Raw genomic sequence first — 57462 nt, 5'->3', positions numbered from 1 at the left:
GGGCTCCGAACTCGGCGACAAAGACCTGACGACTGCCAGTCCGCTGTGCCGGCGGTTTCTCCTGATAGGAATTTTTTCTTGACTGGGTGAGGGCAACTATGCTACATATTTGCCTATGGTGCTGAGTTGCGCCAAGGGCCCGCCGCACAGGCGGGTTTTTCCGTTCAATGGTCCGTCAAGAGCGCACAGGCGAAGGCTCCGTCAGCCCGGATGCCTTGGGTTCAAAGACTTGCCAATTGACTTTGCCTTGAACTGCCTCAATAAAACATTCGTTCGCCAGCGAAGGCAAATGTTCATCCCGCATCACCGAGCGGGACGCATTCCGCCTCGCGGGCAGAACGGGGAGTGCCTTTGCGCCGAGGTTGGCGGCAAAGGCGTTGGAGGTCAACGGAGCATCATTTCGAACCCGGGGGTCGGGCTCGGTGCTCCAGGGGAGGACAAATGGATACTATTCTTGCGGGCCTCAAAGGGGCCATCGACACGCTCGGCGCAACAGTGCTGCTGCCGATCGTCATTTTCATCATAGCCGTCGTTCTGGGCGCAAAGGTCAGCAAGGCTTTTCGCGCCGCGGTCACCATCGGCGTCGCCTTCATCGGCATCAACCTCGTGCTTGGCCTGATGTTCACGTCGATCGGCGACGTCGCCAAGGCCATCGTCACCAACACCGGCATTCATCGCGACATCATCGATGTCGGCTGGCCGTCGGCGGCCGCCATCGCCTTCGGCTCGTCGGTCGGCCTGTGGGTCATCCCCGTCGGCATCCTGGTCAACATCGTGCTGTTGCTGACGCGCATGACGCGCACGCTCAATGTCGACGTCTGGAACTTCTGGCACTTCGCCTTTGTCGGCTCGCTGGTCGTGGCGGCGACCGACAATCTGGCCTACGGCATCGCCATCGCGGCATTGGTCGCGGCACTGTCGCTGCTGTTCGCCGACTGGTCGGCGCGCGCAGTGCAGCAGTTCTACGGCGTGCCCGGCATTTCGGTGCCGCACCTGGCTTCCGCGCAGATCCTGCCGATCGCCATCATCCTGAACTGGATCATGGACCGCATTCCCGGCATCAACCGCATCAACATCAACACCGAGACCATCGAGCGCCGGTTCGGCGTGTTCGGCGAACCTGTCGTGCTCGGCTTGATCATCGGTCTCGTGCTCGGTGCCATCGCCTTCTACAATGCGGGCGATCTCGGCACGGTGCTCGCCAAGGTGCTTGGCACCGGCATGACCCTGGCAGCCGTCATGCTGCTTTTGCCGCGCATGGTGAAGATCCTGATGGAGGGCCTGATCCCGGTCTCCGACGCGGCGCAGGAATTCGTGCGCAAGCGCACCGGCGACCGCGAGCTTCTGGTCGGCCTGGACTCCGCCATCCTGATCGGTCATCCCGCCGCGATCTCGTCATCGCTGATCCTTGTGCCGATCGCGATCATCCTGTCGGTGATCCTGCCGGGCAACCGCGTCATCCTGTTCGCCGACCTGGCGGTCATTCCCTTCATCGTCGCCATGACCGCGCCATTGGTCAAAGGCAATGTGTTCCGCATGGTGGTGATCGGCACGGTGACGCTGGCGATCGGCTTCTACGTCGCCAACGCGCTGGCGCCGCTGTTCACAAGTGCTGCCGTCGCCTCGGGCTTCAAGCTGCCGGCAGACGCGCTGCAGATCACCTCCGTCGTCGACGGCTTCCTGTGGGTGCCCTATGTGATCATCGAGGCGATCCAGGGACTTGGCCTTACCGGCATCGTCGTGATCGCCGTGGTCATCGCCGCACTGTTCGTCCTCTATCGTCGCAACACGCTCGGCTGGGAGCGGGCAGCGGGCGCCGAGGACGAGCCGGCCGAAGGCACGGCCTGAGCCTCGTCGCGCCTGACGTTTGAAATGATCGTGCGCCCTCCCCGGGCGCACGATTTTGCCGACGGAGCAAAAACATGTCTGACAGCCTCATGCAGCTTCTGGACCCCGAAGCGATCGTGCTCGGATCCGATGCCTCGACCAATGAGCAGATCATCCGCATCCTGGCCGGCCGGCTCGAGACGCTCGGCTATGTCAAGAACTCCTATGCCGACGCGGTCGTGCGTCGCGAGTTGACCATCCCGACAGGACTGCCGCTGGAGCGCCCCGACAATGTCGCGGTGCCGCACACCGATCCCGAACATGTCCTGAAGCCCGGGATCGCTTTGGGCACATTGAAGCACCCCGTCGTCTTCGCCAACATGGAAGACCCCGACGAGAAGCTGCCGGTCGGCTTCGTCTTCCTGCTTGCCATCAATGACAAGGACAAGCAGATTGAAGCGCTGCAGGCCGTCATGGCCACCATCCAGAATTCAGATGCATTGGACGGCCTGAGGTCGGCCACGACGCTAGACGACGTTCGGGCCGTGCTCGGCTGAACAAGGAGAAGAAAGAGATGTCCAGACAGAAAACAATTCTCTTTGCCTGCGGCACGGGCATAGCCACCTCGACCGCGGTCAACGTCGCCGTCACCGAGGCGATGAAGCAGCGCGGCCTGACCTTCAACGCCCAGCAGGCGAAGGCGACCGAAGTGCCGGGGCTGGCCGACAGCGTCGACTTCATCGTCGCCACGACGCCGATCTCGGCTTCGGTGACCAAGCCGGTCATCAAGGGCCTCGCCTTCCTCACCGGCATCGGCAAGGACAAGGTGCTCGACGAGATCGAGGTGCAACTGCGCAAGTAGGCCGCGGCACGCGCTCGGTTTCAGGTCACCCTGACGTAGCTCGTCATGCCCGATTTCTGATGCTCGATGATGTGGCAGTGCAGCAGCCAGTCGCCGGGATTGTCGGCGACGAAGCCGAGGCTCACCTTCTCGTTGGGCTGGATGAGATAGGTGTCGGAAACCAGCGGCTGCACGGGCCGAGTCGAGGATGACAGCACTTTGAAGCTCATGCCGTGCAAATGCATCGGATGCGATTGCGGCGTCAGGTTCTCCATGTCGATGACATAGCTCCTGCCAAGCTTCAATTCGGCCAGCGGCGCGGTCGGATCCGGCGTGTCACCCGGCCACGGCACCTTGTTGATGGCCCAGAAACTGTAGCCGAGCGAACCGCATATGCCGTCGCTCGGAATGTTCTCGGCCGTGGCGCTGAGCGCCAGCGAAATATGCTGGGCAGCGGAGAGATCGACCTCCGCCACCGGATTGGCCTCCAGCGGCGCGACATCACGAATGTCGCGCTTCAGCGAGCTGCCAGCCGCACGCAAGGTAGCCAGCACCTTGGGCTTGGTGCCCCTGACGTCCCGCAGGCTCATGACCGCGCCCTCCGCGTCAGGCATGCGGATGGCGAGTTCCATGCGCTGTCCCGGGCCAAGCAGCAAGGCATCGGGCGAAAAACGCTGCGGCACCGGATTGCCATCCAGCGCGATCACCGTCGCCTCCGCGCCGTCGACGCGAAAGGCATGGATGCGCGTCGCGTCGGTGATGGCGACGCGCAGCCGCACCAGCCCGCCGGCTGGCGCGTCATAGTGCGGCTGGTCGAGCCAGTTGGCCGTGCGCACCGTGCCATAGGTGCCGGTTCTCGCGGCATCGCGCGGCCGGAACTGATCGATGAACTGGCCATCGTCGCCGAGGCGCCAGTCGCGCAGATTGAGGACGATTTCGGCATCGAATTTCGGATCACCGGGATTTTCGACCACGATGACGCCGGTCAGGCCGTGCCCCATCTGCTCCAGCGTGTTGCAATGCGGGTGATACCAGAAGGTGCCGGCATCGGGCGGCGTGAAGGCGTAGTCGAAATGATCGCCGGTATAGACGTAGGGCTGGACCAGGAACGGAACGCCGTCCATCTTGTTGGGGACCCGAACGCCGTGCCAGTGGATCGTCGTCGGGTCGTCGATCGCGTTGACGAGCCGGGCGGCGAAGGGCTCGCCCTTTTTCATCCTCAGCACAGGCGGCATCCCGGCGCTGCCATAGGTCAGCACGTCCCGGGTCGGACCGATCTCCATCAGCCTGGCCTGGATCCTGGCCGTCCGCAGCACCACCGGCTCGGGCGTGGCGGCGGCCCAGCCGCCAAGCCTCCCCATCGCGACGAGCCCGCCCGCACCGGCAAACGCTGTCGATTTCAGAAGTCGACGGCGTGTGATCAAGGTCATGCTGCGCTCCAGCGGGAAAGCCCTCGGAATCGCCGACTTGAATCACGATCGGGCGACCAGCGCAAATGGCGATATCGGAATTTGCGTCCCGATGAAGCCGCGGCCAGCGCCGTCTGCGCGGACGGCGCTTCGCCCTGCGACTCTGATCGGGACGACGGCCGCACCAGGTCATGCTTCAAGGCACTGACCGGAGCGGACTCGCCCGGCTCGCCAATGCCGATGTTTTCAACCGTCCGATCGGGCGGGTGGGGGGCGGAAGGGCGCCAAGCGGTCGCCCGCTATGGGCCGGCGCTCGTCGCGGAGGAAAGCAAGCAGGCCGATTTGCTCCCGCCATGAAAGCGCGACGAGAACCAACCTTGCGCGAAATCTCGGATTCAGGTGCCGGATGCGCCTTTTTTTGCCCGTTCGTGCCGCAAGGGCTTAAGAATGGGACGGATGGCGCTGAAAATGTCGGGCAGTCTGGTGCTGCGAGAGAGGATTGAACTCTCGACCTCTCCCTTACCAAGGGAGTGCTCTACCACTGAGCTACCGCAGCCGCTGATGGCGGGGCTTCTGCCATATCGAACCGGCAAGCGCAAGGCCAAGTGCAAAGCATCTGTGAAAGCCTTTGCCGGATACGTTTTGATGACATGGCCGCGCCACAATGTTGGTTATGCCTGAATAGCGGGCTGGCCGGCCGCCGGCTAGGACGGGACGATGAACGATAAGACAATTCCACCGAAAAAGGGCGGCACCGGCCGCAAGGACCGCCTGGCCGAGCAGCTGCGCGCGAATCTGCTGAAACGCAAGGCGCAGTCGCGCTCGCGGCGCGCCGGCGACGCCGGCAAGCGGCCGGACGGGGTCGGCGCGGCGAAGGAAATACAAAAAGATTAACTCAAATCCGCCACTCTTGGGTCGGGTGCCAGGAAATCCTATTTCTTGAACCAGCTTGGCCGATGGTCTAGACGGGCCGATACTCAAACGATTGAAACCGGCTTTCAGGGCCAAGGGGATAGTCTTCATGGATCGCATCAGAATTGTCGGCGGCAACAAGCTCGCCGGAAGCATTCCGATCTCGGGCGCGAAAAACGCCGCCCTGCCGCTGATGATCGCGTCGCTTCTGACAGACGACACGCTGACGCTCGAAAACGTGCCGCATCTGGCCGATGTCGAGCAGCTGATCCGCATCCTGGGCAATCACGGCGTCGATTATTCGGTCAACGGACGCCGCGAAAAGCAGAATGAAGGCTATTCGCGCACCATCAACTTCTCCGCCCGCAACATCGTCGACACGACGGCCCCTTACGAGCTGGTGTCGAAGATGCGCGCTTCGTTCTGGGTCATCGGCCCGCTGCTGGCCCGCATGGGCGAGGCCAAGGTGTCGCTGCCGGGCGGTTGCGCCATCGGCACGCGGCCGGTCGACCTGTTCCTGGAAGGCCTGCAGGCGCTGGGCGCCGACATCGACGTCGACACCGGCTATGTCATCGCCAAGACCAGGAATGGCCGCCTCGTCGGCAACCGTTATGTCTTTCCGAAAGTGTCGGTCGGCGCCACCCATGTGCTGATGATGGCGGCGTCGCTCGCCAAGGGCGAGACGGTGCTTGAAAACGCCGCCTGCGAGCCCGAGATCGTCAACCTCGCCGAATGCCTCAATGCCATGGGCGCCAGGATTTCCGGCGCCGGCACGCCAACCATCACCATCGACGGCGTCGAGGCGCTGTCGGGCGCGCGCGTGCGCGTCATCCCGGACCGCATCGAGACCGGCACCTATGCCATGGCCGTCGCCATGACCGGCGGCGACGTCGTGCTCGAAGGCGCGCGTCCCGATTTGCTGCAGACCGCGCTGGACGTGATCTCGCAGACGGGCGCCGAGATCACGCCGACCAATTCCGGCATCCGCGTCAAGCGCAACGGCGCCGGCATTTCACCGGTCGACGTGACGACGGCGCCCTTCCCGGCCTTCCCCACCGATCTGCAGGCGCAGTTCATGGGGCTGATGACCATGGCCAAGGGCAAGTCGCGCATCACCGAGACGATCTTCGAAAACCGCTTCATGCATGTGCAGGAACTGGCGCGTCTGGGCGCCCACATCACGCTTTCCGGCCAGACGGCGATCGTCGACGGCGTGCCGAAATTGAAGGGCGCGCCGGTCATGGCGACCGACTTGCGTGCTTCGGTCTCGCTGGTGATCGCGGGCCTGGCGGCCGAAGGCGAAACCACGGTCAACCGCGTCTATCATCTCGACCGCGGCTTCGAGCGGCTTGAGGAAAAACTGTCCAATTGCGGCGCGGTGATCGAGCGGATCTCGGCTTAGGTCGATCGCCGCCCGCCTCACGGCTGCACGGACCGGAATGACCTCCGGATTCCTGCTTGAGCATGATCTTTTCCGAAAAGCGGTTTCCACTTTTCGGGATCATGCTCTAACAGAAGGCTGAACAGTCAATTTTCAGGTGCGAAATCCGCATGACCGGCCTCAAGCTTATCGCCCTCGACGACCAGGACCTGAGCATCGTCTCCGCCCACGTCCAGGACGCCGTGATGAAAGTCTCGGACCTTGAATACCTTCCCGCGGCCAAGCGTTTCGTGCTGACCATGAACCGTTTCGTCTGGGAGGCCAAATCGGGCTTCTTTCGCCAGCACAATGAACGGCGCCAGGCCGTGCTGCATTTCGATCGGGTTCTGGGCGCCAAGACCAGCGGCATTGCCCGCGACAAGCCGGCCGAAGTGCTGTCGCTGCTGGCGATCAGCTTCATCGAGATCAGCAAGCCGGCCGGTATCGTCGAGCTGATCTTTTCCGGAGGCGGCGCGATCATGCTCGATGTCGAATGCATCGAGGCCCGCCTTGCCGATGTCGGCGGCGCGTGGGAAGCCACGTCGCGTCCCGTGCACAGGGCCTGAGCGATGGCCATCACGCTTCGCCAGTCCGACGCCGATTTCGAACAGCGTTTCGCCGCTTTCCTCACCACCAAGAGAGAAGTGTCGGCCGATGTCGACGCGGCCGTGCGCCAGATCATCGCGCGCGTGCGCGCCGACGGCGACGCCGCCCTCGTCGACTTTACCAGACGCTTCGACCGGGCCGACCTCAGGGAACTCGGCATTGCCGTGTCGAAGGACGAGATCGCCCGCGCCTATGCCGCTTGCGACCACCAGACGATCGAGGCGCTCGAATTCGCGCGCGACCGCATCCGCGCCTACCACGAGCGGCAGCGGCCGAAGGACGACCGCTTTACCGATGCCGCGGGCGTCGAGCTCGGCTGGCGCTGGACCGCGGTCGAGGCGGTCGGGCTTTACGTGCCGGGCGGTACTGCGAGCTATCCGAGTTCGGTGCTGATGAACACCATACCGGCCAAGGTCGCCGGCGTGGAGCGCATCGTCATGGTGGTGCCGGCACCCGGCGGCGTCATCAATCCGCTTGTGCTGGTGGCGGCCGACCTTGCCGGCGTGCCGGAAATCTATCGCGTCGGCGGCGCCCAGGCGATCGCTGCCCTGGCCTATGGCACCGAGACGATCAAGCCGGTCGCCAAGATCGTCGGCCCTGGCAACGCCTATGTCGCGGCGGCCAAGCGCCAGGTGTTCGGCACCGTCGGCATCGACATGATCGCCGGCCCCTCGGAAGTGCTGGTCGTGGCCGACGGCGACAATGATCCCGACTGGATCGCCGCCGATCTCCTGGCCCAGGCCGAACATGACGCGTCCGCGCAGTCGATCCTGATCACCGACGATCCGGCCTTTGGCAAGGCGGTGGAGGAGGCGGTCGAACGGCAGCTGCCAAACCTGCCGCGCGCGGAGACGGCAGCGGCGAGTTGGCGCGATTTCGGCGCGGTGATCGAGGTCGAGGCGATCGAGGCGGCGCTGCCGCTGGTCGACCGCATCGCGGCCGAGCATGTCGAACTGGCAATCGACGACGCCGAGGGCTTCCTGTCGCGGATGCACAATGCCGGTGCCGTGTTTCTCGGCCGCCATACGCCGGAAGCCATCGGCGACTATGTCGGTGGTTCCAACCACGTGCTGCCGACGGCGCGCTCGGCGCGTTTCTCGTCAGGCCTTTCGGTACTCGATTTCGTCAAGCGCACCTCGATCCTGAAGCTCGGGCCCGAGCAATTGCGCGCGCTGGCGCCCGCCGCGATCGCGCTGGCCAAGGCGGAAGGGCTCGACGCGCATGGACGCTCCGTCGCTATCCGGCTGAACATGTAGGCGCCATGTCGGGCTCCGATCAAACCCGGGCGAGGCTGATCGATGTCGAACTCGATGAATCGATCGGCCGTTCGACGCCCGACGTCGAGCACGAACGCGCGGTGGCGATCTTCGACCTGATCGAGGAGAACAGTTTTCAACCGGTCAATGACAGCGGCGCCGGCCCCTACCGGCTGAAGCTGTCGCTGGCCGAGTCCCGCCTGGTTTTCGCCGTGACGCGCGACGACGGTTCCGCCGTGGTGACCCATATCCTGTCGCTGACGCCGCTCAGGCGCATCGTCAAGGACTACTACATGATCTGCGAAAGCTATTACGACGCCATTCGCTCCTCGACGCCGAGCCATATCGAGGCGATCGACATGGGTCGCCGCGGCCTGCACAACGAGGGTTCGCAGACGTTGATGGACCGGCTCGCCGGCAAGATCGACATCGATTTCGACACGGCGCGCCGGCTGTTCACGCTGGTCTGCGTGCTCCATTGGCGGGGTTAACCCCTGACCGCCGGCGCACCGCCCCGTTCGATCCTGTTCCTGTGCGGCATGAATGCCGTGCGCTCGCCGATGGCCGAGCTGTTGGCGCGGCGCATGCTGCCGGCCAGCACCTTCGTCGCCTCCGCGGGCGTGCGCAGCGGCGAGCGTGACCCGTTCGTCGATGCCGTACTTGCCGAGGAAGGCCTGTCGCTGGGCGAGCGCCATCCAAGGACGATGGACGAGCTGGAAGACGACTATTTCGATCTCATCGTCACGCTCGCGCCGGAGGCGCACCATGCCGCGCTGGAGCTCACCCGCTCGCTCGCCGTCGAGGTCGAATACTGGCCGACGCCGGATCCAACCGGCGCCAGCGGCACGCGCGAGCAGATCATCGCGGCCTATCGCGATGTGCGTGAACGGCTGAAGTTGCGCATAGGCCGACGTTTTTTGCTTCCAGAAGCAAAAAACGCGACGGATTAAGCGTGTTCACAAGCCGACGATTATCATATAGGTTCCGCCGAATTTCCGGCTAGAGTCGGATGCGGTTGGGTCTCTTCGACCTGACAGCTTCCGACTCTAGATCAAAGAAGTAGAGCATGATGTCGTCCGAAAACCGCTTCATACTTTTCGGCATCATGCTCTAAACGCCGGGAAACCATCCAAGCAAAGGTATCGAATGCCGAAGGAAGAAGTCCTCGAGTTTCCGGGTGTCGTCACGGAACTGCTGCCCAACGCCATGTTCCGGGTGAAACTCGAAAACGAACACGAAATCATAGCCCATACGGCCGGCCGCATGCGCAAGAACCGCATCCGCGTGCTGACCGGCGACAAGGTCCTGGTCGAGATGACGCCCTACGACCTGACCAAGGGCCGCATCACCTATCGTTTCAAGTAAGATCAAGGCCGACTGGTCCGCGATGAGCATTTTGCTGAAGCTGGTGCTTGCCTCGGGTTCGCCGCGCCGCATCGAACTCCTGCAGCAGGCCGGCATCGAACCGGACCGCATATTGCCCGCCGACATCGACGAGACGCCGCTGCGTGCCGAGCATCCGCGCTCGCTGGCCAAAAGGCTGTCGAAGGAAAAGGCCGAAAAGGCATTTGCCTCACTGAAGTCGGAAACCGACTACGCGCCGGCCTTGGTGCTGGCCGCCGACACGGTGGTCGCTGTCGGGCGGCGCATCCTGCCCAAGGCCGAGACGCTCGATGATGCCGCCAACTGCCTCGGACTGCTGTCGGGGCGTTCGCACCGGGTCTATTCCGGCATCTGCCTGATCACGCCCGGCGGCAAACTGCGCCAGCGGCTGGTCGAGACGCGGGTGCGGTTCAAGCGGCTGCCGCGCGAGGAGATCGACGCCTATGTCGCATCGGGAGAATGGCGCGGCAAGGCCGGCGGCTATGCCGTACAGGGGCTTGCGGGCGCTTTCGTCGTCAAGCTGGTCGGCTCCTACACCAATGTCGTCGGCTTGCCGCTTTACGAGACCGTAGCGTTGCTTTCGGGCGAAGGCTTCAAGGTCCATCACAACTGGTCCTCGGCGCGGCCATGAGCGCGGACGACAAGGTGACGCCGCTGCGGCCAAGGCGCCCCTGCCCCGAATGCGGCAAGCCTTCGGCGCGCGAGACCTACCCGTTCTGCTCCAAGCGCTGCAAGGACATCGACCTCAACCGCTGGCTGAAGGGCGCCTATGTCATCAAAGCCCGCGACGACGAGGAAGAACCCGACGCCGACGAGCCGAAATAAGCTAAGAGCGACGCTTGATCAGGCGGCTTGGATCTTGCGGCTCACGCGCGCCCAGGCCGGCAGCCAGTCGCCGTGAGCGGCAAGAAGCTCGTCCACCAGTGACCATATCTGGTCGAGGTCGAGCTCGGCTGCCGTGTGCGGATCCATCATCGCCGCATGATAGATGTGTTCCCGGTTCTCGCTCGTCAGCGCCCGCACCGTCAGTTCCTGCACGTTGATGTTGGTGCGGATCAGCGCCGTCAATTGCGGCGGCAGGTCGCCGATGTAAGTCGGCTGGATGCCGGAGGCGTCGACCAGGCACGGCACCTCGGCGGCGCACTCGCGGGGCAGCGAGGTGATGCAGCCATTGTTGCGAACATTGCCGTAGATCACCGACGGCTCGCCGGTCCAGACCGAATTCATGATCGAGGAGGCATATTCCTTCGACTGCTCGACCTCGATGCGCTCGGCCGAACGATAGGCTTCCGCCTGTCCCTGCCAACGCTCGATCTGCTCGATGCAGCGCTTGGGATATTCATCCAGCGGGATACCGTATTTCTCGATCAGGTCGGGACGGCCGCTCTTGATGAAATAGGGCGTGTATTCGGCGAAATGTTCGGAGCTTTCGGTGACGAAATAGCCGAGCCGGGTCAGCATCTCGTAACGCACCTTGTTGGGGCAGCGCGGATTCCAGCCGGGCTTGGGCGCGCGGCCATCGCGATAGGCGCGCAGGAGATCCGGGTAGAGGTCGCGGTAGGAGCCGTCGGCCTGGCGGTGCTCGAACTTCAGGTAGAAGGCCATGTGGTTGATGCCGGCGGAGCGATAGCGGATGTCCTCGTAGGGAAGATCGAGATCGTGCGCCAGTTCCATCGCGGTGCCCTGCACCGAGTGGCAGAGGCCGACCTGCCTGATCTCAGGATATTTCTCCGATATCGCCCAGGTGTTGATCGCCATCGGGTTGACGTATTGCAGCATGATCGCCTCGGGGCAGACGGCGAGCATGTCCTCGCAGATCTTCCACAGATGCGGCACGGTCCTCAGGCCTCGCATGATGCCGCCGATGCCGAGCGTGTCGGCTATGGTCTGGCGCAGGCCATATTTCTTCGGCACTTCAAAGTCGGTGACGGTGCAGGGCTCGTAGCCGCCGATCTGGAAGGCGACGACGACGAAATCGGCACCGGCCAGCGCCTTGCGCTGGTCGGAATAGGTCTCCGCTTTCGCCTTCACGCCGAGCGTCGCGATCAGCTTGTTGACGACGACGGCACTCTCTTCCAGCCGCTGCGGATCGATGTCCATCAGCGCGATCGTCGCGCCCGAAAGCGCCGGCCGCTGCAGCACGTCGCCGACGATGTTCTTCATGAACACGGTCGAGCCGGCGCCGATGAAAGTGATCCTGGGATTTCTTGCCACGCTAACCTCCGGCATGTGTTCAGGCCACGTCGAAAGCGGCCCGGACGAGCCGTTCGGTGTAGGCGGTCTTGGGATTGGTGAGGACCTCGTCGACAGGTCCCTGTTCGACGATCTTGCCGTGCTGCATGACGATGACGCGGTGGCACAGAGCGCGAACCACCTTGAGATCGTGCGAGATGAAGAGATAACTCAGGCCGCGCTCGTCCTGCAGCTTGCGCAAGAGATCGATGATCTGCGCCTGGACGGAGAGGTCGAGCGCTGATGTCGGTTCGTCGAGCAGGATGAATTCCGGTTCCAACGCGATGGCTCGGGCAATCGCGATGCGCTGCCGCTGTCCGCCGGAGAACTCGTGCGGAAATCGCGAAAGGATGTCGCCCGGCATGCCGGCGCTTACCAGCGCCTCGCGCACCCGCTCGACCCGCTCGCGCCGCGTCGCCCCGATGCCGTTGACGATCAGCCCTTCCTCGATGATCTGCCCGATCGTCATGCGCGGGTTGAGCGAGGAGAACGGATCCTGGAAGACGACCTGCATGCGCGATCGCAGCGGCCGCATCTCGGCCCGTGACAGCCCATGGATCGGCTGGCCGTCGAAACGGATCTCGCCGCGCTTGGCATCGATCAACCTGAGCAGGCACTGGCCGAATGTGGTCTTGCCGGAGCCGGATTCGCCGACCAGTCCCAGTGTTTCGTGGCGGCAAAGCTTGAGATCGAGATCGTCGACGGCGACCAGCTCGCGCCAGTCGGGTTTGAGGAAGGTGCCGTGACGCAGCATGAAGCAGACGCGCACCCCGTTCGCTTCGAGGATGGTGCCGGAGCCCTCCGGCAGCGGTTGTGGCCGCCCGCGCGGTTCGGAGGCGAGCAGTCGTTGCGTATAGGGATGCTGGGGATCGGAGAACAGACGTTCGGTGACGTTATGCTCCCGCATCTCGCCATGCTGCATGACATAGACGTAGTCGGAGAATTTGCGCACGACCGTGAGGTCATGGGTGATCAGGATCACCGCCATGCGCAGCTCTTTCTGCAGATTGCGGATCAGGTTCAGGATCTGTGCCTGGACGGTGACGTCGAGCGCCGTCGTCGGCTCGTCGGCGATCAGCACGTCGGGGTCGTTGGCCAGCGCCATGGCGATCATCACGCGCTGGCGCTGGCCGCCCGAGAGCTGATGCGGATATTGCTTGAGCCGCGCGACGGGATCCGGGATCTGGACATGCTGCAGGAGTTCGAGCGCCCGTGCCCAGGCTTGCCGCCGGCCGACCTTGCGATGAACCCTGATCGCCTCGACGATCTGGCTGCCGATCGTATAGATCGGATTGAGCGAGCTCATCGGCTCCTGGAAGATCATCGAGATGCGGTTGCCGCGCAGATTGCGCCGGGCGCTTTCGGGGAACTTCAGGATGTTCTGCCCATCATAACAGACGGTCGATCTCGGCGACACGGTGGCGCGCCGGGACAGCAATCCCATGACGGTGCGCGCCGTCACCGATTTGCCGGAACCGGATTCGCCGACGATGGCGATCGTCTCGCCGCGATAGAGCTGGAACGAGACGTCCTTGACCGCCTCGACCGTGCCGTGCTCGACCTTGAAGACGACCTCGATGTTGCGGGCATCGATGACGGGTTCTCCCTGGCGTCCGTCATGGTCGTGCCGGACGGAAGGTGCGAAAGGTTCGGCGAGCGCGAGCGTCATCCCAACCACCTCAATAAGGATCGACGGCGTCGCGCAGCCCGTCGCCCAGCGCGTTGAAGGCAAAGACGGTGACCAGCACGAAACCGACCGGCGACAGGATCCACGGATAGGTGCCGATGACGGAGTAGGTCGCGGTGTCCTGCAGCATCAGCCCCCACGAGATCAGCGGCGGCTTCACCGCGAAGCCGAGGAACCCGAGGAAGGATTCGAGCAGCACCACGGTGGGGATCGCCAGCGTCACCGCGACGATCACATGGCTCATCACATTGGGGAAGATGTGCTGCATGATGATGCGCCGGTCGGTGGCACCGACCGCCATGGCGGCGCGTACGTATTCAATGCGCGCAAGCGCCAGCGTCTTGCCGCGCACCTCGCGCGACATCTGCGCCCAGCCCAGCGCCGACATGACGATGATGACGAAGGCGAGGAAGACGTTGGTGGGCGCGGTGACCGGGATCAGCGTCGTCAGCGCCAGATAGAGCGGCAGCTGCGGGAAGGCCAGCACGAGTTCGACGAAGCGCTGCATCCAGACATCGAACCGACCGCCGAAATAGCCGGAAGCCATGCCGACCGTAGTGCCGATGACGGTGATGATGAAGACCACCGTCAGCGCGATCATCAGCGAGACGCGCGAGCCATGGATGGCGCGCGAGAGCACGTCGCGTCCGAACTTGTCGGTGCCGAGGAAATGCACCGGCTGGCCGTCCATCGAACCGAAGAAATGCCGGTTCGCCGCAATGAGCCCGAAGAGCCTGTAGGGCGCGCCGTCGACGAAAAGGCCGAGCAGTCTTGGATGATCATAGTCGGGACCGACGATGGGCTGAAAGGTGACCGGATCGAGATCCGCCGAATCCGCCAGCGCATAGACCCTGGGCCGGGCGACGAAGTTGCCGTCCCTGTCGTGGAAAATAGGGGTTTGCGGCGGCGCGAAGGCGACATCGGTCACCTTCGGGTCCATCGGCGCCAGGAACTCGGCGAATACCGCCATGAGGATCAGCAGCACGACGAGCCAGAACCCCGCCATGCCGGTCCAGGAGCGCTTCAGCCGGCGCCAGACGAGCGCGGTGTAGCTCTCGTTGCCGCGCGCGGGTCTCTCGACGGGTCCTTCGGCCGGCAGCGGCGGCGGCGATGTATCGCGGGCTAGCATCTAGCTCTCCCCGAACTGGCGCACGCGCGGATCGAGCAGGACCAGCAACATGTCGGCGACGATGTTGCCGACGATCAGCGTGGCCGACAGCACCATCATGAAAGTGGCGGTGACATAGACGTCGCCGACCGCCATCGAGCCGACGATCGCCGGGCCGACGGTCGGCAGCGCGAAGATGATCGCCGTCTCGATTTCGCCGGTCAGCATGTAGGGCAGCACCACGCCCTGATACATGACCAGCGGATGCAGCGCATTGGGCACGGCGTGTCGCATGACGACGGCGCTGCCGGTCAGCCCCTTGGCTCTGGCCGTCTCGACATATTGCGCATTCAGCGTGTCGAGCAGATTGCCGCGCATGACGCGCATGTTGTAGGCGAGCCCGCCGAAGGTGGCGATCGCGACCACCGGCCAGACATGCTTGACCAGATCGACGAACTTGGCCCACGACCATGGCGCACCGCCATATTGCGGCGAGAAGAAGCTGCCTATCTCCGAGACGTTGAACTGGAAGACCAGGAGATAGACGATGATCAGCGCCATCAGGAAGCGCGGCACCGTCATGCCGAGGAAGGAAATGGCCGAAAGTGTCGAGTCGATCCAGGTGTATTGCCTGGTTGCCGCCCAGATGCCGAAGGTGATGCCGAGCACCGAGGCGAGCAGATGGCACACAAGCGCCAGGATGAGGGTGCGCGGCAGGCGCTCGCCCACGACGTCGGCTACCGGCTTGTTGTAGTAGAGGCTGTAGCCGAAATCGCCGCGGGTGACGATGCCGCCGATCCAGTTGAGATACTGGACGGGCAGCGGCTTATCGAGGCCATGTTCGATCCGGTAGGCGTTGGCCTGAGCGTCGGCTTCGGCGAAGGAAGCGCCTCCCTGGTTGATCAGCTGCGAGCGGATGTAGTCGGCATAGTCGCCGGGCGGTGCCTGGATGATGGCGAAGGTGACGAGGCTCAGTATGGCAAGGACCGGGATTGCCGACGCTATGCGCATGAGCAGAAATCGCAGCATGGACGGTCGCTTCCTCGTCTTGCCGATCGCGTCTTTTTGGTGCGTTCGGAGGTTGCCTTTGTCCGGCCGCGCCAGCGGCGCGGCCGGAGGTCTCAGTCAGGGGAGGTAAACTTACATCGGGCCCTTGTCTCCAGGCTTGCCGGGCAGCTCTTCCGGGAACAATTCGTATTTCGCCTGCTTGTCGGCCGCCACGAAGACCCGTTCTCGAATGATCGAATCCTCTGCCCAGTTGAACATGTAGATCGGCGTGCTCTTTGGAACGTTGGAGAAGCGCTTATTGACGATCAGCGCACCGGGATATTCCGTCAGGCCGACATTGTAGACGTGCTCCGTCGAAATCTTCTGGAAGTCTCTCATCAAGGCGGCGCGCTGGTCATTGTCCTCAGACGTGACAAATTTGTTGACGATGTCGACGAGGTCCTTCTCGAAAGGCATCAGGTCGACCTCGCCGCTTTCAGGTGCGCGGTGATCCCAGCTGGTCTTGGGGCCGACGGGAGCGAGCTGCACGGTGTTCTGCACGACGGAGGTCAACTCCTGGTCGTTGCGCCGGATCAGCCAGTCGAAGCGCCCGGAATATTGCGAGGCATCGCGCTGGGTGCCGTTGAGACCGTTGAGCACGATCCGCAGCCCGAGCTTCTCCATCTGGGCGACAACGCCTTCGGCGAGGCTCTTGTCGGTGCCGTAGTCATTGTTGACCAGCATGACGATCTCGACATTCTTGCCGCCGGCCGTGCCGGCCGGGAAGTTCACGAAACCGTCGCCATCGGTATCCTTGAGTCCGGCCTTGGCGAGTTCGGCCTTAGCGCCCTCGAGGTCGAAGGGATAGTAGACCGTCGACTTGCGGTCATAGAAGCTGGTGCCGGAGGACAAGCCGCCGGGGTAGATGGCGGTGAACGGCCCCTTGACCAGGGAGTTGCCAAGCGCCTTGCGGTCGAGCGCCATGGTAACGGCCTTGCGGAAATCCTCATTGCGGTTCAGCTCGCGAATCGCCTGACCGCGCTCGTCCGGGTTGCCCCAGCCATTAGCGGAAAAATTGAGGCGCAGATTATAGCCGATCAGCCGTGGACCGAACGCCAGGCGTGCAGGCGCATTCGCCTCCGCGGCCCGCTTCAGCGAGGCGACGAAGTTCTCCGGCTGCTCCAGATTGGAGAAATCGCCCGAGCCGGCCACCGCCTGGACATCGCGGTCGGCCCAGGTGGACAGCTTGTAATGTAATTCGTTGAGGTAGGGCAGCTGATTGCCCTTCTCATCGACCTTCCAATAATAGGGATTGCGGCGCATGACGATGATGTCGTCTGGCCGGTATTCAACCGGCACCCAGGCGCCCATGACCGGCATGTTCATATATTCCGGCGGGAAGGCGTTCTTGAACTGGTCGTAGGTGTTCTTCGAATATTTCGGATGCTGCGGCTTCAATATGTGCGCGGGGCCAGGACAGAAAGTGCCGTAGGCCATCGCGTAGAGATACTGTTTCGGGAAGGCTTCCTTGAAGGTCCACTCGACGGTGTAGTCGTCGACCTTCTTGAGCGTGGTGCCGACGCCGAACGTTTCCTGGGTGGCACCATTGAGCGGCGAGACATTGGGATCGACGACCTCGTCGTCCCAGTAGAACATGACGTCGTCTGAGTTGAAGGGCGCGCCGTCGGACCATTTGGCACCCTCGACGAGGTGCATGGTGAGCTTGTGGCCATCCGCCGACCAGTCCCAGCTTTTGGCGAGGTTGGGCAGCGGTTCGGTGTCCTTGGCCTCGACCTGGAACAGCGGCGCGGTGCGCGTCAGGCATTCGGACAGGCCGATATCGATGCCGCCCCATCCCTGCGTCTGACCGGCGCCGTAGTTCCAGCCTTCCGGCCGCCCGCCGATAACGTGGCGCATTGTATCGCCGTAGACGCCGATGCCATCAGGCATGTTGCCCGTCTTGAAAACCAAGGGCTCCTTCGGCAGCCTGTCTTTCACCGGCGGCAGCTTGCCGGCCTTGACGTATTTCTCGGTCACCCAGTCCGGCTCGTGATAGTCGGGCAGCGCCTTGAACTCCAGGATGGACTTGCGCGGCACATAAGTGATCTTGCCTTCGGCCGGAAACGCCGCCGGTACCGGCGGGACCGTCGGCTCGGAGGCGAAAGCGTTGAGCGCCGGGACGGAGACGCCCAGCGCCAGTCCCGCGACCATGCCAATGCTGCGTAGGTTCCTCATTGTCTCCTCCCTCGTGTTCGGACGTTTTGTTTTGCTGCTGCTCGTCTTCTGCCCGGACGGCGACCGCGGCGGACCTGTCTCCCGCAGGCCCGTCGCCGCCACCTGGGTTTTCAGCCGGCCTGCTTCAGCGCGGCCTTTTCGGCGCGCAACTCCTCGATCGAGCGGACGCTGCGCCAAGCGGCGCCCGCCCATTCGCGGGTCTTGACCCTGGATTTCGACAACCTCTCTTTTGCCGCCGGAACGGCGTGCGCATATTGCGGCAGCCAGGCGGCTTCAGCGACGACCATTTCGTCGACCATCTGCCAGACCTCCTCCGGTGTCGATACCGCACCAACCAGCGGGTCATGCAGCACGGCAAGCTTGAGCAGGTCGATGTCGCCGGATATGGCGGCATGCACCGACATGCGCTGGACATTGATCGAGGATATGCAGGTCGCGGCACATGCTTCCGGCAAGGTGATGCCGGCCGCCATGTTGATGCCGAAGCGGTCGACGAAGCCGGGCGATTCGACGATGGCGTCCTGCGGCAAATTGGTGATGACACCGTCATTCTTGACGTTGAAGTGGCCGCGATAGACGCGGTTGGTCTCCAGCGCCTCCAAGATGTGGCTGGCATGCTCGTTGGAGCGTTTTGACGGATCGATCGGCTTCGACGCCGCTTCGAGGAATTGCGGATATTCCGTCTCGAACCAGTTGCGGGTCTCGGTGGAATAACGGAGATAGCCGCCCGTCTCGCCATGGATCCAGTCGGACATGTCGATCCAGCGGGTGATCTCGTCCGGGCGCTTGCGGTACCAGGGAAGATACTCGGACAAATGGCCATTGCTTTCGGTCGAATAGACGCCGAAGCGCTTCAACACGTCTATGCGCAGTTTCTCCTGCCTGGAATAGACCGGATGCGCCTCGAAGGCGGCGACCAGCTCGTCCTTGCCGATTTCGCGACCGTTCAGGCGCAACTCGATGAACCAGGTCTGGTGGTTTATGCCGGAACAGACATAGTCGAGCTCCCGAGGCGACTTCGCGCCCAGCACCTCGGCGATCTGCTCGGCGCCGTGCTGGACGCCGTGGCACAGCCCGACCGTGTCGACCTTGCCGTACTCGATCGCCGCCCAGGTGTTCATCGCCATCGGGTTGGCATAGTTGAGGAATTTCGCATCGGTCTCGGCGACCTCGCGTATATCCTTGCAGAAATCGAGGATCACCGGGATGTTGCGCTGGCCATAGAGGATGCCGCCGGCGCAGATCGTGTCGCCGACGCATTGGTCGATGCCGTATTTCAAGGGGATCCTGATATCGTCGGCATAGGCTTCGAGGCCACCGACCCGCACACAGCTGATGACATAACGAGCGCCCTCGAGCGCCTTGCGGCGGTCTGTCGTCGCCGTCACCTTGGTCGGCAATTTGTTGGCCTCGACGATCCGGTCGAGGATCGCCTTGATCATCTGGAGATTGTGCTCGCTGACATCGGTCAGCGCGAATTCGATACCCTTGAATTCCGGCACGCACAGTATGTCGGTGAACAGTTTCTTGGTGAAGCCGACGCTGCCGGCGCCGATAATAGCGATTTTGAAACTCATCACCTTCACCTCGATCCGATCGGATGCTAGGCAAGGAGCAGCAAGGGAGGATATGGCCACACGCCAAGGCGCACGTGCCAATCGAGCCGAATTCCGGCTTTTCTCCTCCCGCCCGCTCCTCGACCGCGGGTTCTTCACGTTCTTCGGGGATGGATTATGCGCTTATTCGCGAGCGCGGCCAGAGAAGGATTATGCTTTCAAGGGTAATTTTGTGCTGCGGGATCTGATCGCCAACGGACAGTCGATGCGCACGATCTCGCTGCCGCGCGGTCGCCAGCGCCTGCATGCCATGCCGACGAGCACCGGCTACGAAGTGCGCGAAGGCGAAATCTATGATTGGGACGGGCGCAAGCGCGGCCAGACGCCATTCACCGTGCTCCAGCACACGATCAACGGAAGCGGCCGGCTTCGCTATGAGAACCGCGACTATCGCCTGCAGCAGAACGACACGCTGCTGGTGCTGGTGCCGCACAACCATCGTTACTGGCTGGCCAAGGACGAGCGCTGGGAATATTTCTGGATCTCGATGAATGGCGAGGAGGCGCTGCGCATCCACAAATCGATCCTCGACGTCTCGGGTCCCGTGTTCCGGCTGCAGCCGGAGACGATCGATCACCTCGCCGATTGCAGCCTGCGTCTCATCAACGGGGCCGCTGCGCCGGGGGCGGCTTCGGCGATCGCCTACGAGGCGGCGATGGCGCTCTACGACGATGTCTTCGGCTCACATGCCTTTGCCGAGAAGCAGAGCGCCATGCAGCCGGTCATCGACCACATCAACGCCAATCTCGACAGGCCGCTGCCGGTAGCGGACCTCGTGGCGATCAGCGGCCTCAGTCGGGCGCACTTCTCGCGCTGCTTCGCCGAGAGCGAAGGCATCCCGCCCGCGGAGTTCGTGCTGCAGCAGCGGCTGCAACGCGCCGCCAAGCTTTTGACCAAGGCTGATTTCCTGCCCGTGAAGGAAGTCGCCATCCTGTGCGGCTTCGAGGACGCGAACTATTTCTCGAAGGTCTTCCGCCGCTGTTACGGCATTAGCCCGGGCCAGTTCCGCACCACCGGCATGTATGCCAGCATGAGGGTTCCGGCCAGGCGCGACATCAGGGTGTCCGACGACGAGACCTGACCCCGTCGCCGTCCAGCGCAGCCTTGGACGACATGCACTACGCCGCTTGCCGGCTGCCGCCGTCCAGCCATTGGAGATCGGCAGGTGAAAGCGCGATGTCGAGGGCGCGCAAGCTGTCGTCCAGTTCGCCCAGCGTGCGCGGGCCGATCAACGGCACCGATGGGAAAGGCTGGTTGAGCACATAGGCGAGCGCAATATGGATCGGGCTCTTGCCCAGCCGCGCGGCAAGTTCGATCGCCCGGTCGCGGCGGCCGAAATTGCGCTCCGAGTACCAGACCCGCACCAGCTCTTCATTGTCGCGCCGGTCGCGCCCGGCGCGTTCGGTGAAGAAGCCGCGCCCTTGGCTCGACCAGGCGAAATTCGGCATCTGCCGGGCGGTCAGCCAGGCTTTCCAGTCATCGGTGGAGGAGGTCACGCAACCGGCCCAGATCGGCTCCAGCATTTCGGCCAGCGAGAAGTTGTTGGAGAGCGCGCCGGGCTTTTGCTTGCCGGTGCGCTCGGCATAGGCGATCGCCTCGTCCATGCGCTGCATCGTCCAGTTCGAGCCGCCGAACGGGCCACGGATGCGGCCTGCCTTGACCTCGCGGTCCATCGCATCGACGAACTCGCCGACGGGCACGTCCGGATTGTCGCGATGCATGAAATAGATATCGACATGGTCGGTTTGCAGGCGGTCGAGCGACTGGACGAGCTGCTTGCCGATCACGTCGGGATAGCAAAGCGGCGAATGTGCCCCCTTGGCGATGACCACCGACTGCTCGCGAACGCCACGGTTCTTCAGCCATTGCCCAAGCAGCGTCTCGGTGTAGCCGCCGCCATAGACATAGCCGGTGTCGAACAGATTGCCGCCAGCCTCGAAGAAGGCATCGAGCAGGATCGAACCCGAGGAGAAGGTGCGGAAATCCTCGAAACCGAGCGCCACGATCGAGGCCGGCTTCGACAGGCCCGGAATGGCGCGTTTGGCGATCGCCGTGCCGCCGGATCGCAAGGGCCGGTCGGCGATGGTGTTGGTGCGTCGCGAGGCCTTTTCGATCTCGTACTCCAGCCCCACAGCCGCGCGCCATCTGTCGAGCACGCGCAAGGTGCCGAGGCTGTCGGCCCAGGCCATGCCCGGCCAGGCGAACTCCTGCCGGCCGGCAAGGATGGCGTCCCCGGCGGCGTCGACTTCGAAGGAATAGACGTGACGCTTTTCGTTCACGCTGATGGTTTCGCGCACGTCGTCCGCGCCGATCACATCGATCCGGCCGAGGCCGACATCGCGGTCGCCGCCGGCGAACCAGAAATCCGGCACTTCGATGCGGCCCCTGGTGCCGAAAATCCTGAGCACATTGTCCTGGTTGAGGGAGATGCTGCAGGAGACCTCGGCGACGATGCCGCCCGGGAAATGCAGCAGCGCGGAGGCCCATTCGTCGACGCCGGACTGGCCAAGATGGGCAACGCCGGTCACCTTGTCCGGCTCGAGGAACGGCTTGCCGGCCGCGGCGCCGGCAATCAGCCGCGCCATCGAGACGGGATAGCCGCCGACGTCCAGGATGCCACCGCCGGCGAGGTCGTTGGCATAAAGCCGGTGCTGCGGCATGAAATCAGGCATGGCAAAACCGAAGCTCGACTTGATCATCCTGATCTCGCCGATGACGCTGGATTTGATCAGTTCCACCAGCTTCAGCGTCTGCGGGTGCAGCCGGTACATGAAGGCCTCGCCGAGAAAGGTGCCGGCCTTGCGCGCCGCATGCATCATGGCGTCGGCCTCGAAGGCGGTCAGCGCCAGCGGCTTTTCGCACAGCACATGCTTTCCCGCGTCCGCCGCCCGGATCGCCCATTGCGCGTGGCCCGGGTGCGGGACCGAAATGTAGATCGCGTCGATTTCCGCGTCAGTGAGCAATGCTTCGTAGCCCTCGAGAATGCGCGCGCCGGGAAAGCTCTGCGCCAAACTCGGCTTGCCCGGATCGCGCGCACCGATGGCGACCAGCTTTCCGTTGCGGGAGCCGGCGACGCCGCCGGCGAAGGCCTTGGCGATGCTGCCCGGGCCGAGAATGCCCCAGCGGATGGGCGTGGTTGCAGTCATTGTCATTCTCCTTGCGGGATGGGAAAGGGCAGCCGATCAGCGCAGCCGCAGCCCTTTTTCGTCGAACAGGTAGGATTTGCGGATGGATACGATGATCTCTGATGTCTCGGGGACCTTGGCCGCGTCGCGCTGGATCACCACGTCCTCGCCATTGGCCGTTCTGGCGTAGAGAAAGCTCGTACCGCCCAGGTGCTCGACCACATCGATGGTGACGGCAAGATCGGCGTCGCCTTCTCCGGCGCTGCCAAAATGTTCGGGTCGCACGCCAACGATGACCTTGCTGCCGATTGCGGACGCGGCGCCCTTCAACGGCTGCGTGATGCGGGTCTTCTCCTGGCCAGCGAGTTCCACCACGACGCCGCGCGCATCGCAGCCGACGACGCGGCCCTTGATGAAATTCATCTTCGGCGAGCCGACGAAACCGGCCACGAACTGATTGTCGGGATTGTCATAAAGATCGAGCGGGCGGCCGATCTGCTCGACATGGCCGCCGCGCAGCACGACGATCCGGTCGGCGAGCGTCATCGCCTCGGTCTGGTCGTGCGTGACATAGACCATGGTGGTGCCGAGCTCCTTGTGCAGGCGCGAGATCTCGACCCGCATCTGGACGCGCAGTTCGGCGTCGAGGTTGGACAGCGGCTCGTCGAACAGGAACACCTGCGGCTCGCGCACGATGGCGCGGCCGATGGCAACGCGCTGGCGCTGGCCGCCGGAGAGTTTCTTCGGACGGCGCTCCATCAATTCGCTGATGCGCAGGATCTCGGCCGCCCGTTTCACCCTGCGGTCGGTGTCGGCCTTCGGATTGCCGGTCATACGCAGGCCGAAGGAAAGGTTCTGTTCGACGCTCATATGCGGATAGAGCGCGTAGGACTGGAAGACCATGGCGATGCCGCGGTCGGCCGGCTCGACGTCGTTCACCACCTTGCCGCCAATGGCGATCTCGCCATCGCTGATATCCTCCAGTCCGGCGATCATCCTGAGCAGCGTGGACTTGCCGCAGCCAGACGGGCCGACGAACACGACGAACTCGCCATCCCTGATGTCGATGTTGGCGCCATGGACGACCTCGAAAACGCCGAAGCGCTTGACGACATTCGTGAGCGTGACGGTTGCCATGCCTACCCTTACTTGACCGCGCCGGCGGCGATGCCGGCAATGAAATGGCGTTGCAGCAGCACGAACACGATCAGCATCGGCACCGTCAGCATTACCGCGCCCGCCATGATGCCGCCCCACGACACTTTGGTGAGGCCGATCAGCGTGCCGAGCGCCACCGGTGCGGTCATCGCGCCGGGCTGGCTGTTGATCAAAAGCGGCCAGAGATAATTGTTCCAGGACGCCAGGAACAGGATGATGCAAAGGGCGGCCAGCATCGGCCGCGCCAGCGGCAGCGCGATGAAGACGAAGATGCGCCACTCCTTCACGCCTTCGACGCGGGCGGCATCGAACAGGTCATCGGGCATCATGGAAAAGCTCTGGCGCATGAACAGCACGCCCAGCGAATTGAACAGCGGCGGCACGATCAACGCCACCCAGGTATTGGCGAGCTTGAAATCGCGCGCCACCATGATGAATTGCGGGATCAGCACCACCGCATAGGGAAGCGTGATGGTGCCCAGGATGATGGCGACGACCAAGCCCTTGCCGACGAACCGGTAACGCGCCAGCGCCCAGCCGGCCATCGACGTCAGCAGCACCGACAGAAAAGTGTAGGTGACCGCCACCGAGACGGAGATGAAAATCGCGCCGACAAAGTCGGTGTCGCGCTGCAGGTTGTTGAAATTGTCCACGAAATTGCCATGCGGCAGCAACTCGATGCCGGGGCTGAAGATGCCGTTGTCCGGCATGGTCGAGAACACGACCATCATCCACAGCGGAAACAGCCAGATCAGCGCCAGTGGCGTGAGAAAGAGATGCAGCAAAAGGCTGCGCTTCAGCCTGGCCGAGGCGAGCGAGCTCATTTCGGTTCCCTCGTCAGCCACAGTTGCACCAGCGTGATGGCGATCGCCAGCCCCGCCATGGTGTAGGCGACGGCCGAGGCGTAGCCGAAATTGAGCGACCGGAAGCCCTGGCGATAGAGCAGCAGGCCGAGCGTCTCGGTGCCGCCGCCAGGTCCGCCGCGTTCGGTGATCAGGAACGGCTCGGTGAACAGCTGCATGGTGCCGATGATCGACAGCACGGTGCAGAACACGATGACCGGCTTCAACAGCGGCAAGGTGATGAAGAAGAACTGCTTGAGCTTGCTGACCCGGTCGAGCGTCGCCGCCTCGTAGACGTCCTCGGGGATGGACTGCATGCCGGCCAGAAGGATGATGGCGTTGTAGCCGGCCCAGCGCCAGGTGACCGCGATCATGATCAGCGCCATGGCCGGGGTGACATTGGAGAACCAGTCGATCTTTGGCAGCCCGACGCTGTTCAGGAGCTTGTTGATGATGCCGAAATCGAGGTTGAACATCAGCCGGAACACCGCGGAGTAGGCGACCTCGCCGACCACCACGGGAGCGAAGAAGGCAAAGCGGTAAAGTCCCCTCGCCCTCAGGAGCGGCGAATTCAAAAGCACGGCCATCACCATCGCCAACGCGATCATCACGGGCACCTGGATGACGAGGATGAGCAGCGTGTTCTTCAGCGCATTGAAGAAGGCCGGATCGCCGATCAGCCGGCCCCAGTTGAAGCCGGGTGCAAAGCGCCATGGCACGGTGCGCGTCGCCTGGAACGAGATCAGGAACGAAGAGATGATCGGCCATACCCAGAAGACGGAGAAGATCAGCAAATAGGGCGCGAGGAAACGATAGGCCGTGGCGTTGCGGTTGCGCATCGTGCTCCTCCTTCTCTCGTCGGCGTTTCAAGCTGTGGTCCCGCGCGCAGCGGCAACCGGTTGGTCGGGACATGCGACATTTCACACGTCCCGCGAGGAAGCCCCGCGGGCCGCGGTCGGGTCCGGGCGGCGCATGCCTGCCCGGACCCCGTCTGGGAGGTTATGACTTGACCGGCAGCCCGGTCGCCGCCGCGATCTGGCCGGCGGCATCGTCGAGTGCCGCCTTGGCATCGGGATAGCCGCCGGCGAGATATTTGGTCTGCACCGCGCGCATGATGATTTCGGCATCGCTCTGGAACTGCGTGCCGCGGCTGGGGACGATCTTGGGCAGAGTGGCGAGGATGTCCTTCCACACCGCCTGGCCGCCCCAATAGGGCAGGCCTTCAGACACGTAGGGGTCGTTCAGCGCCGACACCAGCGAGGGAACGAGGCCGAACTCCTTCAGCATGGTGATCTGGCCCTCATTGGTTTCGAGCGTGTATTTCAGGTACTCGTAAGCCGCTTCCTTGTTCTTCGACCCGGAAGTGATGGCCAGCGACGACCCGCCGAGATTGGCGGCGCGTGGCCCGTCGGCGGTAAGGCTCGGCATCAGGTAGACGCCCCATTTGCCGTTTTCGCCGGCCGATTCGGTGCGGATTGTGCCTTCATACCAACCGCCATAGACCTGGGTGGCGACGGTGCCGGCGGTGTTGTTGGTGATCTTTGTGCCCCAGTCGGCCGACGAGATGACGCCGGCGTCCTTCATCTCCTTGATCTTGGCCAGCGTATCGATGCATTTCGGCTGGTTCACCGTGATCGACTGGCCATCCTCGGAGAAATAGCCGCAGCCCTGTTCATTGGAGATCATGCGGAAGAATTCGGTGTCGCCGTTGAAGTCGGCGTTGGTCATGGTGACGCCGGGATTGGCGGCCTGGATCTTCTTGCCGGCGGCAATGAAATCGTCCCAGGTCTTGATCGACGCCGGATCGACGCCGGCCTTTTCGTAGAAGTCGCGGCGGTAGAAGGCGGCGACAGGGCCGGAATCCCACGGCATTGCATAGGCCTTGTCGCCGACTTCGAGCTCGGTGCGCTTGAAATCGGGGAATTTCGCCTGGTCCTCGGCGCTGTAGCCCAGCGTGTGCAGGTCGACAAAGCAATCGGGAAACTGGCTCCAGTAATTCTCGGCCTCGCCGTTCTCGATGGTGACGACGTCAGGCAGGCCGACGCCGCCGGCGGCACATCCGGCGATCGACTTGTCATAGGTCGGCTGGTTGCCGAGATCCTGGACGGTGACCTTGATGTCAGGATGCCGCTTGTTGAAGCCGGCAATCGTCGCCTTCAGCGACGAGGCGGCGATGTTCCAGCTCCAGATGGTGATTTCGCCCGATTGCGCGAAGGCCGGGGCTGAACCCAAGGCAAGCGCGAGCGCGGCGCAGGACAGTGTGATGCGCATTGAAATCCTCCCATTTCATTTGCTCTCTCTGCGAGCCGGGCTAGACTATGCGGCGCGGAAGGCTTGTCCCCGACAAAGGGAATACGAAATTGGCGGAAAGTAAGATGCCGGACCGGCCGTTTTACCAGCCTGGCGCCAGCAGCGTGGAAGGAATGCCGCTGCTGTTGCAGATGTTCCACACCGCTCCCCTGGTGATGCTCAAGCCGCATTGGCATGCGCAGGTCGAGGTGAACTTCATCGTGCGCGGCAGCGTGCATTACCGCATGAACGACCACGAAATCTCGCTTTCGGCCGGTGAGATGTGTCTGTTCTGGGGCGGACTGCCGCACCAGATGGACGATTTGAGCGACGACGCCATCTATGCCGGCGCGCATCTGCCGCTGGTGCATTTCTTCCGGCTGCATCTGCCGGCTGACATACGTCACCGGCTGATGACGGGTGCCACGCTGGTGACCAGCGCTACCGATCAGTCCGACAACGATAATTTCGACCGCTGGAACCGCTACGCCCGCTCCGGCGACCCGGCCAGGGCGGAGCACGCCGTCAACGAACTGTTGCTGCGGCTCGAGCGGGTGCGGTTCGAGCCGTACAGGCTGGTGCCGGAAAATGCGGCCGGACAGGAAGCGGGCAGTCCGTTCGACCAGCAGTCGTCGCGCAATGTCGGGCGCATGTGCGATTTCATCGCCGAGAACTTCCTCTACGACATCGATTGCATGAACATAGCGGCGGCCGCCGACCTCCATCCCAAATACGCCATGAGCATCTTCAAGAAATCGACCGGCATGACACTCAACGAATATGTCAACCTGTTGCGGCTGAGCTATGCGCAGGCGCTGCTCATGCACCAGGATGCCAATGTGCTCAGGGTCGCGATGGATTCGGGCTTCGGTTCGCTCAGCGCCTTCAACAAGTCATTCCGGAAGCTCGCCGGCATGACACCTACGGATTTTCGCAAGGGATTGGCGGGCGCCAGATAGCGGCGGCGTGGCGCGGAAACCAGCGCATCGGGCGGCATTTCTTTTCCTGCCGGAAATCCACATCTGGGCGCTGGACAGGCCGGATTCCCATGCTATAACCCACGCGCTTTCAAGGGGACGCCCACGGCGCTTCCATGAAATCCGGAGCGCGAGTTTTCGTTAGCCGGAACAGGCCCAGATAGCTCAGTTGGTAGAGCAGCGGACTGAAAATCCGCGTGTCGGTGGTTCGAATCCGCCTCTGGGCACCATTTCCCCCTAAGCCGCTGATTTTCCTGAAGCGTTATTTTCCAAGGGTTTGACCCACCTCGACTGTCATACACGCTGTGATACAGTCGAGGAATGGACGACATGCGCAAGATTAGCCGCCCTGCTTGGGGCAAGAGTTGTCGAAGGTGACGATGGCCCAGCGGTTCTGGCGCAAGGCCAACTTGCGCATCCATCCGGTCCTCTCCCCGAACTTGGCGCGGCACCAGGCGCCGTCGGTCGCCGTCATGCACAGTTCGGTCGTGACGCAGGTTTGCGACGGAACCACGCCGACCACCTCGGCGTCGTCGCGCGCCTCGGCGCGGACGTTCAGGTTAACCAGGACCTGGACGCTGGCGCCTTCCGGCGCGGGAGGCGCGGCCTGTGCCGCATCCGCGCACTTGCTGGTGAAGCCCGAATAGAAGCAGCCCCCGGCCCGCTTGGCAGTCTTGAGCATGGCCGCCGTTCCGGCAACACCGACCTTCTCGAAGATCAGGGGAGCGCCCGATACGCTGGTGCCGCTGATCCGCCGCTGGTTGCCGCCAAGACGGGCGATCACCGCTCCGGCCGCATCGAACAGGGCCATCTGACCCTCGCTCACGCCCCAGGAACTGACCAGAGCGGCATCGCCGCGGCAGCCCAGCCCCTTAATGGCGAAGCGGCCGTTCGCATCGGCTGTCGACCCCAGCGCCATGTGGCAAGTTGAGGGAAGGTTGGAATAGCGCGCATCGACGAGCTGCCAGGTGCCGCTGAATGCCTGAACGAACTGGTCCACGGACTGCGCCCGTACCACCGTGGCCGGGAACGACATGCCCGCCACGGCCAGAACGACGGTCAAAAATCTCGCAACCTTCATGATGCCCTCTCCGCTGCGCAAAAGTCGAAAATTAGGGAGCTAGCGACTTCCTCAGGGCTCGCCCGCCGAAACCTCGGCCTGGCCGACGACCCTGCCGTCCTGCCGGAGAACAACCCTGATGGAGATGTGGTCGCCCTTGGCGAGAGACAGCGCAGTCCTGGCTATGTCCTGGGATTGGCCGGCGGAGAGCCTCAGTGTGCGGTTCTGGCGCGTGGTCATCGTGCCCGAGCCGCCCGTCCGGTCGATCTCAACCGAGCCCTCGATCTCCACAACGCCAAGGCCGACGGCCGATGCAGTGATCTGGACCCCGGCGCCCGTGGGCACAATGGCGATGGAGGGGACCGCGACGGCGCCTCCGTGCTGCGCCACCGCGCCGCCTGCACCGCAGGCGGCGGCAAGACCCACGACGAGTGCAGCCGCGCCGCGCATCGCTAGAAACCGGTCTGGGTGATCGAAACTGTTCCCGGCGCCGTCGAGAACACCTGCATGCCTGTCACGCCGACCGGGCTAAGATTGTTGCCGTTCTGCGTGATGGTCACGGCGGTGTTGGCCGCCACGGACGTGGAGAAGGTGTTGCCGTTGCCGTTCTGAACTATCTCGCCGCTGCCACCAGAACCCACGGTGAGTGAGTTGGCATTGCCGCTGCCGTTCTGCACGATCAGACCGGTTGCGCCACCGCCTACGGTCAGCGATGCATCGTTGCCATCGCCGAGCTGCAGGACGGCGCCAAGGGAATCGGCTCCAAATGCGCTCAACTGAGCCGAATTGCCCAACGTCCCGCCAGCCGAATTGTCCTGGAGAAGAAACAACTGACCACCATCGCCTTCGATGGTCAGCGTTGCGGTGTTGCCCTGGCCTGTCTGAAGCGCGGACGGCGCAGTCGCCTGGTCCATCCGGTACAGGTCGCCGACAGCAAGCGTGCCGCCGAGCGCGTTATCCATCATCTGCTGCGTCGGGCCGGCGACAAGCGAACCGGTGGCGCGCGACTGGTCTGACGACAGGACGTTTCCCTCGAGCGCGCCAGGAGGGCTGGTCTGGATGATCTTCAGGACGTTATTGTCGCCAGCAAAGGCCGGAGAGGAACATAAGACGAGAGCGCTCGCCAGAACAGCCGTAGATTTGCGCATGATGCGAACAAGCTCCCTGTGTTGCGTCACCAGGATGTCTGCGAGACGCTGACCGTATTGCCGTTTCCGGACTGTGAAAATCCCACGACGTTATTTCTTCCGGATTGGGTGACGGCTGCCTGATTTGCCATGCCCGAGATCGAGGCTGTAAGCCGGTCGCCGCTGCCCTCCTGCGCGAAAGCGAAGAGATTGTAGCTGCCGGTTACGCTGGCGATGATGTGGTCGTCGAATCCGCTCTGTGTGATCGAACCGGGCGTGAGGCCAGCCGAGAGGATCGCTCCGATGAAGGACGGGCCAAGCGGGCCGCCGTTGAAATCGCTCTCGATGTTGACGTCGATCACGTTCGCCGCGCCGAGACCGTGGTGGGCCTGAAGAACGGACACCGCATTGAGGCTGCCGCTCACGCCGAGCATGAGCGAATTGGACAACCCGTGCTGGGCCAGGATAACCAGTTCGTTGCCGGCCTGGGCAGGCGCCGACGCCAAGACGACGCCCGCAACAAAGACAGAATGCAGATTCATTGTTACAGTCCCCTCGTAATGTGGGGAGATCATCGCAAGTGCTGCCTAATATCCGGGCCTCGGGATCGATCAAAGTTGAAGCAACGTCGCTTTCTCCGGTCCGACCGAAGACAAGGTCATTGCTGGAGCACGACGGCGCTCTGCCAGAACCAGCCTGAGGCGCCACGCCACCGAACTGGTTGCTGTCGCCGTGCACCGACGCCAGGAGGGTAAGCGCCGCGCCGCCCTTTGCGTTGGAGAACGGATTGAGAGGGTCCATGAGCATCGTCAACGCACCGGCGCTATCGAGGCCACATAGTCACGTTGCCGGGCCGCCTTCGGAGTCGCGGCAGGGTTTGGCGCCGTCGCCGCGCCGGCGACCGCAGGCGAAGCCTCGGGAACGGCCACGCCCGGCTCAAGCGAGCCGACGGTTTCGTCCGGCGCTGCGGGAGGCGGAGCCACGGGAACGGGCGCGCCCGGCGGCGGAGCCGCCAGGGCCGGAGTCGTGCGTCGCGGCGCAGCCGCCGCGCGCGGCCATGCGGCTGTCGTCTCGACGACGTCCGCGGCGTTGCGTGTCTTGGGCGGCGGCACGATTTCAGCGGCCGCGGTCAGCTTGGTGCCATACTTCTCGTTGCGGTAGTCGGCTATCAGCTCGCGTCCTGCATCCCGGTCCTCGAACGACCAGACACCGAGTTCGGCGCCCTCGATGATCATACCCATCACCGCCTTCTCGATGGCCTGCTGCACGGCGATCTGCTTGGGCTCGTTCTGGGTGACGCCCGCCTCAGCCTCGAGGATCTTGTCCAGGGCGACATAGCGGAATGCACCGCCCTGCAGCGCGTAGGAGGCGATCATCTTGTGAACCGCCACGCTGGACAGCACCTCTCCCGTGTTCGTCGAAACGGCCCGCAATGTGACGGTCACAGTGTCCTGCTGCCACTTCACATCGCCGCCGATGCCCAGGTAGCGCGCGCCGATGCCGCCCGTCATGGTGTTGGTGTCGTAACCGGTGATTCCGCCCTGGAGGATGATGCCCGCGTGATCGAGCGGCGGCAGGACCCGCGCGTCGATACGCTGCTCGTTGCGGTAGAGCCGCCGCATCTCGGTGACGATCTGCCGTTCCTTGAGCAGGTCGTCAAGGCGGGCACGGTCGAGCACAGTGAACCAGCGCTTCTCGCCAGCATCCTGCAAGGCCTTGATCAGCATGGGCGCACCGCCCTGGGTGACAGCCCGCGACAGGGTCTGGACGTTCTCGCGTTCCTTGTACTGGCCGGTGAGATCGGGGAAATCGTAGACGGCGACGGTAATTCGCTTCGAGGGGGCCGGGATGGTGCGCAGGCTGTGGCTCTGCTTCGTCACAGGCGTATAAACAGGCTGCAGAACGCCTTCGGTCGGCACCGCTTGGCATCCGCCAAGCACTGACACGAGTGCGCCTACGACGGCGACCCTTGCGATCTTTGTCCCAAAGCGCCGGCTTTTCGGCATGTCGCCCTCCCGTGAGGCCGCTGCCCGCACTCGCACTGATCCATCCCGCATCGAAATCAATTGAGCCCCGGGCTGAGCGACGTGCTCGACGTCAGGTCGCCGCTCAGGGCGCCGGTGTTCAATCCGCCGGACAGAGCGTTGCCCGACTCCAGGCCACCAGCGCCCTGCATGAGGGAATTCACGGTGTTGTTTGTCGCGACCAGCAGGGGCACCACGATCTCGGTGACGCCGGTCGGGTCAGTGATGATCAGCCGGATCGAATCGACGGTCCGCTCGAAGGTGACGGTCGTCTCACCGAAACGGACCGTACCCGAGTCCTGGGGATTGTCACCGAAGATCGCCTCGGTAACCTGACTCGCGAGCCCCGAAAGCAGGCGGCTCTGGAGCTGGCGGATGAAGAGGTCCGCGTCGGTGGAGCCCGGATCGCTCGGATCCGTCGAATCCGTGCCCGGGCCTGGCGTGCGGGCCGTGGCCGTACGCTGGGCGTTGGCGAGGCCGAGCAGGTGAGACGAATTCAGCGGGCTGCCGCCGAAGGAGGGGTTGACCGGAGTGTAAACCATATCCTGAGCGACCGAACCGCCCGCGGCAGCCAGAACAACGCCAGCGGTCAGAAGCGCCGCACAAGCAGTCTTCATCATCTCATCTCCCCCAACACCTTGCGAATGAAAACCGCCATAACGGCGTTTCTTGCAAACACTTCCAGGCACCGTTTCCGCCACCCTGCCGCTTTTCCCCAACGTACATGGCAGGATCGCTATTTGCGCCTGCGCCCGCCCTCACTGCGCTTTTTACGGAACGTGCTGACGGGGCCGCCCGGCGACCCTACTGCGAGACGCCAATGCTGTTTGAGCTGCCGATCTGGCTGAACGATGCATAGTTGCTGTTCCCCGCCTGGACGATCGCGACCTCGTTGCCGGTTCCCATGGTCGACCCGTCGATCGTGTTGCCGCCGCCGATCTGGGCGAAGGCGAACTGGTGCAGATTACCGACGACGTCATAGGTCAGGCTATTGCCCGACAGCGCCGAGGACGAGTCCTGAAGCGCCCTGCCCGCCACGAGTTGACCGCCAGACGTGCTGACCAGCAATCCCGCGGCGCCGGTCAGGCTGCCACTGCCGTTCGAGTCCCCCTGGAAGGTCATGCTGACCGTATTGAAGCTGCCGTTCTGGTCGATCGCTACATCGTTCTGGTCGCCGAAGATGTCGACAGAGCCGGTATTCACGTCTCCTGTCTGACTCAGCGTGACCTCGTTGGCATTGCCGTTCGCCAGCGCCACCGCGTCGTTGAAGGTGCCGTCCTGATCGACGTCGAACTGGTTGCCGTCCCCGTAGATCTCGATGAGCGCGCTGTTGATGGCGCCGTCCTGGGCGAGCGTTGCGCCGTTGAGGTTTCCGGTGACGACCATCCCGCCCGTATTGCTGCCCTCCTGGTCGACCGCCACGTCGTTCTGGTCGCCCTGGATGTCGACTGTCGCTTCGTTGGAGCCGGCCGCGCCGAGTTGATCGACGACAAGGTTGTTGCTGTTTCCATCGACGCGGATCCCGGCTTCATTACCGAAGGAGGAGATGGCTTCCTGGTCGAGCGAAACGACGTTGAGGTTTCCGGTGACGAACACCTCGCCCGTATTGCTGCCGTCCTGGTCCACCGCCACGGCGTTCTCATCGCCGAGAATGTCGACGGTCCCGTAGTTGCTGCCGATCACGCCCAGCTGGTCGAGCGAAATCGTGTTGGCGTTCCCGTCGACGTCGATCTCGCCGACATTGCCGAACGAAGCGAGGCTGTCCTGGTTCAGGACCACCGCATTGTCGTCGCTGCTGCCGGCGGTCCGGGATCCGATCAGGACCTCGCCGAGATTGGCGATTCCGATCTGGCTCGGTGTAAGTTCGTTGGAGTTGCCGTTCGCAAACGCCAGCGCCTCGTTTGCCTCGCCAATCTGGGCAATGCCGAACTGGTTGCTGTCTCCGCGGATCTCGAGTTCGGCGCTGTTGACGTCGCCTTCCTGCGATACCGCGACCTGATTGGCACTTCCGTCCACAGTGCCGACGATCCGGTTACCCAGCCCGTCCTGGACGAAGCCGAACAGGTTGCCGTCGCCGGTCGCGACATAGCTCAGGTCGTTGCCTTCCCCGGTCTGGCGAATGCGCGACTGGGAGATCCCCACGCCCAGCGCCACCCCGGTGAAGACGCCGGACGTCACCCCGTTGCCGGCACCCGAGAAGGTCAGCCTCGCGGTGTTGTCCAGGGTGCCGGTGTTGGTCTGGCTCAGCTCGCGAATCTGGTTGCCATTGCCGCCGCCCTGGGTCACCGACGCGACGTTCGTGCCGCCGCTCGAGGCGCTGTTGATCTGCGTCGCCGTGTAGACGAGCTGGGAATTGCCAGTCTGGTTGACGGTCAGCTGGTTGCCGAAGCCGGTCTGGTGCGCGCCACTGCCGTCATTGCGCGGGCCGCTGCTGGTGTTGCCCACGCGCGAAGACTGGCCGGTCTGGGTGATGGTGACGTCGTTGGAACCGTCCGCGGCGCCGCCGGTGAAGGTCTGCCGCAAGTTGGAGACGCGTGCCGACCAGCCGCCGTTCTGGGTGATCGTTGCGTTGTTGGAAGAGGTCGTCGCAGACGTGCCGCCATTCTGCTGCACCTCGAAGACGGCCTGGTTGGCACCCGTCTGATCGATTCGCAGATAGTTGGAGTTTCCGATCTGGTCGATGCCAAGACCCGCCTGGTCGCCCGGCGCTCCTGCCCGGTTGATCTGGTTGCGCGGCGGGCTGTTCACGTTCGAGTCATGCGTCTGGTTGATGATCAGCTCGTTGTCGGTGCCGTCCTGCCGGATTCGCTGCGTCGTATGTCCGGCTCTGTTGCCGACGGCCGAACCGTTCGACTGACCCTGGACGATGGAGGCCGAGTTACCGTCGCCGATCTGGTCGATATAGGCCTCGTTCTCGCTGCCTGCGAGTGCCGCCCCCATCAAAAGTCCGACCGCCGTGGTGGTCGCAAGTGTCAGCTTGAGTGTCATCGTGTAACTCCTGTCACGCGGTTGAATGTTGCTCGAAGACGTCGGCCGGGCGGCTTCCCGCCCGGCCGATAGCGCTTACTGCGAGACGGAGAGGTTGTTCGAGCCGCCACCGTTCTGGGTGAACGACGTCACGTTGTTCGACCCGTTTTGCAACACGGCGACCTGGTTTCCATTGGATGCGCCGGCGTTGCCGACGAGGCCGGTGATGGAGTTGCCGCCACCGATCTGAGCAAAGGCGAACTGGTTCAGATTGCCGATGACCTCATAGGTCAGGCTGTTCCCCGTCAGGGCCGAGGACGAGTCCTGAAGGGCCCTGCCCGCCATGAGGAGGCCGCCAGAGCTGCCGGCCAGAGCTCCCGCAGCGCCAGTCAAGCCGTTCGCGCCGTTCGTGTCACCCTGGAAGGTGATGAGGGCCGTGTTGAAGCTGCCAACCTGGCTGATCAGCGCTTCGTTGCCATTGCCGGTCGCCAGGCCCAGCGCATCGTTCAACGTGCCGGACTGGACCACCGCCAGCTCGTTGCTGTCTCCGAGGATCTCGATCTGCCCGTTGTTGGAGTCGCCGGTCTGGTCGAGCGATGCGGTGTTGAGGTTTCCGACCACCGACACCAAGCCCTCGTTCCTGCCGACCTGGTCGACCGCGACGTGGTTCGTGTCGCCGAAGACGTCGGCGAGCACGTTGTTGCCGTAATCGAGACTGGTCACGCCGAGCTGGTCGACGGAAATCGTGTTGGTGTTTCCATCGACGAGAATCTCGGCTTGATTGCCGAACGAGGCGCCGCTGTCCTGGTTCAGAGCCACGACATTGTCGTCGCTGCCGCCGTTCCGGTCGCCGACCAGGATCTGGCCGATATTGGTGCCTCCCGTCTGGCTCATCGTGACGTCGTTGGCGTTGCCGGTCGCCCGCGCCGTCGCCTCGTTGTAATCGCCGGACTGGTCAACGTCGAACTCGTTGTCGTCCCCGATGATCTCGAGCAGCGCGCTGTTGACGGCGCCGTCCTGGTCCAGCGTTGCGTCGTTGGCGTTTCCGACGACGTACACGTCGCTCTGATTGCTGCCGTTCTGGTCGACAGCCAGGTCGTTGTCGTCGCCCTGGACGTCGACGGTCGCCTCATTGTAGCCGATCGCGCCGAGCTGATCGACCGACACCGTATTGCCGTTTCCGTCGACCAGGATCTCGGCTTCATTGCCGAACGAGGAGCCGGTGTCCTGGTTCAGAACCACCAGGTTCTCGTTGCTGGCGCCATCCCGGTCTCCGATCGCGATCCGACCGATATTCGCGTCGCCCGTCTGGCCCACCGCGAACTCGTTGGCGTTGCCGGTCGCCCGAGCCACCGCGTCGTTCCCCGAGCCGGACTGGTCGATGCCGAACTGGTTGCCGTCACCGAGGATGTCGAGCAGCAGGCTGTTGCCGTTGCCTTCCTGCTTGATCAAGCCTTGCGTCACCGAGGACGAGGTGCTGACAAAGGTGCCGAAGCCGGTCGTGCCGTTCGAGTTGCCGACCTGCGACGCTTCCGCGGTGTTGCCATCGCCGACCTGCGACCCGTCGATCGCGTTGCCGTCGCCGTCCTGGCTCATGGCCGTCGCATTGCCCTGGCCGTTCTGGAGCGAGGCGCCGATGCGGTTGCCTGCCCCGGTCTGGCTCAGGTTGGCGTCGTTGCCGCCGCCGGTCTGCGTCACCCCGCCGCTGACGGAGTCAGCGTTGCCGGTGCCGATGATGTTGCCGCCGGCGCCTTCGCTGGTCTGGGTGATCGCCACAGTGTTGGCAGCACCCGAGACATGCGTCTGTGCGATGCCGGTGACGGTGGAGAGCCCATCCACCGGCTCGCCCGAAGCGGTCTGCTGGGTGACGGTCGCGCTGTTGAGCGTCCCCGAGCCGCTTGCGCTGCCCTGGTTGATCTGGTTGACGCGGTTGCCGTCGGAAAGCTGGTCGATGACCAGCACATTGCCGTCGCCGGTCTGGTCGAGGCCGGTGCCGCGGGTACCCACCTGGTTGCGGTTGCCGGCCTGCCCGACGTCGAGGCTGTTGCCCGAGCCGTTCTGGCTGGCCGCGTCGGTCGCGGTGCCGACTTCGTTCTCGTCGCCGGGACCTTGGACCACCATGCCAGTGTTGCCGCTGCCCGTCTGCGAGACGTTAGCGAAGTTGTCGTCGGCCCGGGCCGGCGCAGACACCAGCGCCATCGCCGTCGCGGCCAGAAGTGTCGAAGCGAAACGTTTGGATGAGAGTAGTGCCGTCTTCTTCATTTTGATTGTCCCCAACTAGAGGTGAGAGATATCGATGCCGGTCGCGCCGGATGCCGGAAGCCGGATTGGAGCGCGGGGCATCGTCAATTTGTTGAACCTTGGCGTCTGCGACGTGTCGTAAGCCGCGCACACTGCTTGCGGCTTCAAACTGACTCGGACGCACGATGCTTCTGCAAATGGACGCCGGAGCAGGCGAACCTGGCTCCGGCGCCATAAGACCTCTATGGCTTGGCAACTGCCGCCATAGCGGCGCGCGCCTGGTCGACCAGATCGACGCCGATCTTTTCGCTGTACTCTTTCACGACAGGCGCAACGCGTTCGGTCATGGCTGCGAGCGCTTCAGGCGTGGGTTGGGAAATCTCGAAGCCCTTCGCCGCGAGCTCCGCCTCCAATTTCCCTGCCTCCTTGCGAGAAAGATCCCGTTGGAAGGCTGCCGATTCCTTCGCAGCTTCCATGACGGCTGCCTTGTCCTCCTCGGAGAGGCTTCCAAACCATTTCTGGCTCGCGAGAAGAACAAACGGCGTATAGACATGGCCCGTCTTGGTCAGATACTTCTGCACCTCATAGAACCTTGCGGTGTAGATAAGAGCGTACGGCGTCTCCTGGGCATCGACGGCGCCATTTTCGAGCGCGCTGTACAGCTCAGGCCAAGGAAGCGGCGTCGGATTGGTTCCCAAAGCCGTCCAGGTCGCAATGAACAACGGATTGGGTATGACGCGGATGTTGATCCCTGCCATATCGTCCACCGTTTTGACGGGACGAACCTTGTTGGTCATGTGGCGGAAGCCGTTGTCCCACCACGCCAGACCGACGATGCCGGTCTTTTCCTTCAGCTGTGCAAACAGCTGCTCGCCGACCGCGCCGTCCATGACGGCATCGACCGCGGCGAAGTCCTTGTAGAAAAACGGAAGATCGTAGATCATGAATTGCGGAACGACGCCGACCAGGTTGGGCGTGGGACCAACCATGATATCGATGAATCCGGCCTGAACCGACGCCTGCATCTCGGGCTCGCTGCCGAGCACGCCATTTCCGAACGTGTCGATCTTGATGCGCCCGCCCGTCTTCTCTTCCACCAGCTTCGCAAAATAGCGCGAAGCCTGTCCGACCGGATGGTCTTCCGTAGGCACGTAGCCCAGGCGCGGGTTCTGAGCCATGGCCGGAGCGGCGGCCAAGAGCCCTCCCAGCAGCGCCGCAGTCAGAAACAATACTTTCTTCATAGTTCAACCTCCCAAGAATTGGTTCAAAGGAACCAGAATGCAGGAACTGCAACCACTAAGGAACAGGACCGGCGGTACGAGAATGGCCTATTCGGCCAAGACTAACGATATGGCGTCCCTGGCTACTGAAGCGGACGGTACGCCGCTTCTGCTACGGCGCCGACGAGCCTCCGACGGGCGGTGTGATCAATTTCTGCGGCCACGATGAACGCGCCCCCCCGAATACACCCCGGCCGATGCTCCCCTGCGCCAAAGTCAGGTCAGACCAACGGCCCGCCCTCACGATGAGGACGGGCCACCGGCAACATCAATCAAGCCATCCCTTGCCCGAGATCGGGGGCATCGGTGGGTTGGGCTGGCTGGCAGTCGGCGGCCAGTTATGCGTACCGGTCGGGAAGGGATTGATGGCAATCCGCGTGTCACTCCCCGGACAATAGTTCGCCGCCGAGTGCCACCGGCCGGCCGGGACATAGACAATGTCGCCGGCCTCCGAGACGAAGCCCGGCAGGCCTTCGAGGTTGTATTGGATCTGACCTTCCATGATGAACCAGAATTCACCATAGTTGATGTGCCTGTGTCCGAGCGCCGTGGGGGACTGCATATTGCAGTTGAACGCCTGGCCGCGGATGGCGTTAACGAACAAGCCAGGGGCGGTTACGAATGCGCCGCCCGAGGGCGAAGCAAGGAAATCCCTGAAAGTAGAATTGCCCGTCCCAAGGGCTTCTGCACCCGGATCCTGTCGCGTCAACGCCCAGGTCATCCCCGGCTGCGGCTTAGGCAAGGTTGCCGCCGCCTGCGGGTAAGTGATCTTGGCGTCCGCGGTGAAGACCTCGAAGTGCAAGGACGGCACCGCGCCGACGTTCTTCATCTGGAACTGCGTACGCGCGGGAACCTGGACCATAAAGCCTTTGGTGGCCGTAAACGGCGCCTCGCTCCCGATCGTGAACTCGACCGAACCTTCCCAGACAATGAAGGCCGCGCGGGTATCCGATATGAACATGGCCGGCGACTGATCACCGACCGCCAACTGAACCCATGAAGCCCGCAGGTGCGCGTCGCTGACGATCTCCTGGTGCCAAGTCTTGGACTGATTGGCGGGAGAAATCTTGGCGCGCACGTCGGCTATCGTCGTGTGTGGCTTGTTCGGGGCCTTGTATGGTGCCAGCGCCACCGGCTTTGGCGTCCAGGTGAACACCGTCTGTGCGAGCGCCGCGGTGGACGATACCGCCCCGATCGCCAGCGCGGCCACCACGGCCAATCCGCCTTTCCATAGGTTCATGAGAGTCACTCCTCCGTTTTCTGCTTGACCGATGGTGACACCGCGAATCTGACCGAAACCCCAAGCATCGACCGATCAGAAAAATCCACAATGTGGACGCGATGTCCAATAATGCATATTGGGCAGACTATTAATGGGTTGTCAACGCCTCACCGCGGCGCTTCAGGGCCTGTCGATCGGATGCTTGCCTGTTGGGTTAACGTGCATGGATCATAACGTCCGCTGACAGTGCAGGAGGCCTCGGCGGCTGATCGGAGGCTGTCTAGGGTACGGGTGTGATCGCCGCTCCACTCTGGAACCAGGCGATCACGTTCTGGGCCACGAGGTCCGCCATTGCGGTGCGCGTACTGACCGACGCGGACCCGATATGCGGCAGGATCGTCAGGTTATCGAGCGCCAGCAGGTCTTCGGAGACATTGGGTTCATCCGCGAGCACGTCGAGGCCGGCCGCCGCAATGGCTCCTGTGCGCAGGGCGCCGATCAGTGCATCCTCGTCCACGACGGTTCCGCGGCCTACATTGATGAACACGCCCTCGGGCCCGAGGGCGGACAGCACCTCGGCATTCACGCTGTTTGCGGTCGACAGGTCGCCCGGCACGATGGAGATGAGTACATCGACGGCACTGGCAAGTTCCAGCAGTGAAGGAAAGTAGTCGTACGCAACCCCCTCCGCCGGGCGCCGGCTGTGATAGCCAACAGGAAGCCCAAACGCTTCAATTCGTCGGGCAATGCAGCGACCGATCCGCCCCATTCCGTAGATGCCGACCCTGCGGTTCCGCAGTGTCAGACGGCTAAGCGGGTAGTCGGATGCTTTCCACCGGCCCCCGCGAACGAAGGCTGCCGCCTTGGGTATCTCGCGCACGACGCTGATAAGGAGCCCCAACGTGAGATCGGCGACCTCCTCGTTCAGGACATCAGGGGTGTTCGTGACGACGACGTTCTTGCTGCGTGCGTAGGCAGCATCCACCGCGTCGTAGCCGACGCCGTAGCTGGCGATGATCTCAAGGTTGGGAAGGGCGTCTATGAACTGCCGATCGATTGTGGCGCGACAGGCCACGCCACGAATTGACGCCCGCACCTCCGGGGACAGATGGGCGTGAATGTCACAGTCAGGGGTTTCGACCAGGCTGAAATGCGTTCCGAGCATGCAGCGGGCATGCTCGTGCATCCAGCCTGGTATCAACACGGTGGCGGGTTTCGACAAAGGCTTTCCTCCGGTTCGGGGTGTCACTGCCGGCACGAATGGCCGCAGGTGAATCAGGGTTTTCGCACGGGAGGCCTGTGGATTGCGCAATGCGCCGATAGTGAGCCGCGGACTTGATTTTGGCTTCGAGTTCGCGGCGGCTGGCCAGTTTCTCCAGCGCAATCGGCATGTCAGCGGTTCCTGTACCACGTCCTCCAAGGTCGCCATCGATGTGACCATAATGTGGTCAACCTGCCCAAAACTTTGATAGGGGCCCGCGACCTCTTTGTCAAGGCGGCGGGAACGCCGCAACCAAAAGGGGGAGCTTGACAAGTGTGCAGTTCCACCCAATGCTTGGGCATATTGTCCATATTATGGACGAAGCGATTCCAAAAAGGTCGCGCGTTCGCATTCACCGGCTGCACGAATGTGCCGAATGCCAGGCGGTGGCTGCAGCGATGCATGTGCGGAATGTCAAGGAGAGTGGCAGCGTGAACAACATAAACTACCTTACAAATATCAATTTCGGGCTTGGAGCGGCCGAGTCACTGGCAGAAATTTTGGGCGAACTCGGCGTGTCCCGCCCTTTGGTGATCAGCGATCACGGCATCAAATCCGCTGGTTTGCTTGAGCGTCCGGTATTCGAGTTCCTGAGAACAGCGCCGATCTTCCTGGACGTTCCCTCCAACCCGACTGAGAGCGCAGTTGCTGCCGGTCTCGCGCTATACAGGCAAGGCGGCTGCGATGGGGTAGTGGCGATTGGCGGAGGCTCTCCGATCGACCTGGCCAAGGGCGTGGCGCTGCTTGCCACGCACGATGGTGAACTTGAGCGTTATGCAGCGATCCTGGGCGGGGTGGCACGCATCACTGGCGCGGTAGCGCCGCTTGTGGCCATCCCGACAACGGCGGGTACGGGGTCCGAAGTTGGACGCGCGGCACTGATTACACTGGATGACGGCCGGAAGCTCGGATTTATCAGCCCGCACCTCATCCCGCGCAGGGCGATCTGTGACCCGGGGTTGACGATGGGGCTCCCCCCGGCTCTGACGGCCTCGACAGGGCTCGACGCACTGTCGCATTGTATCGAGACATACCTTTCCCCCCGCTATAATCCGCCTGCCGAGGCAATTGCCACCGACGGCTTCCAACGGATATGGAAGGCTTTGCCTGTCGCCTACGCAGACGGCGCGAACGCGGAGGCGCGGACCGAACTCATGATGGGTGCCCTCGAAGGGGGCATGACGTTTCAGAAGGGGCTTGGCGCCGTCCATGCGCTTAGCCATGCATTGGGCGGTCTCAAGGAGGCTAAGCTCCATCATGGGACGCTCAACGCCATCCTGATGCCGACCGTCCTTCGGTGGAACGTGGAAGTTCAAGCCGTGGCTCAGAAGGTCGACTACCTCGAGCGCCTGGCGGGACTTGAACATACAACGCTCGCAGATGCACTGGACGGGTTGAACCGTAGTCTTGGCATTACGCCCAGATTGTCCGAACTGGGGGTTCCCCGGCACGTCATCGATTGGGTGTGTGAGCGAGCCATTGCAGACCACAGCCATCCCACAAATCCACGTTCGCTGACCAAGGAAGACTACGCCGCGATCCTTGAGACCGTTTTCTAGGCTGCGAATGCCCTCAAAGGAGGAGCGAGGAGGTAATTCCGTGAGACCGATCGTGATCGTAACGGGCGCAAGCCACGGCATCGGTGCCGCAACGGCGCGGCTGTTCGCCGTTGAAGGCTACGATGTTTGCATAAACTATCTTTCGGACGCTGCCGCTGCATCCGAAGTCGTTGAGCACTGCAAGGCCGCAGGCGCCCGCGCCATCGCGGTACAGGGAGACGTGGGCAAGAGGGAGGACATCGAGGCCCTGTTCAGTGCCTGCGACGATGCACTGGGGCGAGTGACCTGCCTGGTCAATAATGCCGGGATCATTGGGAAAGCCTGCAGAATCGATGAGTTGCAGCCCGCGGTGCTGGAAAACACCTTCAGGACCAACGTCTTCGCCGTCATGTACTGTATACAGGAAGCCGCGAAACGCATGTCCAACCGCAAGGGCGGCAGAGGCGGGACGATTATCAACATGTCTTCGCTCGCCGCCTTCCTCGGCAGCCCGAACGAATATGTGCATTATGCCGCAAGCAAGGGTGCAGTGGAATCCATCTCCATCGGCGCGGGGAAAGAACTGGCGCCGGAGGGCATCCGTGTGAATGCCATACGTGTCGGGACCACCAACACGCGGATACACACACAAGGCGGAAACCCCGAGCGACCAGCCAGGATTGCGGCGGCAACCCCCATGGGGCGCATCGCGGAGCCTGAAGACATCGCGCGCGCGGCCCTGATGCTTGCGTCTCCTGGCGCGGGGTTCATGACAGGCACCCTGATCACGGTGTCCGGGGGGCTCTGATGCTCCGCGGTCGGGATATTCCGCTGGGAGTGCCAGGCTGGCCTGGCACTCCTGCTGAGACCGGTCGCGCCCCATCCACGGGCATTCATTCCAGCTCAATTGCCGCGCGACGCCAGTCAAGCACTCTGTAAGGTGCCTCGTCCGCGTTCGATACAAGTATCAATGCCTCGAAAGATTCGCTGTAGCCGGACCGCAGGGTCGTCCTGAGATCGACGCGCCAGCTCGGTGCCGGCTTCAGTGTGTTGAAGGTCACCCCCGCCAGCGACTGATCGAGTTGCTCGCGCGACAGACGGCCGGCGTGGAAATCCTTGATCGCCTTTCGCACCGACGGCGGCAGGCCAGGAATATCGCCCAGCAGTCCATCATCGAGCGCTTCCAGGCGAACGCCGGCCAATCCGGAGGAGACGGTGACATAGGGTTCGATGGCGATGGCCATGTCGGGCGTTATTCCCGGGAAGGCGGCCAATTCGGAGACCGTCTGAAACAGCTTTGTGTCGTTTCCAGCCTGCTGCGGAGCGGAACCGGCCGGCTGTCCGTTCGCCGGAGTCGGCCGGGCGCGGTGGCCGATGATCTTTGTCGCCAGATCCTCCGCGGTTCCGGGAGCGGCGCCGGCGGCTCGCAACGCGCCAACGATCAGCGGCCGCTCGGCGGTGTTGAGATCGATCCGCAATGCTTCATTTCTCGCAGAGATGGAAGCGACCCCGGCCGGCAGGGTGATCGTGGACGAAATCTGATCGCTCAGCTTGCCCACACTGTCGGGCGGGCCGGCGCGGATCTCGGCCGCGGCCTGCGACAGCCCGGCTTCCGCCAGAATGCGCGCCGACGCCTTGTCTTCCGTGACGCGCACACTGGCCACGACCCCGGTCATCTGCACGCGAAGTATGACGGCAAGGAATCCCAGAAAAATCATGATCCACAGGACGCTGACGAGGATTGCACCTCGCCGGGTCGTTGCCGAGTTCATGCCCACTGCCGCAAGACCCATTTCGGCCCCATGCTTCGCCACGAAAGGTGACGCCACGATCGCGTCGAAATCAAGACTTCGCTCCCCGGCTCAAGCAATGTGATCACCATGCGGCGGGCAGCCACGCCCAGATGATGACCAGTGCCGGCGCGAGGAACGTTCCGAACGGAACGCGCGCCGCGGCACGGAGCGGGCGGCGCAAGCGAACCGCGCGGATGATGCTGAAGATGAAAGCCGCGACCGAAGCAAGCAGGATCTGGGCGCCGACGCCGGCCAGCCCGGCCAAGACGGTGGATACACCGATCAGCTTGATGTCGCCGAAGCCTATGCCGTCGCGGCCGCGCAGCCTCCCATACGCGACGTCGAACAGACACAGCAGGAGCATCAGGACGCCCCCCGGCCCGATGCGCCAGGCCAGCGCGGCGAAATCGCTCGCCTCGAACCACCAGTCGGCGAGCGCGACGACCAAGATGCCGGCCGTGTAGCGGTCAGGAATGAGCAAAGACGCAAGATCATGGACCGCGATTGCCGCGGCCAGAAGGCATAGCGCAAGCGCCGAAGCGACGACGAATGCGGGGCTTCCGATGACAGCCGGCACGGTAGCGGCGGCGAGCGCGACTGCGACGGCGGCGGTAGACCGACGCCGCGCCCTCAGAATCTTCATTCGATCATCGTCTTGGCCGGCCGCCGAAGCGGCACGTTTCTGGATGGCTCGTTCATCAGCCGCAATTGCGACCGCATCTCCTCCGCCACATGTTGCGCATCCATGCCGTCCTTCATGACCTGAGGCCGGATCAGGATGATCAGCTCCGTCCGCGTCGCGGAGTTCTGGTTGCTCCGGAAGGCGTCGCCGATGACGGGCAGATCGCCAAGCACCGGCACACCGTCGCGGCCGCGCTGCTGGCGTTCGCTGATCAGTCCGCCGAGCATCACGGTCTGGCCGCTGGTGACCGATACGGTCGAGCTGACCTTTCGTTGCGATATGGTCGGCGTCAGGGACTGGGCCTGGCTGCGCTGGACCGAGCTGATCTCCTGTTCGATGACGAGGCTGATCGTGCCGTTCCCGGTGATCCGGGGCAGAACCTTCAGGATCACGCCGGTATCGCGGAACTCGACGTTGTTGACGACCGGCGCTTCGGGATCGGTGACGGACTGCGCGGTGCGGGTGACGATCGGTATTTCATCACCGACCTGCAGCAAGGCGGGTTTGTTGTCGAGCACCACTACCGAGGGCGAGGAAAGCACCTTGACCTCGGTAACGCCGCGCAGCGCATCGATGACAACGCGCGGCTCGGTGTCGGGGCCAAGCAGCAGGTTGAAGCCCGGAAGCGTTCGCGACAGCACGGCCTTGCTGGCTTCCTGGAACAGACCGACCGATCCGTGGTTGCCGCCCACGCCGATATCATTGGATTTCAGGAAGAACTGCACGCCATAGCGCAGCTCGTTGGTCAGGGTGACCTCGGCTATCGTCGCTTCGATAGCGACCTGCTCTTGCGGCCGGTCGAGTGCGGTGATCGCCTGTTCGATCAGCCGTTGCTGGTCGGGCCGCCCGTAGATGAGAATGGTGTTGTTTTCGGGGTTCGCGGCGATGCGCACGCCGCTTTGCGACCCACCACCGCCCGGGATAGGCTGGTCGGTTTCGCCAGCGGGGGCCGGCAGGCTATCCGCCATGCGCTGATCCGGCGTCGCAGTGGCCGCCTGCGAACCGTTTGCGCCCTGATTCTGGCCGTCAGCCTGCGAGCCGGGCGGAAACTGCGAGGCCGGGTCTTCTGAAGCCGACGATGCCGGGGCGCCGTTGAATATTTCGTTGACCATCGATGCAAGGCGCCGTGGCTCCAGGTGCTGGACCTTGTACACCCGCAAATTGGAGGCAGACGCGTCGATCCGGTCGAGCCGCTCGATCCAGCTCGCCGCGCGCTGCAACTGGTTGCGCGTCTTCGCCACCACCAGAATCGCATTGCTGCGCTCGATCGGCTCGACCCTGATCGTGTTGCGTCCGCGACCGCCCTCCCCGATGTCGAGCACGCGGGTCAGCTCGGGCATCATGGTGGCCGCGCTGGAATTGTTGACAGGGAAAATGCCGACTGACTGGTCGGCCAGCCAGTCCTGGTCGAAAGAGCGCGCTGCTTCGATCGCCGCAGTCCGCTCCGCCGCCGTCCCCTGGAAGATCAGCGCGTTGCGGCTGGGATCCTCGCGCACCATGCCGGGACGGGCGACGAAGTTTTCGAGCAGCGGCAGGATCGTGCTGGCGGAAACGTTTTTCAGGGGAAACACCGTGACGGCGTAGCCAGGCTGGATGGTGGTGCCCGGATCGAGTTGGGCGGCTCCGAACGCTTCGTTCGCAGGTATCAGCCGCAGACGGTCGCTTTCGCGCATCATGGCCACGCCGCTGCTGTGCAGCGCGGACTCGAACATGGTGAGGATTTCCGCGGCCGGCGTAGGCTTCGACGTCGTGATCGATACCTTGCCCGCGATTCTGGGGTCGAGCGAGTAGCTGATCCCCAGCACCTCGCCCAGCACCGTGCGGGCCGCGACTTTGATCTCGGCCTCCTCGAGGTTGACCTCGAACTTTTCGCCGCTCAGCCGCTCGAGCGACTTGCGCTCGCCGGCAGTCAGCTGCTGTTGGTATCCGTAGTATACTTCACCCTGCCGGTTGTTCTGCGTGCGGCCGAAGCCGAGCCTCGACAGAAAACCGCCGCCGGAAGGTTTGCGCGCACTCAAATCTGCGTTCGCGACCTTGTCCAGGGCATCCGGCCGCGCGGCAACGTCTCCAAGATAATCACCAGTGGAGGTACACGCGGCCACTACCGCCAAGAGGCAGGCCGCCGCGCCTCTGCGAACCCACACGGAACAGGCATTTGGGGCACTGCCTTGCCGACCTACGCTCACCTACACACCCAACCCAAGCCTACGCCCGGCGCCTCGGGAAAGTACCGTTCTATGACGCTTGAAAACCACAAGGCACGCTTTCTGCTTCCCGCTTGGACACCGTACACCTCGTCGACCTCGGTCAGCCCGAGGTAGGTGAAGAACTCGAACTTATGCCGCGATTCGACATGGACCTGCGCCAGCGGCTGCAACTCCTCCCGCGTCAGGGCCCCGCCGACGTCGTCGTTGAGGCCCTGCTCGCATGGGCGGCAAAGCCATCGTCGAATGTTCAGCCTAACTCCTCCACGGTTGGGATTCTCAATGGAACCAGCCCGCTGGCACGGTCACCAATGCCGGGAACAGAACCAGCAGCACGATGAGGACCATCTCGGCCAGAAGGAAAGGCCACACACCTCTCAGGGCCGACCCCATTGAAACTTTGCTGATTCCGCACACCGTGTTGAGGACAGTTCCGACAGGGGGCGTAATCATGCCGACCGCGGCGGTCATGATGAACATGACCCCAAAATAGATCGGGTCGATCCCGGCCGCCGTTACGAGCGGCATGAGGATGGGTACCAGTATGGTGATCGAAGGTGCGAAATCGAGCACCATGCCGATGACAAAGATCGCCAGAACGATCATGGCCATCAGCAGGATCGGCATATCGATGAAAGGACTGAGGAGAGTAACGAGCTGGGCGGGCAGACTGGCGATCGTCATCATGAAGCCGGTGACCACGGAGGCTGCCACCAGCAGCATGATTACTGCCGTCATTCGACCGGCGTCGAGCAGCGCGTCAAAGAGCAGCCGCGGCGTCAGCTCCCGATAAACAACCAGCCCCACGAACAGTGCATAGAAGGCTGCAACGACGCCGGCCTCCGTGGGGGTGAAGATGCCGAACCGCAGTCCGACCAGGATAATCACCGGCAGCATCAACGCCCAACCGGCGGTCAGAATGGCTTTCGGGATGTCCCTGCGCGGGAGTTTGGGCTGGACCGCCGACGTTTCCTTTCTGGAGACGATCCACCAAGTCACCACTAGGCTCAGCCCCATCAGGATCCCTGGCACGATTCCGGCGAGGAATAAGCCGACGATGGAAATGTTTGCGGTGACGCCCAGGATGATGAATCCGACAGAGGGCGGGATCACGGGGGCAATGATGCCCGTCGCCGCCATCAAGCCCGAGGCGCGACTCATGCTGTAGCCCGCATCGCGCATAAGAGGGATCAGCATGACGGCAAGCGTCGCCGTATCCGCGATTGCCGATCCGGAGAGGCTGGCCATCAGCAAGCCCGTGCCGATGACCACGTAACCGAGGCCGCCACGTATGTGACCGAAGAGCGCCAGGGCCACGTTCACGATGCGGCGGGAGAGGCCGCCGGCGTTCATGAGCTCGCCGGCAATGAGAAAGAACGGGATCGCCATCAGCGGATAGCTGTCAGCGCCATTGACCAGCCTCTGCGCCAGAATCTGTGCATCCAGATTTCCCATCAGCATCATCATCGCGACGCCCGACAGCATCAGGGCGAAGGCGATTGGAATCCCGATGCCCATTGCACCGAGGAGTGAACCTATGAAGACCAAGCCGCTCACGGTGTTTTCTCCGAAACTAGCGCGGGGGACACGGCCGGTGGCGGCACATCGATCTCTGCTCCCGACCACGGGGCGGGCAGGATGCCGCGCAGCGAGCGCCACAGATCAAGAAGGAGGATCAGAGCCATCATGATGGCAGCGGTAATACCCGCGGCGTAGATGGCCCCGACGGGAATTCCCGACAGTGCTTGGACGTTGCCCCATTCGATCACGGTGAGTGACCAGCTGCCTTGTGCCAGGAGCCAGCAGCACCAAAGCATCAAGCCATACGAAACAAGAAAGCAGACGAAGCGCGCCCTGCGAGGCAACCGGACCACCAATGAGTCGACGCCGAGATGCGCGCCCTTGGCTAGGGCCACCACGGATCCCATAAAGATGATCCAGACGAGGACCACACGGGAGACTTCAACGGCAAACGGAATGCCTGAGCTGAAGCCGTAGCGTAGCACGACATTTGTAAAGATTAGGATGCTGATGACGGCCATGCCGACGACGACGAAGACGTCAAAAGCCTTGAAAAGCCACTGTAACGGCGTGGTCATGACTGCTCCCAAAAGGTTGTGCGCGCATGCATCGATCCTTGCGGCACTCTGACGAGAATCCGCAGACCGTGAGCAGGGAGCCTCCAGCATGCTGATGGGGTAGAAACACCCAATCGCGTGATGAAGGCCTGTCCTGCTCATCCGGTCGAACAGCGCAGGGGTAAAGCCAACGATCCCTCCAACCAGTAGGAGGTCCCGGGCGAGCTTCCGGTGTCAGACACCTTCCACCACGGCCAGATGTGCCTTGGCATGCTTCTCGCGGGCCTTGATCGCCGTCTGATACTCTGGAGAGTTGTAGCAGGCGAGAGCGGTCTCGTAGTCCCTGAACTCGATGACCGCCAGGCGGTTCGCGTGAGGGCCCTCCATGACTTGGCTCGTTCCCGCGCGAACGACGAAGGACGCCCCGTATTTGTCGAATGCTGCCTTGTTCAAGGCAATGTATTCTTTATAGCCCTCATGGTCCGCGATATCGACCATTGCAACCCAGTATCCTTTTTTGGTCATCTGCTTCCTCTCCCACAGAAATTCCCATACCCTCTCGCGGAAGATACGGACGTCCCGATGCATTCAAATTCGCCACAAGTGCGTTTGCCGTTGATCCTCCTCGATCACACGGCTAGAACCGAAACTACGACGCTGACTACAATATGGACAGCTTGTCCAAAAGCGTGTAGTACCACCATGTTTCGTTGTCAAGCTTGCAAGGAGATGCGCCATGGGCCTAAGTGAGCTCCAGGACGAAGCCGATGAGAGAGCTTCTACTCACGTGCAGGGAGCGGCCTCGTTCTCGAAGTTCATCACGGTGCTGCAGATCATCGCGGATGCCCCTGGAACCTTGGACATTGCCCAACTGACAAAGTGCGCGCCATTTCCCCGGGGGACGGTCTACCGTCTCGTTTCGGCGCTCACGGCGGAGGGACTCATCACACAGTCGGGAGAGGGTGGAACGTTCCGCTTGGGGCCGCGCCTCCTCCAGCTTGCTGCCAAGACCTGGGAGGACTCCGACTTGCGGACGATCGCCAGGGATTTTCTGGTTTCGCTCCGCGACGCAACCGATGAGGCGGTTCACCTTGCGGTGCCCAGCAACAACCGGATGGTCTACATAGACAAGTTGGTGGGCTCCAGCAGGGTTCAGATGAAAACCAGCATTGGCGGCCAGGTTGAACTTCACTCGACATCCGTGGGTAAGGCGTGGCTGTCTGGTCTGCCAGACCAGCGGCTGTTGGAAGTCATCAAGAGCCTGGATCTGAGACGCCATACCGCCAAGACGTTCACGACACCCGAAGCGCTGTTCGATGAGTTGAAGCGGACGCGCGAGCAAGGGTTCGCGTTCGATGACGAGGAGAACGAACCGGATATCCGCTGTCTCGGCAGCCCGATCTTCAATCGTTCGGGGGAACCGATCGGAGCGGTCAGCATCAGCATGCCGGTGTACCGGCACGACGCTCGGCGCCACGAGCTCTGCGCAAGGCTGGTGCGTCAAACGGCGAAACAGATCAGTGGCGAATTGTCCAGGATGGTGTAGCGCCGGGCGCGCCACCGCGTCCATCGCCACCATCGACGTACCGCTTTAACGGCATCGCTATCATTCGACGCTGAGGAAGATGGCTGATCCAACAGCACCGAAACAGCCTTGGGGGCCGTTCAAGCCAGGTCAGTCCGGAACCCGGCAGGCAGGCCCGAAGGGGCCCACAACAAGCTCGTTGAAGCATGCCTCGAAGACATGCTCGCGGATTGGGAGGCCAACGTGCCAGCAGCCATTGGCAAGAAGCGAGAGAAAAAGCCAGACGCACACCTCGAAATCGCCGCTTCGATCCTGCCGCGAGACTTGCCGCACCAGATCGACAAGCGGCAGCCCTTCGTCAATGCCTTCGCCCACCGCTACAACCGTCACAGGGCACACGACGCTCTCGACGAATCAACTAAGCCGAGTATCTCAAGACCTTCAGCGGCGCGCCCCGCAGGCCTCCTCACATGTCTTGAACCAGGACATCCTCCAGGATGACACCAAGCGAACTCACTGTGCCGGAATGGCTGCGACGATCTCAGGCGATAGCCTGGGTGACATTGCTTGGCATGCTCTTCCATATCGCATTTGCTTTCGGACACATCGATGGCCCGACGCATAGAAACGGCTTGCTCTTATCCAGCTTCGAGCGGTCGCTCGCAGGATCCGGAGAAGGGCCCGCGTCGGGGCACCACGACGACAAGTCCCAGGGCCGTTGTGACATATGCATCATCGGCTCCATGGGAGCCGCACTGCCGGCGCCTGCGGCAGTTCATGTCCTTTCCGAGCTCACCTTCTACGCGATCGACTGGGTCGCGACTGCGGCGCGCCCGGACACCAGAGAACTCTCTTCACACTACGACATCCGCGGCCCTTCGCGAGCTTGAATGGATGGCTGAACTGCCGCTTCTCGCGGTCGCGCAACGCGCCGACACTTGTTATGGCGGCTAGTGACCATATCGATCTGGAGAGACAGAGATGGGATTGCATCACCACACCGGGACGTTGTTTGCCGCTGGCATGTTTATTGTTATTTCGACGGCGCACGCAGAAGAAGATCGTCGAGAGCTTGGACCACATGTTCATGGACACGGGACATTGGCGATCGCTTTCGAGGCCAACAATGTTGAGATGGAGCTCGCTGCCCCTGGCATGGATATTGTCGGGTTTGAGCACGAAGCTGAAACCGCGGAGCAGAAGAGCGCCGTCGAGACCGCGCTCGCCGACCTTAAGGAACCCTTGAAGCTCTTCGCGATGCCCGACTCCGCAGGGTGCACCGTCACCTCCGCCGACGTCAAAGTCGTCGCGGAAGAACATGAGGACCACCCTGCTACCGCGGAGGCTGGTGAGGCCGCGGGTTCTGAAGAGCACGGGACCCATCACACCGAGTTCCGAGCAACTTATGCTCTCGCCTGCGCGGATACTGCCCAGGCCGCGTGGCTCGACTTCCCCTTCTTCGATCGCTTCGCCGGATCCTGGAAACTCGGCGTGACGGTCGTCGATGCCAATGGACAGACCGCTTTCGAGGTGTCCCGCGAGGCGCGCTATCTGGAGAGATGAGATGAACGCGGACGCCGCGACGGACGCCGTGCGCTTGCACGGCGTCGAATACAGGTGGAACGCGCGAGACCCGTTTTGCCTCTCAATCGGCGAGTTCGAAGTTTCCCGCGGTGAGCGTCTTCTGCTGCTTGGCGCATCCGGTAGCGGAAAATCGACGCTCCTCAGCTTGCTGACAGGCATCGCGTTGGCGCAAGCTGGGCGCTTGGAAGTCCTCGGGCAACGGCTTGACGAATTGAGCGGCAGCGGGCGCGATCGGTTTCGGGCGGAACATTTTGGCATCATCTTTCAGATGTTCAATCTTCTTCCCTACGGCGCCGTCATCGACAATGTGCTGTTACCGCTCAGCTTCGCGCCGGAACGTCGCGCCCGCGCAACGGCCGCGGGAGGCGCGGAGAGCGAAGCCCGGCGCCTCTTGTCGGCCCTGGGACTTCCGGCGGATATCGGGCAGCAGACGGCGGCCACCCTGAGCGTCGGTCAGCAGCAACGCGTCGCGACGGCGCGGGCGCTCATCGGCTCCCCCGATATTGTTGTCGCCGACGAGCCTACATCGGCTCTCGACGACGATCGGCAGCAGGATTTTCTCGACCTGCTGTTCGGCCAGATCGAGGCCACAAAGGCAACTCTGATCATGGTCAGTCACGACCGCCGCTTGGCGCAGCATTTCACGCGGGCGATCCAGCTCAACGACATCCTTACAACGTCGAAAAGCCGAGCCCGGGCATGATTGTCGCACGTCTCACTCTGCAATCGCTGCGCAACCGCTGGATCACGGTGTTGCTGACGATCCTTTCGATCTCCGTCAGCGTCATGCTTCTGCTCGGTGTCGAGAAGGTGCGCAGTGGCGCGCGAGACAGCTTTGCCGGGACCGTGTCTGGTGCGGATCTGGTCATTGGCGCCCGATCGGGTGCCATGCAGCTCCTTCTCTACTCGGTGTTCCGCATTGGCAACGCGACCAACAATGTCACCTGGCGCAGCTACGAAGACATCGTTTCGCGCCCGCAGGTAGCCTGGGCAATTCCGCTTTCACTTGGCGACAGCCATCGCGGCTTTCGCGTCATCGGGACGACTCCGGATTACTTCGAGCACTTCCAATATCGCGGCGGCCAGGCCTTGACGTTTGCCGCAGGCGCACCCTTTGACGACCTGTTCGATGTCGTCCTCGGCTCGGATGTTGCGAGCCGGCTTGGCTATTCCATCGGCGACAAGATCACTGTCGCGCACGGTGCGGGCTCCCTTGGGCCGCAGCATGACGACCTCCCGTTTCGCGTGTCCGGCATACTGGCACGTACCGGCACGCCGGTGGACAAATCCCTCCATGTCAGTCTCAAGGCTATCGAGGCCATTCATGTCGACTGGCGGTCCGGTTCACGGATCCCGGGACAAGTTACACCGGCCGACCGTCTGCGGCAGATGACCATTGCTCCGAAGGCGGTAACCGCCGCGATCATCGGCTTGAAGTCGCGCCTGCAAGTCATCGGGTTCCAGCGCGGCGTGAACGAGTACAGGGCCGAGCCTCTTTCGGCTGTGCTGCCGGGGGTCGCCTTGCAGGAGATGTGGGGACTGGTCGCCACCGCCGAGACCGCATTGCTTGGCGTCTCCGCGATGGTCGTGGTGACCTCGATGCTCGGCTTGTCGGCAATGATCCTGTCGACGCTCAACGAGCGACGGCGTGAGATCGCGATATTGCGCTCGCTGGGGGCAAAGCCCGGCACGGTTGCAGGACTTCTTGTCGGAGAGGCGACACTGCTGACAGTAGCGGGAATCGCAATAGGAACGGCGGCACTTTATGCGGTCCTGGTGGTGGCCCGCCCGCTTGTTGACAGACAGTTCGGCATCGACATCGGCATTCAGCCCCCATCCGCAACCGATGCCCTGTTGTTATTGGCAATATTGATCGGCGGGATGGCCGCCGGGTTCCTGCCGGCCTGTCGCGCCTACAGGATGTCACTCGCAGATGGCATGATGGTGAGAACATGAAGACTTCCGGATTCCTCGGCAACGCGAGGTCGATGTTGCGCTGCATCGCTCTCATCCTGGCCGTTTTGGGCGCGGGCTGCGGCGCGGCATTCAGCGAGGCCGCAACCCAGCTGAAATGGGAGATGCTGATCCCGCCGACAGAACCGCTGGCAAATTTCCCGGACGAACTTCCTTTTGAGCAGCAGGAGGCCCTGAGAAATGTCCTATACTGGAAAGGTCACCCGTCGGGCGAGTTGAGCGAAGAGTTTGCCCTTCAGCGCGACGAAGCCAAAAAAAGGGTCGACGCCGACAGGGAGAAACTTGCAAAGCAAGGCGTCGATCTTGATGCGCTTTACGAACGATACGTCGCCTGGGCTACGGAGATCGAGAGGCGTGGAACCCTCACCGAGAAGAAGTTGGACGGGGCGCAGGTAGCCATCGCCGGCTATCTGCTGCCCCTGGATTTTAACCCGGACGGTACGACGGAGTTCCTGCTGGTCCCCTATTTCGGTGCGTGCATCCATGAGCCGCCACCGCCGCCGAACCAGGTGATCTACTTGAAATCCACCGCTCCGTACGCGCCTGCGGCCCTGTTCGAGGGCGTGATGATAACCGGCACGATGCGCGTGCAGTCCGAAAGGAAAGACCTCTCCTTTGTGGACGGTTCAAGCGAAGTTGCTTCGGGCTACGTCCTGGAGAGCGAAAGCATCGAGCCCTATCAAGGCGAAGGTGGCGGGCAATAGTGGCCACCAGTCCTGCGGAGGCGATGCCAACCGCCAGTCCGCGGGTCAGAGGCAGGCACGGACGTGGATGGATGCGCTCAGCGAAACCCGGTGACCCTGAGCACCTCCGCCGGCGAGGTGAGACCTTGCCCTGCCTTCCTGGCACCGTCATGCGCCATCGTGCTCATGCCCCGCTCCAGCGCGAGCGCTTCGATCCTGGAGTGGTCTGCTCCTTGTGAAGCGAGCTCGATGATAGCCTCCTCGAGGACCAGGATCTCGAACACGGCGATGCGGCCTCGATACCCGGTGCCGTTGCAACGGCCGCAGCCCACTGCGCTGAACACTTTCTGGCCCTGGGAGAACCCGACGGCCTGGTAACGCGAGTCGGAGGAGAAAGTCTCGGCCGGAAGAATTCCTTCCTGCTTGCAGTGATCGCAGAGCCGCCGCAACAGGCGCTGGGAGATGATGCCGCGTACGGCGCCGACCAGCAGATAGGTCTCGACACCCAGGTCGCGCATACGGGTGAAGGCCGCCGCCGCGGTGTTCGCGTGGACCGTGGTGAGAACGAGGTGTCCGGTGAGCGCTGCCTGGACGGCGGCCCGTGCCGTCTCGCCGTCGCGTATCTCGCCGACCAGGATCACGTCGGGGTCCTGTCGCACGAACGTCCGGATCGCGGATGAGAAGGTGATGCCGATCGCCGAGTTGATCTGCGACTGCACGATGCCGGGGATCTGGTACTCGACGGGATCCTCGATGGTCACGATCTTGCGGCCCGGATCGTTTAGCTTCGAGAGCGCGGCGGCGAGCGTCGTCGTCTTGCCGCTGCCGGTCGGGCCGGCGACGGCGATCATTCCGTGGGTGTGCTCAAGGAGCCGGTTCAGCGTCTGCCGTTCCTGGTCATCCAGGCCCACGCCCGCGAAATCGAGCAGGACGCTGTCGCGGTGCAGGATGCGCATGACGACGGTCTCGCCATGGATGGAGGAGAGGGTGGCAACGCGCAGTTCGACTTCGCGGTCGCCGATGGGAAGGCGCATCGCACCATCCTGAGGCTTGCGGCGCTCGGTGATGTCGAGGCCGGCGAGAACCTTGATTCGCGACACGATCGCATCGCCCATTTCGTGCGGCGGCGGAGGCATGATCCGCAAGACGCCGTCGATACGGAAACGCATCACGAGCCGTCCGCGCATCGGTTCGAGGTGGATGTCGGTTGCCCTCAGGTCGAGCGCGCGCCGGAAGATGTCGTCGACGACAACCACAACCGGCGCGCCGCTCGCGAGATCCCGCAGGCTTGCGATAGCCGCTTCGGAGGTTGCTCCTTCGCCGGTGGCCTGGGCAACGTCCTGGGTGCCGGAAAGACGTTCCAAGCAGGATTCCAGGTCGGGTGCGGGAACCACGCAGACCTCGACGTCACCGTCGAGAACGGATCGCAGCGCCTCTATCGGGTCTGCGTCTCCAGGGTGGAGAACCCCTATGACGGCGCTCCCGTCAGGCGCCGTGAGCGGCGCGATCCAGTTCTCCACAAGAAATCGGTTTGAGAGATTCTGCGCGACGGGCCTGTAGTCGGCGAGTTGGTGCCGGTCGAGAAGCCGCACGCCATAATAGGACGACAGGAAGCCTGCGAGGGCATCGGCGTCGACGATCTGCGCTTCGATCAGGCGGTGCAGGTCGGAGGCTCGCGAGGCCGTGCTCTCACCGAAAAGGCCCCGCGTAGCCTCGCGGCTCGCCAGTCCGGCACCGGCCATGGACGACAAGAGCGAGTGTAAGTCTGTAAGCTGTGGGTTCATTGAACGTACCTGTCGCACTTGACCCTTGAGCACAATGGACGCCGGCTTGCGCATGCCGAATCCGTCTGTCGGTTTAGTCCGCAGAGCGGTCTGCCTGACGTACGATTCCGGACCCGGCGGTTCCCCGGAAAGCTGCGCCAGACCAGAAGGCTGTGCGGTATGGGTGTCAAGAGCCCGTGCCCTTCTACTCCCACCAGACGGTGAACCGGGTGCCACACGAGGTAGCGATTGAGAATCTTTCGCTACACCCACATATCGCCGCCAATATTGCGGAACCCCACTCGACCAAGGCAAGCGTCACGCCCGCCAGCAGCTGGTGGGAAATCGTCATGACCCATGCGACCGTGACGATCGTAGCCGAGGGCCGCAGACTGCGCCGCGTTGGAATGAGCAGGCTTGGAGTGGCTGGAGCCCTTCCCGCTTCATCGCCTTGCCGGGCGTATCAATCTCAGTGATCCATGGCCTTGACGATTTCCTCGGTCATCTTCTTGGCGTCGCCGAGCAGCATCATGGTGCCGTCCTTGT

At 63.0% G+C, this 57462-nt stretch carries 52 protein-coding genes and 2 tRNA genes; 22 read left to right on the top strand and 32 right to left on the bottom strand.

Annotation, left to right across the window (positions count from 1 at the left end; translation table 11 throughout):
* The first annotated feature begins 441 nt into the window (after positions 1–441).
* From FJ940_RS27095 to FJ940_RS27085, 3 genes are all read left to right on the top strand, one after another.
* Complete coding sequence (locus FJ940_RS27095; RefSeq protein WP_140501059.1) at positions 442–1848, top strand: PTS transporter subunit IIC; 1407 nt, start codon at positions 442–444, stop codon at positions 1846–1848.
* 74 nt (positions 1849–1922) lie between these two features.
* Positions 1923–2384, top strand: a complete 462-nt coding sequence (locus FJ940_RS27090; RefSeq protein WP_140568165.1) for a PTS sugar transporter subunit IIA — start codon at positions 1923–1925, stop codon at positions 2382–2384.
* 17 nt (positions 2385–2401) lie between these two features.
* Positions 2402–2689: a PTS sugar transporter subunit IIB gene (locus FJ940_RS27085; RefSeq protein WP_140501055.1), complete on the top strand. Its 288-nt coding sequence runs from the start codon at positions 2402–2404 to the stop codon at positions 2687–2689.
* 20 nt (positions 2690–2709) lie between these two features.
* Here the strand turns inward: FJ940_RS27085 and FJ940_RS27080 are convergent, their stop codons facing one another.
* Entirely contained in the window at positions 2710–4098 is a 1389-nt protein-coding gene (locus FJ940_RS27080; RefSeq protein WP_140501053.1) for a multicopper oxidase family protein, read from the bottom strand.
* A gap of 460 nt (positions 4099–4558) precedes the next feature.
* A tRNA-Thr gene (locus tag FJ940_RS27075) sits at positions 4559–4633 on the bottom strand.
* A gap of 161 nt (positions 4634–4794) precedes the next feature.
* On the opposite strand from FJ940_RS27075, the gene FJ940_RS27070 reads away from it, so the two are divergent.
* The 9 genes from FJ940_RS27070 to yacG all read left to right on the top strand — a co-directional run bounded on the left by FJ940_RS27070 (position 4795) and on the right by yacG (position 10479).
* Positions 4795–4971 (top strand): hypothetical protein, encoded by a 177-nt coding sequence (locus tag FJ940_RS27070; RefSeq protein ID WP_140501051.1) that lies wholly within the window; start codon positions 4795–4797, stop codon positions 4969–4971.
* A gap of 127 nt (positions 4972–5098) precedes the next feature.
* Positions 5099–6391, top strand: a complete 1293-nt coding sequence (gene murA / locus FJ940_RS27065; RefSeq protein ID WP_140525562.1) for a UDP-N-acetylglucosamine 1-carboxyvinyltransferase — start codon at positions 5099–5101, stop codon at positions 6389–6391.
* 149 nt (positions 6392–6540) lie between these two features.
* A complete protein-coding gene (locus tag FJ940_RS27060) occupies positions 6541–6975 on the top strand; it encodes a DUF2948 family protein (RefSeq protein ID WP_140513351.1) in 435 nt (144 codons plus the stop codon).
* Positions 6976–6978: 3 nt separating this feature from the next.
* Complete coding sequence (hisD, locus tag FJ940_RS27055; protein WP_140658438.1) at positions 6979–8271, top strand: histidinol dehydrogenase; 1293 nt, start codon at positions 6979–6981, stop codon at positions 8269–8271.
* A 5-nt stretch (positions 8272–8276) separates the two neighbouring features.
* Complete coding sequence (locus FJ940_RS27050; protein ID WP_140501043.1) at positions 8277–8762, top strand: UPF0262 family protein; 486 nt, start codon at positions 8277–8279, stop codon at positions 8760–8762.
* A 48-nt stretch (positions 8763–8810) separates the two neighbouring features.
* The gene (locus FJ940_RS27045; protein WP_140501041.1) at positions 8811–9221 is read left to right on the top strand and encodes a low molecular weight phosphatase family protein; all 411 of its coding nucleotides are present in this window, start codon (positions 8811–8813) and stop codon (positions 9219–9221) included.
* A 196-nt stretch (positions 9222–9417) separates the two neighbouring features.
* Positions 9418–9636, top strand: coding sequence for a translation initiation factor IF-1 (infA, locus tag FJ940_RS27040; RefSeq protein WP_006200926.1), 219 nt, complete (start codon positions 9418–9420; stop codon positions 9634–9636).
* Between the two features lie 22 nt (positions 9637–9658).
* Positions 9659–10285, top strand: coding sequence for a Maf-like protein (locus FJ940_RS27035; RefSeq protein ID WP_140513345.1), 627 nt, complete (start codon positions 9659–9661; stop codon positions 10283–10285).
* Complete coding sequence (gene yacG / locus FJ940_RS27030; protein WP_140501037.1) at positions 10282–10479, top strand: DNA gyrase inhibitor YacG; 198 nt, start codon at positions 10282–10284, stop codon at positions 10477–10479. Before FJ940_RS27035 ends, yacG begins: the two co-directional genes overlap by 4 nt.
* Before the next feature lie 18 nt (positions 10480–10497).
* On the opposite strand, the gene FJ940_RS27025 is transcribed toward yacG, so the two are convergent.
* From FJ940_RS27025 to FJ940_RS27000, 6 genes are all read right to left on the bottom strand, one after another.
* The gene (locus tag FJ940_RS27025) at positions 10498–11868 is read right to left on the bottom strand and encodes an alpha-glucosidase/alpha-galactosidase (RefSeq protein ID WP_140658436.1); all 1371 of its coding nucleotides are present in this window, start codon (positions 11866–11868) and stop codon (positions 10498–10500) included.
* A 19-nt stretch (positions 11869–11887) separates the two neighbouring features.
* Complete coding sequence (locus FJ940_RS27020) at positions 11888–13555, bottom strand: ABC transporter ATP-binding protein (protein WP_140658434.1); 1668 nt, start codon at positions 13553–13555, stop codon at positions 11888–11890.
* A gap of 10 nt (positions 13556–13565) precedes the next feature.
* Positions 13566–14702, bottom strand: coding sequence for an ABC transporter permease (locus tag FJ940_RS27015; RefSeq protein WP_140658432.1), 1137 nt, complete (start codon positions 14700–14702; stop codon positions 13566–13568).
* Positions 14703–15710, bottom strand: a complete 1008-nt coding sequence (locus tag FJ940_RS27010; protein ID WP_140567755.1) for an ABC transporter permease — start codon at positions 15708–15710, stop codon at positions 14703–14705. It abuts the gene before it with no gap.
* 111 nt (positions 15711–15821) lie between these two features.
* On the bottom strand, positions 15822–17903 hold the full coding sequence (locus FJ940_RS27005) for an ABC transporter substrate-binding protein (RefSeq protein ID WP_140658430.1): 2082 nt from the start codon (positions 17901–17903) through the stop codon (positions 15822–15824).
* 110 nt (positions 17904–18013) lie between these two features.
* Positions 18014–19480: an alpha-glucosidase/alpha-galactosidase gene (locus FJ940_RS27000; protein WP_140658428.1), complete on the bottom strand. Its 1467-nt coding sequence runs from the start codon at positions 19478–19480 to the stop codon at positions 18014–18016.
* Between the two features lie 244 nt (positions 19481–19724).
* Between FJ940_RS27000 and FJ940_RS26995 the strand changes: the two genes are divergently transcribed.
* A complete protein-coding gene (locus FJ940_RS26995; protein ID WP_140525583.1) occupies positions 19725–20600 on the top strand; it encodes an AraC family transcriptional regulator in 876 nt (291 codons plus the stop codon).
* A gap of 37 nt (positions 20601–20637) precedes the next feature.
* Here FJ940_RS26995 and FJ940_RS26990 read toward each other — a convergent pair whose 3' ends face one another.
* From FJ940_RS26990 to FJ940_RS26970, 5 genes are all read right to left on the bottom strand, one after another.
* Positions 20638–22665, bottom strand: coding sequence for an aldo/keto reductase (locus FJ940_RS26990; RefSeq protein WP_140658426.1), 2028 nt, complete (start codon positions 22663–22665; stop codon positions 20638–20640).
* 36 nt (positions 22666–22701) lie between these two features.
* Positions 22702–23781 (bottom strand): sn-glycerol-3-phosphate ABC transporter ATP-binding protein UgpC, encoded by a 1080-nt coding sequence (gene ugpC, locus FJ940_RS26985; RefSeq protein WP_140525553.1) that lies wholly within the window; start codon positions 23779–23781, stop codon positions 22702–22704.
* Positions 23782–23789: 8 nt separating this feature from the next.
* A complete protein-coding gene (locus FJ940_RS26980; RefSeq protein WP_140513329.1) occupies positions 23790–24626 on the bottom strand; it encodes a carbohydrate ABC transporter permease in 837 nt (278 codons plus the stop codon).
* Positions 24623–25483, bottom strand: a complete 861-nt coding sequence (locus FJ940_RS26975; protein ID WP_140525552.1) for a sugar ABC transporter permease — start codon at positions 25481–25483, stop codon at positions 24623–24625. The genes FJ940_RS26980 and FJ940_RS26975 overlap by 4 nt, the downstream gene beginning before the upstream one ends.
* A gap of 160 nt (positions 25484–25643) precedes the next feature.
* Positions 25644–26915 carry an extracellular solute-binding protein gene (locus FJ940_RS26970; protein WP_140658424.1) on the bottom strand — a complete coding sequence of 424 codons (1272 nt, stop codon included), beginning with the start codon at positions 26913–26915 and terminating at the stop codon, positions 25644–25646.
* A gap of 104 nt (positions 26916–27019) precedes the next feature.
* Here FJ940_RS26970 and FJ940_RS26965 point away from each other — a divergent pair, with 104 nt between their 5' ends.
* Both FJ940_RS26965 and FJ940_RS26960 read left to right on the top strand, forming a co-directional pair.
* The gene (locus FJ940_RS26965; RefSeq protein ID WP_140501013.1) at positions 27020–27892 is read left to right on the top strand and encodes a helix-turn-helix domain-containing protein; all 873 of its coding nucleotides are present in this window, start codon (positions 27020–27022) and stop codon (positions 27890–27892) included.
* 172 nt (positions 27893–28064) lie between these two features.
* A tRNA-Phe gene (locus FJ940_RS26960) sits at positions 28065–28140 on the top strand.
* Positions 28141–28250: 110 nt separating this feature from the next.
* Here the strand turns inward: FJ940_RS26960 and FJ940_RS26955 are convergent.
* From FJ940_RS26955 to FJ940_RS26905, 11 genes are all read right to left on the bottom strand, one after another.
* Positions 28251–28973 carry an AprI/Inh family metalloprotease inhibitor gene (locus FJ940_RS26955; RefSeq protein WP_181171817.1) on the bottom strand — a complete coding sequence of 241 codons (723 nt, stop codon included), beginning with the start codon at positions 28971–28973 and terminating at the stop codon, positions 28251–28253.
* Positions 28974–29042: 69 nt separating this feature from the next.
* The gene (gene csgH / locus FJ940_RS26950; RefSeq protein WP_181167438.1) at positions 29043–29360 is read right to left on the bottom strand and encodes a curli-like amyloid fiber formation chaperone CsgH; all 318 of its coding nucleotides are present in this window, start codon (positions 29358–29360) and stop codon (positions 29043–29045) included.
* Between the two features lie 62 nt (positions 29361–29422).
* Positions 29423–30118, bottom strand: coding sequence for a hypothetical protein (locus FJ940_RS26945; RefSeq protein ID WP_140501006.1), 696 nt, complete (start codon positions 30116–30118; stop codon positions 29423–29425).
* A gap of 26 nt (positions 30119–30144) precedes the next feature.
* On the bottom strand, positions 30145–30639 hold the full coding sequence (locus tag FJ940_RS26940; RefSeq protein ID WP_181165453.1) for a hypothetical protein: 495 nt from the start codon (positions 30637–30639) through the stop codon (positions 30145–30147).
* Positions 30640–30906: 267 nt separating this feature from the next.
* On the bottom strand, positions 30907–32103 hold the full coding sequence (locus FJ940_RS26935) for a CsgG/HfaB family protein (RefSeq protein ID WP_181165454.1): 1197 nt from the start codon (positions 32101–32103) through the stop codon (positions 30907–30909).
* A gap of 56 nt (positions 32104–32159) precedes the next feature.
* Positions 32160–32741, bottom strand: a complete 582-nt coding sequence (locus FJ940_RS26930) for a curli assembly protein CsgF (protein ID WP_210239494.1) — start codon at positions 32739–32741, stop codon at positions 32160–32162.
* Positions 32742–32925: 184 nt separating this feature from the next.
* Entirely contained in the window at positions 32926–35109 is a 2184-nt protein-coding gene (locus FJ940_RS26925) for a hypothetical protein (protein ID WP_140658422.1), read from the bottom strand.
* 75 nt (positions 35110–35184) lie between these two features.
* Positions 35185–37350 carry a hypothetical protein gene (locus FJ940_RS26920; RefSeq protein WP_140658420.1) on the bottom strand — a complete coding sequence of 722 codons (2166 nt, stop codon included), beginning with the start codon at positions 37348–37350 and terminating at the stop codon, positions 35185–35187.
* Positions 37351–37571: 221 nt separating this feature from the next.
* Entirely contained in the window at positions 37572–38570 is a 999-nt protein-coding gene (locus FJ940_RS26915) for a TRAP transporter substrate-binding protein (RefSeq protein WP_140658418.1), read from the bottom strand.
* Between the two features lie 307 nt (positions 38571–38877).
* On the bottom strand, positions 38878–39849 hold the full coding sequence (locus tag FJ940_RS26910; protein WP_140500993.1) for a cupin domain-containing protein: 972 nt from the start codon (positions 39847–39849) through the stop codon (positions 38878–38880).
* Between the two features lie 262 nt (positions 39850–40111).
* On the bottom strand, positions 40112–40996 hold the full coding sequence (locus tag FJ940_RS26905; protein ID WP_140658447.1) for a 2-hydroxyacid dehydrogenase: 885 nt from the start codon (positions 40994–40996) through the stop codon (positions 40112–40114).
* 527 nt (positions 40997–41523) lie between these two features.
* Between FJ940_RS26905 and FJ940_RS26900 the strand changes: the two genes are divergently transcribed.
* Positions 41524–42651: an iron-containing alcohol dehydrogenase gene (locus FJ940_RS26900; RefSeq protein WP_181171818.1), complete on the top strand. Its 1128-nt coding sequence runs from the start codon at positions 41524–41526 to the stop codon at positions 42649–42651.
* A gap of 40 nt (positions 42652–42691) precedes the next feature.
* Positions 42692–43438: an SDR family oxidoreductase gene (locus tag FJ940_RS26895; protein WP_140500991.1), complete on the top strand. Its 747-nt coding sequence runs from the start codon at positions 42692–42694 to the stop codon at positions 43436–43438.
* A gap of 85 nt (positions 43439–43523) precedes the next feature.
* Here the strand turns inward: FJ940_RS26895 and FJ940_RS26890 are convergent, their stop codons facing one another.
* The 6 genes from FJ940_RS26890 to FJ940_RS26865 all read right to left on the bottom strand — a co-directional run bounded on the left by FJ940_RS26890 (position 43524) and on the right by FJ940_RS26865 (position 49912).
* Positions 43524–44402, bottom strand: coding sequence for a type II secretion system protein GspK (locus tag FJ940_RS26890; RefSeq protein ID WP_181167615.1), 879 nt, complete (start codon positions 44400–44402; stop codon positions 43524–43526).
* A gap of 103 nt (positions 44403–44505) precedes the next feature.
* Positions 44506–45066 (bottom strand): A24 family peptidase, encoded by a 561-nt coding sequence (locus tag FJ940_RS26885; RefSeq protein WP_140500987.1) that lies wholly within the window; start codon positions 45064–45066, stop codon positions 44506–44508.
* Complete coding sequence (gene gspD, locus FJ940_RS26880; protein WP_224519202.1) at positions 45063–47207, bottom strand: type II secretion system secretin GspD; 2145 nt, start codon at positions 47205–47207, stop codon at positions 45063–45065. The genes FJ940_RS26885 and gspD overlap by 4 nt, the downstream gene beginning before the upstream one ends.
* Positions 47208–47588: 381 nt before the next feature.
* A complete protein-coding gene (locus tag FJ940_RS26875; protein WP_140500983.1) occupies positions 47589–48866 on the bottom strand; it encodes a TRAP transporter large permease subunit in 1278 nt (425 codons plus the stop codon).
* On the bottom strand, positions 48863–49408 hold the full coding sequence (locus FJ940_RS26870; RefSeq protein WP_181165438.1) for a TRAP transporter small permease: 546 nt from the start codon (positions 49406–49408) through the stop codon (positions 48863–48865). Before FJ940_RS26870 ends, FJ940_RS26875 begins: the two co-directional genes overlap by 4 nt.
* A gap of 213 nt (positions 49409–49621) precedes the next feature.
* On the bottom strand, positions 49622–49912 hold the full coding sequence (locus tag FJ940_RS26865) for a DUF1330 domain-containing protein (RefSeq protein WP_140500979.1): 291 nt from the start codon (positions 49910–49912) through the stop codon (positions 49622–49624).
* A gap of 211 nt (positions 49913–50123) precedes the next feature.
* Between FJ940_RS26865 and FJ940_RS26860 the strand changes: the two genes are divergently transcribed.
* On the top strand, positions 50124–50933 hold the full coding sequence (locus FJ940_RS26860) for an IclR family transcriptional regulator (protein WP_140500977.1): 810 nt from the start codon (positions 50124–50126) through the stop codon (positions 50931–50933).
* Between the two features lie 129 nt (positions 50934–51062).
* Here FJ940_RS26860 and FJ940_RS26855 read toward each other — a convergent pair whose 3' ends face one another.
* Positions 51063–51287, bottom strand: a complete 225-nt coding sequence (locus tag FJ940_RS26855; RefSeq protein WP_140500975.1) for a hypothetical protein — start codon at positions 51285–51287, stop codon at positions 51063–51065.
* Positions 51288–51893: 606 nt separating this feature from the next.
* Between FJ940_RS26855 and FJ940_RS26850 the strand changes: the two genes are divergently transcribed.
* Genes FJ940_RS26850 through FJ940_RS26835 form a run of 4 tightly spaced genes read left to right on the top strand, consistent with a single transcriptional unit; the run spans position 51894 to position 55174 of the window.
* Positions 51894–52475 (top strand): DUF2796 domain-containing protein, encoded by a 582-nt coding sequence (locus FJ940_RS26850; protein WP_140500972.1) that lies wholly within the window; start codon positions 51894–51896, stop codon positions 52473–52475.
* A gap of 1 nt (position 52476) precedes the next feature.
* The gene (locus FJ940_RS26845; RefSeq protein WP_140500970.1) at positions 52477–53199 is read left to right on the top strand and encodes an ATP-binding cassette domain-containing protein; all 723 of its coding nucleotides are present in this window, start codon (positions 52477–52479) and stop codon (positions 53197–53199) included.
* 47 nt (positions 53200–53246) lie between these two features.
* Positions 53247–54452 (top strand): FtsX-like permease family protein, encoded by a 1206-nt coding sequence (locus FJ940_RS26840; protein WP_224519201.1) that lies wholly within the window; start codon positions 53247–53249, stop codon positions 54450–54452.
* Positions 54449–55174, top strand: a complete 726-nt coding sequence (locus FJ940_RS26835) for a DUF3299 domain-containing protein (protein WP_140558626.1) — start codon at positions 54449–54451, stop codon at positions 55172–55174. Before FJ940_RS26840 ends, FJ940_RS26835 begins: the two co-directional genes overlap by 4 nt.
* 77 nt (positions 55175–55251) lie before the next feature.
* Here the strand turns inward: FJ940_RS26835 and FJ940_RS26830 are convergent, their stop codons facing one another.
* Positions 55252–56937 carry a GspE/PulE family protein gene (locus FJ940_RS26830; RefSeq protein ID WP_181165437.1) on the bottom strand — a complete coding sequence of 562 codons (1686 nt, stop codon included), beginning with the start codon at positions 56935–56937 and terminating at the stop codon, positions 55252–55254.
* Positions 56938–57462 lie beyond the last annotated feature (525 nt).

The organism is Mesorhizobium sp. B2-3-7 (genome assembly GCF_006442695.1).
GTDB lineage: Bacteria > Pseudomonadota > Alphaproteobacteria > Rhizobiales > Rhizobiaceae > Mesorhizobium.
The sequence above is the reverse complement of the archived record's forward strand: the minus strand, read 5'-3'. Positions and strand labels throughout refer to the sequence as shown.

Bases quoted from the DNA above. Each gene is read 5' to 3' on its own strand.
- hisD (WP_140658438.1), top strand. From the start codon at position 6,979: ATGGCCATCACGCTTCGCCAGTCCGACGCCGATTTCGAACAGCGTTTC.
- FJ940_RS26845 (WP_140500970.1), top strand. From the start codon at position 52,477: ATGAACGCGGACGCCGCGACGGACGCCGTGCGCTTGCACGGCGTCGAA.
- FJ940_RS26905 (WP_140658447.1), bottom strand. From the start codon at position 40,996: ATGCTCGGAACGCATTTCAGCCTGGTCGAAACCCCTGACTGTGACATT.
- FJ940_RS27005 (WP_140658430.1), bottom strand. From the start codon at position 17,903: ATGAGGAACCTACGCAGCATTGGCATGGTCGCGGGACTGGCGCTGGGC.
- FJ940_RS26975 (WP_140525552.1), bottom strand. From the start codon at position 25,483: ATGCGCAACCGCAACGCCACGGCCTATCGTTTCCTCGCGCCCTATTTG.
- infA (WP_006200926.1), top strand. From the start codon at position 9,418: ATGCCGAAGGAAGAAGTCCTCGAGTTTCCGGGTGTCGTCACGGAACTG.
- FJ940_RS26885 (WP_140500987.1), bottom strand. From the start codon at position 45,066: ATGAAGATTCTGAGGGCGCGGCGTCGGTCTACCGCCGCCGTCGCAGTC.
- FJ940_RS27095 (WP_140501059.1), top strand. From the start codon at position 442: ATGGATACTATTCTTGCGGGCCTCAAAGGGGCCATCGACACGCTCGGC.
- FJ940_RS26860 (WP_140500977.1), top strand. From the start codon at position 50,124: ATGGGCCTAAGTGAGCTCCAGGACGAAGCCGATGAGAGAGCTTCTACT.
- FJ940_RS27085 (WP_140501055.1), top strand. From the start codon at position 2,402: ATGTCCAGACAGAAAACAATTCTCTTTGCCTGCGGCACGGGCATAGCC.
- FJ940_RS26930 (WP_210239494.1), bottom strand. From the start codon at position 32,741: ATGATGAAGACTGCTTGTGCGGCGCTTCTGACCGCTGGCGTTGTTCTG.
- FJ940_RS27080 (WP_140501053.1), bottom strand. From the start codon at position 4,098: ATGACCTTGATCACACGCCGTCGACTTCTGAAATCGACAGCGTTTGCC.
- FJ940_RS26940 (WP_181165453.1), bottom strand. From the start codon at position 30,639: ATGAATCTGCATTCTGTCTTTGTTGCGGGCGTCGTCTTGGCGTCGGCG.
- ugpC (WP_140525553.1), bottom strand. From the start codon at position 23,781: ATGGCAACCGTCACGCTCACGAATGTCGTCAAGCGCTTCGGCGTTTTC.
- FJ940_RS26990 (WP_140658426.1), bottom strand. From the start codon at position 22,665: ATGACTGCAACCACGCCCATCCGCTGGGGCATTCTCGGCCCGGGCAGC.
- FJ940_RS27015 (WP_140658432.1), bottom strand. From the start codon at position 14,702: ATGCTAGCCCGCGATACATCGCCGCCGCCGCTGCCGGCCGAAGGACCC.
- FJ940_RS27045 (WP_140501041.1), top strand. From the start codon at position 8,811: ATGAATGCCGTGCGCTCGCCGATGGCCGAGCTGTTGGCGCGGCGCATG.
- FJ940_RS26850 (WP_140500972.1), top strand. From the start codon at position 51,894: ATGGGATTGCATCACCACACCGGGACGTTGTTTGCCGCTGGCATGTTT.
- FJ940_RS26915 (WP_140658418.1), bottom strand. From the start codon at position 38,570: ATGAAGAAAGTATTGTTTCTGACTGCGGCGCTGCTGGGAGGGCTCTTG.
- FJ940_RS27000 (WP_140658428.1), bottom strand. From the start codon at position 19,480: ATGAGTTTCAAAATCGCTATTATCGGCGCCGGCAGCGTCGGCTTCACC.
- FJ940_RS27060 (WP_140513351.1), top strand. From the start codon at position 6,541: ATGACCGGCCTCAAGCTTATCGCCCTCGACGACCAGGACCTGAGCATC.
- FJ940_RS26935 (WP_181165454.1), bottom strand. From the start codon at position 32,103: ATGCCGAAAAGCCGGCGCTTTGGGACAAAGATCGCAAGGGTCGCCGTC.
- FJ940_RS27010 (WP_140567755.1), bottom strand. From the start codon at position 15,710: ATGCTGCGATTTCTGCTCATGCGCATAGCGTCGGCAATCCCGGTCCTT.
- FJ940_RS27050 (WP_140501043.1), top strand. From the start codon at position 8,277: ATGTCGGGCTCCGATCAAACCCGGGCGAGGCTGATCGATGTCGAACTC.
- FJ940_RS27090 (WP_140568165.1), top strand. From the start codon at position 1,923: ATGTCTGACAGCCTCATGCAGCTTCTGGACCCCGAAGCGATCGTGCTC.
- FJ940_RS26970 (WP_140658424.1), bottom strand. From the start codon at position 26,915: ATGCGCATCACACTGTCCTGCGCCGCGCTCGCGCTTGCCTTGGGTTCA.
- FJ940_RS26995 (WP_140525583.1), top strand. From the start codon at position 19,725: ATGCGCACGATCTCGCTGCCGCGCGGTCGCCAGCGCCTGCATGCCATG.
- FJ940_RS26910 (WP_140500993.1), bottom strand. From the start codon at position 39,849: ATGAACCTATGGAAAGGCGGATTGGCCGTGGTGGCCGCGCTGGCGATC.
- FJ940_RS26965 (WP_140501013.1), top strand. From the start codon at position 27,020: ATGCCGGACCGGCCGTTTTACCAGCCTGGCGCCAGCAGCGTGGAAGGA.
- FJ940_RS26945 (WP_140501006.1), bottom strand. From the start codon at position 30,118: ATGCGCAAATCTACGGCTGTTCTGGCGAGCGCTCTCGTCTTATGTTCC.
- FJ940_RS26920 (WP_140658420.1), bottom strand. From the start codon at position 37,350: ATGAAGAAGACGGCACTACTCTCATCCAAACGTTTCGCTTCGACACTT.
- FJ940_RS26890 (WP_181167615.1), bottom strand. From the start codon at position 44,402: ATGAACTCGGCAACGACCCGGCGAGGTGCAATCCTCGTCAGCGTCCTG.
- FJ940_RS27020 (WP_140658434.1), bottom strand. From the start codon at position 13,555: ATGACGCTCGCGCTCGCCGAACCTTTCGCACCTTCCGTCCGGCACGAC.
- FJ940_RS26980 (WP_140513329.1), bottom strand. From the start codon at position 24,626: ATGAGCTCGCTCGCCTCGGCCAGGCTGAAGCGCAGCCTTTTGCTGCAT.
- FJ940_RS27070 (WP_140501051.1), top strand. From the start codon at position 4,795: ATGAACGATAAGACAATTCCACCGAAAAAGGGCGGCACCGGCCGCAAG.
- FJ940_RS26835 (WP_140558626.1), top strand. From the start codon at position 54,449: ATGAAGACTTCCGGATTCCTCGGCAACGCGAGGTCGATGTTGCGCTGC.
- murA (WP_140525562.1), top strand. From the start codon at position 5,099: ATGGATCGCATCAGAATTGTCGGCGGCAACAAGCTCGCCGGAAGCATT.
- FJ940_RS26865 (WP_140500979.1), bottom strand. From the start codon at position 49,912: ATGACCAAAAAAGGATACTGGGTTGCAATGGTCGATATCGCGGACCAT.
- FJ940_RS26925 (WP_140658422.1), bottom strand. From the start codon at position 35,109: ATGACACTCAAGCTGACACTTGCGACCACCACGGCGGTCGGACTTTTG.
- FJ940_RS26870 (WP_181165438.1), bottom strand. From the start codon at position 49,408: ATGACCACGCCGTTACAGTGGCTTTTCAAGGCTTTTGACGTCTTCGTC.
- FJ940_RS26830 (WP_181165437.1), bottom strand. From the start codon at position 56,937: ATGAACCCACAGCTTACAGACTTACACTCGCTCTTGTCGTCCATGGCC.
- yacG (WP_140501037.1), top strand. From the start codon at position 10,282: ATGAGCGCGGACGACAAGGTGACGCCGCTGCGGCCAAGGCGCCCCTGC.
- FJ940_RS27035 (WP_140513345.1), top strand. From the start codon at position 9,659: ATGAGCATTTTGCTGAAGCTGGTGCTTGCCTCGGGTTCGCCGCGCCGC.